This window comes from Streptomyces sp. CA-243310, assembly GCF_050936775.1.
In the GTDB taxonomy this organism is placed as follows: Bacteria; Actinomycetota; Actinomycetes; order Streptomycetales; family Streptomycetaceae; genus Streptomyces.
In genome coordinates this window covers 1,590,829-1,646,448 of record NZ_JBNJMF010000002.1, presented here as the reverse complement: position 1 = coordinate 1,646,448, position 55,620 = coordinate 1,590,829, and the positions used below count along the sequence as shown (strand labels likewise).

Below are 55,620 nucleotides of genomic sequence, written 5' to 3'. Positions count from 1 at the left end.
GCGCTCCCAGGACGGGACCGGCGATGACCGCGCCCAGCAGCCCGGCGACGATCGAGTACAGGAGCAGGACGCCCAGCCGGATGACGGCGCGGGCGGAGTTCGCGGGCCGGGCGCCGGCGCTGATCGCGAGGATCGCGGCGCACAGGTAGCCGCCCACGCACCAGCCGACGACCAGGTAGAAGGAGCTCAGGCCGCGGGCGTCGCCCCGGGCGGCCGGGGCCACGTCGCGGAACCGCACGTTGCGCCCGGCGGCCTTCTCGGCGCGGCCGACGACCTCCTCGACGGCCTGCGAGAGGGAGGCCCCGGCGCCGCTCGCGACCAGCAGTTCGTCGGTCTTGCCGCTCGGGTCGACGATCAGCGCGCCGTCCACCTCCCGGTCCCGGACCCGCGCGAGCGCCGTGTCCGCGTCCTTGACCGCGTGGGCGTCGAGCGGTGTGCCGGGCAGGGTGTCGAGCTGCTGTGCGTACCGGTCGGCGACCCCTTGCGCGGGAGCGGCCACGGCGAGGGGGATCTCGCTGGGCACGGGGTGGTGGAAGGCGCCGATGTACGAGGTGATGAAGGCGAGTTGGAGGGCCAGCACCCCCAGGACCAGCAGGGCGGCCCGGGCGGTCACGGCGTCCTTGATCTCGGCGAGGAAGCCGCCGGGCGGACCTGTGGAGGTGGTCTGGGTCATGCCTCACACGCTCGGCGTATCGGGGGAGGGGCGCAGCAGGGGCGGGCCGAACGGATGACGCGGAAACCGGTCCCGCGGGCCCGCCCGGCGCCGGGTGGGACGGGTCTCCCGGACGGGGTCCCCACCCAGCGATCGAACAACTGTTTCGCACGCGTATTCGAATTGCTCTATGGTGGAGAGGGGAGGTCGAAGGAGTGTCGGGGGTATCGAGCGAAGCAGGAGGCCGCGGGTGCCTGGTTTTACGCATCTGCACACCGTTTCGGGGTTCTCCGCACGCTACGGAGGCTCACACCCGGAACGGCTCGCGGAACGCGCCGCGGAGCGGGGCATGGACGCCCTCGCCCTCACCGACCGCGACACCCTCGCGGGCGCGGTGCGCTTCGCGAAGGCCGCCGCGGGGGCCGGGGTCCGGCCCCTGTTCGGAGTGAACCTCGCGGTCGCCCCCGCCGCCGACGCGTCGCCGTCCGGCGCCGGGTTCCCCGGGGGCGCGGGGTCCGGCGGGGGCGGTACGTCCCACGCCGAGGCCTCCTTCCGCCGCCGCACCCCCGTCCGGGGCGGCGCCTTCGTCGACGAGTCCGCCGCCCGGGCCGTCTTCCTCGCCCGGGACGGAGCCGCCGGCTGGGCCGAGCTCTGCCGGCTGGTCACCGCCGCCCACGCGGGCGCCCCCGAGGTCCCGCTGGTGACCTGGGACGCCCTGCGCGAGGCGCTCGGCTCCTTCGGGCTGAGCGGCGTGTTCGTCCTGCTCGGCCCCGACTCCGAGGTCGGCCGGGCGCTGGCCGCCGGCCGCCCCGACCGGGCCGCGCGGCTGCTCGCGCCCTGGCGGGAGCTGTACGGGGACGCGCTGCGCCTGGAGGCCGTCCACCACGGCCGCGCCGGCGCCGACGTCGACACGGGCCCCGGTTCGCTGCGCCTCGCCGCGCGCACGGTCGGCTTCGCCGTCGAGCAGGGCGTCCCGGCCGTGGTCACCAACGCCGTCCGCTACGCCGACCCAGGCCAGGGCCCGGTCGCCGACGTCCTCGACGCGGCCCGCCGACTGGTTCCCGTGGACCCCCGCAAACGCCTGGACAGCGGCGAACGCTGGCTCAAGGACCCCGCCGCCATGGCCGAGGTCGCCGACCGGATCGCCCGGGCGGCCGGCCTGCGCCCCACCGACGCGCGCCGGCTGCTCGGCGAGACCCGGCGCACCGCCGACGCCTGCGCCGTGGACCCCGAGGACGACCTGGGCATCGGCTCCGTGCACTTCCCCGAGGCCCGGCTCGTCGGCGCCGGCCACCGCACCGCCCAGCGGGTGCTCGCCTCCCGGGCCTCCGCCGGCATGGTGCTCCGCGGGTACGCGGACGACCACACGTACTGGGACCGGATGCACCGGGAACTCGACGTCATCGCCTACCACGGCTTCGCCTCGTACTTCCTGACGGTCGCCCAGGTGGTCGACGACGTAAGGGACATGGGCATCCGGGTGGCCGCCCGGGGCTCCGGCGCCGGGTCCCTCGTCAACCACCTCCTGGGGATCGCGCACGCCGACCCCGTCGCGAACGGCCTGCTGATGGAGCGCTTCCTGTCCAAGCGCCGCCACGTCCTGCCCGACATCGACATCGACGTGGAGTCCGCCCGCCGGCTGGACGTCTACCGGCGGATCATCGACCGGTTCGGCGCCGAACGCGTCGCCACCGTGTCCATGCCCGAGACCTACCGGGTCCGGCACGCCATCCGCGACGTCGGCGCCGCCCTGTCCATGGACCCGGCCGCCGTCGACCGACTCGCCAAGGCCTTCCCGCACATCCGGGCCCGCGACGCCCGCACGGCCCTCGCCGAACTCCCCGAACTGCGCGACGTGCGGGGGGAGTCGTACGGCCGGCTCTGGGAGCTGGTCGAGGCGCTGGACGCACTGCCGCGCGGGGTGGCCATGCACCCGTGCGGGGTGCTGCTGTCCGACGCCTCGCTGCTCGCCCGCACCCCGGTCGTCCCGAGCGGCGGCGAGGGCTTCCCGATGTCCCAGTTCGACAAGGACGACGTGGAGGAACTGGGACTCCTCAAGCTGGACGTGCTCGGCGTGCGGATGCAGTCGGCGATGGCCCACGCCGTCGCCGAACTCCGGCGCGCCACCGGCGAGGAACTCGACCTGGACGACCCCGCGCAGGTCCCGCCGGGCGACCCGGCCACGTACGAGCTGATCCGCTCGGCCGAGACGCTGGGCTGCTTCCAGATCGAGTCCCCGGGCCAGCGGGACCTGGTGGGGCGGCTCCAGCCGGCCACCTTCCAGGACCTGGTCGTCGACATCTCCCTCTTCCGCCCGGGGCCGGTGGCCGCCGACATGGTGCGGCCCTTCATCGAGGCCCGGCACGGCCGCGCCCCGGCGCGCTTCCCGCACCCGGACCTGGCGGACGCGCTCCGCGAGACGTACGGGGTGGTGGTCTTCCACGAGCAGATCATCGAGATCGTGCACGTCATGACCGACTGCGGTCGGGACGAGGCGGACCGGGTGCGGCGCGGACTGTCCGACCCGCAGTCGCAGGGCCGGATCAAGGTCTGGTTCGCGGCGACGGCGAGCGCGCGCGGCTACTCGGCCGAGGTGATCGCCCGGACCTGGGAGATCGTGGAGGCCTTCGGTTCGTACGGGTTCTGCAAGGCGCACGCGGTGGCCTTCGCCGTGCCCACCTACCAGTCGGCCTGGCTCAAGGCCCACCACCCGGCTGCCTTCTACGCCGGGCTGCTCACCCACGACCCGGGGATGTACCCGAAGCGGTTGCTGCTGGCCGACGCCCGGCGGCGGGGCGTGCCCGTGCTGCCGTTGGACGTGAACCGGTCGGCGGTCGCCCACCGTATCGAACTGGTGTCCGATCAGCGGTGGGGGCTCCGGCTTGCCCTCGCCGACGTCCACGGCATCGGCGGGGCCGAGGCGGCCCGGATCGAGGCCGGACAGCCCTACGCCTCGCTGCGCGACTTCTGGGACCGGGCCCACCCGGGCCGCCCCGTGGCCGAACGACTCGCCCAGGTCGGGGCGTTGGACGCCTTCGGCGCGAACCGCCGTGACCTCCTGCTGCACTTGACCGAACTGCACGGGGCGCAGCGAGCCACCGGCGCCCGGGCGAACACCCAACTCCCCTTGGAAGGAGGCCGGTCCACCGCATCCGTCGGTCTGCCCGACCTGACCGACGGCGAACGCCTCAGCGCCGAACTCGGCATCCTCGGCATGGACGCCTCGCGTCACCTCATGGGCGACCACCAGGCCTTCCTGACCGAACTCGGCGTGGTCCCGGCCGCCCGGCTCCGCGACGTCGAACACGGGCGGACGGTACTGGTCGCCGGCGCCAAGGCGGCCACCCAGACCCCGCCGATCCGATCCGGGAAGCGGGTCATCTTCACCACCCTCGACGACGGCACCGGACTGGTCGACCTGGCCTTCTTCGACGACAGCCACGAGACCTGCGCCCACACCGTCTTCCACTCCTTCCTGCTGCTGGTCCGAGGCGTCGTGCAGCGACGCGGCCCACAGAGCCTGAGCATCGTCGGAGCGGCCGCCTGGAACCTGTCCGAACTGGTCGAACTGCGCGGGGAGGAAGGCCTGGAGGCGGTCACCGCCCGACTGTCCGAACCGGCCCGTGAGCGCGCCCCCCGGCCGGACGGCGAACCGGACGGCCGCCGCATCCACCTGGCGAACGGCTACGAGATGAACCCGTGGGCCGACCTCCGGCCGCCCGGCGAGGGCGCCGCGACCGGCCGCAAGCTGTGGCACTCCAGCCCGGGGAGCGCGGGATGAGCGCGATCCTGCACGTACGGTGCGCCCCGACGCTCACCGGCGAGGGCTACCGGGAGGTCCTGGAACTGCTGCGGGAGTTCTCCCCGCTCGTCCAGGCCCTGCCGCCCCGCGCCGCCCTGGTCCAGGCGCGGGGAGCCCAGCGGTACTTCGGCATCGAGGCCGCCCGGATCGCCGAGGTGGTCCGCCTGCGCGCGGTGGCCCGGCTGGGCACGGACGTACGGATCGGGGTCGCCGCGACCTGGGCCCTCGCGGCCATGGCCTCCGCCCGGATCCCGGGCCCCGGCGGGGTCCTGGCCGTCCCCGACGACCCGGACGCGGTGGCCGGCTTCCTCGGGCCGCTGCCGGTGGAGGCGCTGTACGGGCTCGGCCCCCGACAGGCCGAGGCGCTGCGCGGGTACGGACTGCACACCGTGGGGGCCCTCACCCGGGTACCGCCCGGTGTCGTCGAACGGATCCTGGGCAAGCGGACCGGCCGGCTGGTCGCCGAGCGCGCCCGGGGCGTCGACCCGCGCCCGGTGACACCCCGGGACCTGCCCTCCTCGGCCGCCGTCAGGAGCGGGTTCACCCGGGAGGAACTGGACGGCCCGCACGCCAGGGCCACCCTGCTCGCCCTGGTCGTCCGGCTCGGCGCGCTCCTTCGAGGGCGCCGGCAGGCGGCCCGCTCCCTGTCCCTGACCCTGCGCTTCGCGGGCGGCACCCGCTGGGAGAAGACCCGGCGGCTCGCGGAACCCTCCGCGCACGACGAGGACCTGCGCACCGCGGCGTACCGGCTGATGGACGCGGCGGGCCTGCAACGGGCCCGGCTGACCGGGATGGTGCTGAGGGCCGAGGACCTGACCGGCGCCGAGCGGGTGGCCCGGCAGATCTCCCTGGACCCGGTACGGGAATCCCGGCTGACGGTGGAGGCGGCCGTCGACCGGGCCAACGCCCGCTTCGGCGCGGGCACGGTCCGCCCGGCGGCCACCTTCGGGGCGGGCGCGATCCGGCATCCCGCCGCGGACGCGATCCGGCATCCCGCCGGCCTCGGCAGGGCCTCGTGACCCGGCGGGCCCCGACGGTGCCCGGCCGGTGGATCAGGGGCCGTCCACCATCAGCCGGGCCACCTCGCGCTTGAGCCCGCCGGTCTGGGCCTGGATCAGGTGGAACTGGGCCTCCCGCGAGAGCCGACCCGCCGTGTTGCCGTACTGGACCGCGCGCCCGCCGGCCACCGCGACGCAGGCCGCGGCGGCCCGTACGGCCAGGTCCAGGCTCTCGGCCCGCAGCCGCAGCCGGTCCGCGGGCCGTTCCCCGGGCGGGAGCTCGTCCCGCAGCGCGTACGCCTCGGCGCGCAGCCCGGCCGCCCGGTCCGCGATCCGCAGCCCGAGGTCCTCGTACCCCTCGAAGCCGAGCAGGAAATCCGCGGTGGCGCGCAACTGCCCGAAGACGGCGGGCTGGGCATCGGCGTTCTCCAGGTCGTACGCCCGCACCCAGTCGGCCCGCGGTTCCCGGACCACCACCTCGGCGTCCGGCACGAACACGTCCCGGACCTCGACGGCCGCCGTGCGCGTGCCCCGCATCGCCCACAGCGGAGCCGACGGCGCCGACGCCAGCCCGGCCCCCGGGGCGCAGTCCACCGGCGCGAACAGCACCTCGTCCCGTGACGTGAGGGCTCCCAGGTACACCACGTCGGCCAGCCCCCAGCCCGTCATCCACGGCACCCGCCCCGACAGCCGCCACCCACCCGACTCCCGCTCCGCGGTGACGGGCGGTCGCGGATGGCGCAGGAAGGCGAACCCGGCCGTGGCCCGCCGGTCGCCGCGCGCCAGGGCGGGCAACCAGGTCTCCCCGAGCGCGGCGTCACCACCGTGCAACAGCCCCTTGGCCAGGGCGTGGTGCTGCGTCCACACGAACCACGTCGACGGGTCGGCGGCGGCCAGCAGCTCGTGCACCTCCCGCGTCACCCGCCGCGCGGTGACCCCGCTCGCGGGATCCGGTTCGTATGCGATCAGCCCGTAGGCGCCACACGCCGCGAGCGCGTCGAGGTGCGAACGCGGCACCCCCGCCTCGGCGGTCTCCTCCACGCACGGGCTCAACACGCGCACCGCGATCTCGGTGACGGCGGCGACCAACGGATCGACCGCCAGGTCGGGCGGGGTGGCCAGTGCGGTTCCGGCGCCGGGGACCGTTTCCATGCGGGTCATTCTTCTGGTGCGGGGCCGGCGGGAGCCTCGACACGCGAGTTTTTACCGACGCGTAACTTCCAAGTCTTGCTACTCGCCCGTAATTTAACGGCAGCAGCCCCCCTTGTGATCCGGATCACGGGACGAACCCCCACGCCCTTTCCCCTTGACCCGCAAGGAGATCACACGATGCTGCCCTGGAGACGACTGCTCCGCCCGCTGGCCGTCCTCGCCCTCACCACCGCCGCGCTCGTCGCCCCCACCACCCCCGCCGCGCAGGCCGCGTCGGCGCCCGGCAGCGGCTGGAACAACTGGTCCTGCCGGCCGACGGCCGCGCACCCCCGCCCCGTCGTCCTCGTCCACGGCACCCTGGGCAACTCCGTCGACAACTGGCTGGGCTTCGCCCCGTACCTCGTCAACCGCGGCTACTGCGTCTACTCCCTCGACTACGGGCAACTCCCCGGCGTGCCCTTCTTCCACGGACTCGGTCCCATCGAGAAGTCCGCCGCCCAACTCGACGCGTTCGTCACCAAGGTGCTCGCCGCCACCGGAGCCGCCAAGACCGACATCGTCGGCCACTCCCAGGGCGGCATGATGCCGCGCCACTACCTGAAGTTCCTGGGCGGCGCCGCCAAGGTCAACGCCCTCGTCGGATTCGCCCCCGACAACCACGGCACCACCCTGAGCGGGCTGACCCGACTGCTCCCGTACTTCCCCGGCGCCGAAGACCTGATCAGCTCCGCGACCCCCGGCCTGGCCGACCAGATCACCGGATCGGCCTTCATCACCCGCCTCAACGAGGGCGGGGACACCGTTCCCGGGGTGAAGTACACCGTCATCGCGACCCGGTACGACGAGGTGGTCACCCCGTACCGCAGCGGATTCCTCGACGGACCGAACGTGCGCAACGTCGTCCTCCAGGACCTCTGCGCCCTGGACATCTCCGAGCACGTGACCATCGCCCTGACCGACCGCATCGCCTGGCACGAGGCGCTCAACGCCCTCGACCCGACACACGCCGAACGGACCACCTGCGCCTCGGTCTTCGAGTGACGAGGCGCGGGCGGTCCGTCCGGACGGCCTGACGAGGCTTTGACGACAGGGCCTAGCGGCCGTGGCGGCCCGCGGCGCTCCGGCGGCGGGCCGCCCCGAACAGCACGGCCGCGCCGACGGCCAGGGCGCCGGCCCCGACGATCGCGATCGTCGGGGTGGCGCTGTTGCCGCCCGTCTCCGCGAGGTTGCCACCCTTCGGGGCCACGGGGGCCACGGGGGCCACGGGGGCTTCCGAGGCGAGGAGGGGAGCGGCGGCGTTCCTGGCGTTGGTCTTCGGGTCGTCGTCACCGTGGCCGTGGTGCTCCACCGAGGACTTGACCGCGCCTGCCGCGATCTGCTGGTCCGTGGGCGCCTTGGCCAGGGGGCAGTCCTCGTCGGTGCCGGGCACGCCCGTACCGGGCCTGGTGCCGGGCTTGTCGCCGGGCGCCTTCGACGGCTTGGCGCTCCCACCGGTGCCCGGCTTCGCGCTCGGGCCGGTACCGGTACCGGTACCTGTTCCCGTACCGGTGCTCGGCTTGCCACCGGGCTGCGCGCCGCCGGTGCCGGTGCCCGTGCCGGTGCCCGCGCCGTTGTCCTTGCCGAAGACCACGTCGGAGCAACTGTAGAAGGCCTCCGGGCTGTCCGAGCGCTGCCACACGCTGTAGACGAGGTGGCGGCCGCTCTTCTTCGGGACGGTGCCGGAGAAGACGTAGTCGCCGTTGCTCATGCCCGGGTCGGTGACCTTCACGAACGGCTTCGACTCCAGGTCGGACCACTTCAGCGGCTTCGTCGGGTCGTAGCCGTCCTTGGTCACGTACAGCTCGAAGGACCCCTTGTGCGGGGCGGTGCCCTTGTAGCGGAAGGTGTGCGGGCCGGCGGTCATCGAACCGGCCGGCCAGTCGGCGCGGGGCAGGTCCAGGCCCTTGTACTTGGCGTTGCCCGCCGAGCACAACTGCCCGTCGGGGATCAGGGACTTGCTCTGCCCGGCCGCGTTGGCGATGTTCACCGCGTTCCAGTCGTAGAACGCCTGCGCCCCGCTCGCCGCCACCGCCGCCTTGCAGGCGGCCGACTTCGGGGACTCCGGGCCCTCCGCGTAGCACGCCGCCACCCGGCTCACCGGGTCCGTCATCGAACCGTGGGCGGACGCGGGCACGGTGGCGTACGCGGCCACCGCGAGCGGGGCCAGGCCGACGGCGGCGATTCGGGCGGCGGTACGGCGTGCGTGGCGCATGGATGGAACTCCTCTGGGCAAGGCGGCGGAACGGGCTGAACGCGTCAGGGGCGGGCCGGTGCGAGTCGGCCGGGCCGACGCCGCCCCTCACGGGTCGCGGCGCGGCCCCGGGCTCTCCCCGGCTCGGCCAAGCTAGCCTCCCGAAAGCCCCGTTCGGCCCGGATCCGGCGCCGATCGGAGATCCTTAGGGCGCACTTAAGGCAGGGACAAGCGCCACCTCAGGAACACGCCCGCACAGCCTCGGGAACACGCCCGCACAGCCTCGGGGCACGTCCGTGTGACCTCGCGAACGGGCCCCGGGGCGAGTCGCGAGACCGCGTCCGCTCAGCCGAGGAGCGCGGCCAGACCGGCCGGTGTGCGGGACCGGCGTTCCAGGGCGTCGAGCGCGCGGACCGCCTCGCCGGCGGCCTCCGGGTCGGTCACGGAGAGTCCGCTCGCCTCGAACTCGTCCTCGTCCAGGCGCAGCACCAGGGCCCCGTCCGCCGAGACCCACAGGTCCAGGTCCAGGTCCTCGACCAGGATCTCGCCGTCCCGGACCACGGCCGGGCGGGTGATGTCGCAGTACCAGCCCTTCAGGACGCCCTCGCCCGTGCGGACCTCCTTGACCGCGTACCAGCGCTCGCGCCAGAAGTGCTCGGTGAACACGTCGCCGGGCTCGAAGCGCACGAACCCGAAGTCGCGCACGGTGGCGGCCGCCCAGGGAGCGCGTACGGAGATCCGGTCGCCGGTGTCGGCGAGGAGCTCGGCCGGATAGCGGATCTTGGTGCGGCCCGCCTTGGTGAGGGTGACGTCGACGTGCTCGCTCATCGTGCCGTGGGCTCCAGACGCTTGGTGAAACGGGTCTCGGTGGCGCGGTTCTCGTATCCGAACCAGGAGTTGATCGCGAGCATCGGGCCGTTCCCGGCGTCGTTGCCCGTGAAGGCCTCCGTACAGCCGGCCGCGACCGCCCGGCGCAGGGAATCGATCTTGGCGAGTTTGGCCAGGCCGCGGCCCCGGTGGGCCACCAGGGTCCCGGTCATCCCCGAGGCGTAACGCCCCGTGCCGTCGGTCCGGGCGGCGGTGAACGCGGCCGGCTCGCCGTCGACGAGGACGACCGTGGTCAGCTCCTTGTCGAGCGAGGGGTCGTGCCAGACGCCGCTCAGCCAGTCCTCGTAGTCGTCCAGCTCCACCGGCAGGTCGCCCGGCTCGTCCCGGCTCACCGCCGCGTCGGCCTCGTACAGCGGGCGCGGATCGTCGACGAAGGCGGAACCGGTGCGCAGCTCCACCCCCGGCGGCAGCTCGGCCGGATACGGGGGAAGGGAGGCGGTGGCGAGGTCCAGCCGCAGGAAGTGGGCCGAGCGGCCGGGACGGTAGCCGTGCCGCTCGGCGAAGGCCCGGTGGCCGGGCTCGTCGACGACCCAGGCGTACGTCTCCACCGCGCCCCGCGCGACCAGGTGTTCCTCGGCCGCGCGCAGCAGGGCGGTCCCGGCTCCGAGTCCCCGGTGGTCGGGATGGACGTACGCGTTGACGAAGGACGCGCCCGGCTCGGCACTGTCGTACGCGATTCCGACCTGGGCGGTGGCGACGACCCGACCGTCCGCGGTCTCCGCGAGAAGCAGCCGGTAGCGCTTGGCGGGGTGGGCGGAGGCGAGTTCGTGAGCCACGCCGGCCCCACTGGCGATCATGAACGGGAGCGTGGCACGTCGTACCGCGGCGACGGCCTCGGCGTCCCGGGAGTCGCCCGGGCGCAGGTCACGGATGGTGAGGGTCATGACGAGGACGCTAGGGCGATCGGACCCGGGACGCCTGCGGATTACGAGGGCGATGGGAGAGAATCGGCCGCGTGACCCCGACTTCCTCGCACCTGAAGATCAAGATCGACGCCTCGGCCGGCGCTGCCGCCCCCTACGAGCAACTGCGCGCGCAGATCTCGGAGGGAGCCCGGGCGGGACGGCTGCCCGTGGGGTTCCGACTGCCCACGGTCCGGGCCCTCGCGGAGGAGCTGGGGCTGGCGGCGAACACGGTCGCGAAGGCCTACCGGGCGCTGGAGGCCGACGGTGTCGTCGAGACCCGGGGCCGGGGCGGAACCCTCGTCGCGGCCGCGGACGACTCGGCCTCCCGGGAATCGGCCACCGCCGCGCAGGCGTACGCGGAGCGGGCCCACCGGCTGGGGCTGACCTTCGACGAGGCCACGGCCGCCGCCCTGGACGCCCTGCGGGCCCGGTACGGCAAGTAGGTCCGCCCGGACCATCCTCGGTTCCGGGCCCGCCTCACACCTCGCGGCGTCCCAGTTCGGCCCGGAGGTGGTGTCGCATGGGCTGCCCCATCGCCGCCATCTCCTGCGTGATCGTCAACTCCCCGTCGGCGAGGGAGTACCGGCGCTTCATCCCGGTCACCTCCTTCGCCCGCGGGGTCCGTGCCACGTGATCCGTCTCGATCTCGATCTCCGTACCGGACACACGACCCACGTACGTCTCCACGATCCCGGTCGGGTGGGCCAGCGTGACCTCCAGCGAGGCGTCCGGCATGACCCGCCACCAACCGCTCTCCCGCCCCGAGGGGCGCAGGGGCGCACCGGACTCGTCGATCAGCCAGGCCCGCGACTCGTACCGCAGGAAGGGCCTGCCGTCGTGGCTGAAAGTGATCTCCTGCTCGTACCGGAACCCCTGCTCCAGGGTCGGGTACTCGCCCCGCCCCCGACCGTGCCAACGCCCCAGCAGGGCCAGCACCGGCGCGAGCTGCGGGTGCGGCTCGGGGCCCCCGCCCGGCGTGAGGCTGTCGGGGTACGGATTCTCCTGCGCCGGCTCGGGCACGGGGCACTCTCCTGTTCGGCGGTTCTTCCCGGCGGCGGGCTCGCGCCGACCGACGGGACTGCGGCTACGGGCCATTGTCCCCGGCCCACCACCACGGCAGCGCCGCCGCCCCCACGCGGGTCGGGCTACAGGTACAGCCCCGCCTCGGTCCCGTGCCCCTGCGGGGGCAGCAGCGCGGCCGGGCCGGTGCCCCGCCGGAGGGCGAACAGTTCGGCCAGGGTGGCGCCCTCGCGGGAGACCCCCTCGTCGGTGCCGAGCCAGTCCACGGCCTCGCGGTGCGTCAGCCGGCCGACCTCGATGCGGGCCAGGCAGCGGCCCGGCCGGACCACCGCCGGGTGGAGCCGCTCCAGGTCCTCGTTGGTCGTGACGCCGACCAGGACGTTGCGGCCCTGACCCAGCAGGCCGTCCGTCAGGTTCAGCAGCCGGGACAACGCCTGCCCGGCCTGGTGCCGGGCCTCGCCGCGGATCAGCTCGTCGCAGTCCTCCAGCAACAGCAGCCGCCAGCGACCCTTCGCCGTGCCCTCGTCCTCGCCGATCGCGATGTCCATCAGGTAGCCCACGTCGTTGAACAGCCGCTCCGGGTCCAGGACGCAGTCGACCTGGCACCAGTCCCGCCACGAGCGCGCCAGCGTCCGCAGAGCCGAGGTCTTCCCGGTACCGGGCGGCCCGTGCAGCAACAGCAGTCGGCCCGCGATGTCGTCGGGGGTGACCTTCATCAACCGGTCCATCGCCCCGGCCACCGGCGCGGTGTAGTTCGAGCGCACCTCGGGCCAGGTGCCGGCGGCGATCTGCCGGGTCGTGCGGTACGGCCCGCGGCGCGGGGAGACGTACCAGAACCCCATCGTGACGTTCTCCGGCTGGGGTTCGGGCTCGTCCTGGGCCCCGTCCGTGGCCTCCCCGAGCACGCGGGTGGCGAGTTCGTCACTGACGGCCGTCACCGTCACGTCCGCGCCGCGACTCCAACGCGACACGAGCATGGTCCACCCCTCGCCCTCCGCGAGGGTGGCGCTGCGGTCGGTGTCGCGAGCCGAGCGCAGCACCTTCGCCCCGGCCGGCAGGAGGGTCGCTTCGACCTTCACTCGTTCGATGGAAACGCTCTGGGAGTAAGGCTGCTCGCCGGAGGCGAACCGGCCGAGGAACAGGGCGTCGACGACATCGGACGGTGAGTCGCTGTCGTCTACGTTGAGCCTGATCGGCAGGGCCTCGTGCGGGTTGGCTGGCATGGCGCCCATGATCCGGCACGAACTGACCCCGTGCACCCGTGTTTCGCCGGAACGGGTGCTCAAGTTCCCTCTTCAAACGCATGGGGAGTGAAGATTCCGGCGCAAGCCTGCCCCGAACATTCTTGGCATGGCCACTTCCAGAAGTGGGCGGCTGCTTGTACCACGGACTCAGGAGTAACCCCCACAAGGAGCCGCACACATGAGCAAGAGAATGTCGCGCTTCGCCGTCCTCACCTCCTCCCTGTTACTCGCCGCGGGCGCCGCCCTGTTCGGCGCGGGCCAGGCGGCCGCCTCCGCCCGGGCCGACTTCGGCTACGTCGCGCTCGGCGACTCGTACTCGTCCGGCGTCGGCGCCGGCAACTACGACGGTTCGAGCGGCAACTGCAAGCGCACCAACCGCGCCTATCCGGCTCTCTGGGCCGCCGCCCACTCCCCGCAGACCTTCTCCTTCGTCGCCTGCTCCGGTGCCCGGACGGGCGACGTCCTCGCCAACCAACTGGGCCCGCTGAACTCCGGCACCGACCTCGTCAGCATCACCATCGGCGGCAACGACGCCGGTTTCTCCGATGTCATGACGACCTGTGTGCTCCAGTCGGAGTCCACCTGCGTCAACCGCGTCAACCAGGCCAAGGCCTACGTCGACTCCACCCTGCCGGGCAAGCTCGACCAGGTCTACGACGCCGTCTCCGGCCGATCCCCGGGCGCCCACGTGGTCGTCCTCGGCTATCCCCGCTTCTACAAGCTGAACGGATCCTGCGTCAGCGGCCTCACCGAGGGCGAACGCGCCGCCATCAACGGCGCGGCCGACTACCTCAACGCCGCCGTCGCCAAGCGCGCCGCCGACCACGGCTTCACCTACGCCTCGGTCGCCGGTGCCTTCACGGGCCACGAGATCTGCTCCGGCAGCCCGTGGCTGCACAGCGTCAACTGGACCAACATCGGGGAGTCCTACCACCCGACCGCGTCCGGCCAGTCGGGCGGCTACCTGCCGTCCTTCGCCTCCAAGGCCTGACCCGGGCCCCGTTCAGAGCGTGACCCCCGGGCTCGGCGCCGGCGGCGTCGGGCCCGGGGAACCCGGTGAAGCAGAAGGGCCGGGGGAGGAGGCCCCGCCCGTCGGGGTCTCCTTCTCGCAGGTCACGGAGAACTCCAGCCACGGCGAGGTCACCCGCGCGGGGCCCCGCACCTCCAGCCGGACCGCGTCGTCGAGGGTCGCGCCGGCGCGATGACCCGCCTCGGCGTGGTCGACCTGTCGGGTGGCCGCACCGTCCGCCTCGTACGAGAGGTCCTGCCAGCGGGCCTCCGGCCCGTCGCCCGATCCGCCCCGGGTCACCCAGCGGTACTCCAACTCGGTGGGAACGCGCGCCACCTCCACGGTGCCCGTGAAGGCGGGCGCGTCGACGGGGGCCGGCGGGCAACTCCCCGCGTAGCGCCCGCGGAGCGTGTGGACGTACACCGTGACCTTCTGCGCGGGCGCGCCGGCGCTCGCCGACGCCGAGGTGGATGCGGAACCAGAGGGGGAAGGGGAAACCGGGGCGGATGGCGACGGCGTGGACCGCGTGGCCGCGGGACCCGAACCGCCGGCCCCGGCCGCGGGAGCCCCGGTCGTGTCCCCGTCGTCCTTCCACAGCAGCCAACCCAGCACGACCAAGGCCAGGACCAACACCACGATCCCCACCGTCAGCACCGTCCCGGCCCGCCCCTGGGGCGGCGTCGGTCCCGATGGGGAGAGGACCGTCGGCGTCGCGCCCCGGGGCCCCGCGTCCCGATCGTCCCCGTCCCCGTGCCCGGCCGCCGCAACCGGCCCCGACGACGACCCCGACATCGGCCCCGACACCGGTCCGCCGGCGGCCCGTGCCGTGCCGCCCGCGCCGATGATCCGCAGCATCCGGGACGCCTCCGCCGCCGACAGCCGCTCGGCGGGGTCCTTCCGCAACAGCCCCTCCAGCACGGGCTCCAACGCACCGGCCCGGCGCGCCGGGGGCAACTCCCCGTCCACCACCGCCTGCAGCGTGGACAACGGGGTGTCGCGCCGGAACGGCGAGGTCCCCTCGACGGCCGTGTACAGCAGCACACCGAGCGACCACAGGTCCGACGCGGGACCCGGCTCGCGGCCCAGCGCCCGCTCCGGGGCCAGGAACTCGGGGGAGCCCACCACCTCGCCGGTCATGGTGATGGCCGAGGAACCCTCCAGGCTCGCGATGCCGAAGTCGCCCAGCACCACCCGCCCGTCGTTGGCGATCAGCACGTTGGCGGGCTTGACGTCCCGGTGCAGGACCCCCGACTCGTGCGCGGAGCGCAGCGCGGCCAGTACCTGCTCGCCGATGTGCGCGGCCCGCTGCGGGGGCATGGGTCCCTCGCCCTCCAGCACCTCGGCCAGGGACAGTCCGCGGATCAGCTCCATGACGATCCAGGGCCGGCCGCCCTCGCTCGCCACGTCGTACACGGTGACGACCCCGCGATGGGAGACCCGGGCCGCCGCCCAGGCCTCGCGCTCCATCCGCCGGTACAAACGCTGCACCTCGGCGGTGTCCAGTCCGGCGGGTGCCCGCACCTCCTTGACGGCGACCTCGCGTCCCAGCACCTCGTCGCGCGCCCGCCAGACGATCCCCATGCCGCCGCGACCCAGGGGGCCCAGCAACCGGTACCGGTCGGCGATGACACGCCCGTCCTCACCCGCATTCCCACTCATCCGAGCCCCCCGAACGTGTTACCGGACGATCACTCCAAGTTAGCGCAGTGTGCGCCGTGTGGCCCCTGTCACGACAGGACTCCCCGTATGAACCGCCATGGCTTCCGAGGGGGCGCCAATTCCGCCCATTCGGTGCGGAGAGTGACGATTGACTCCGGTGAGTAATCGTCAACTCCCCGTAGGTATAGGGGTAATTCACACCACCGGGATACCCGGGCGCGACGCGGGGGCGATAGGGTTAACCTGCCCGGGCCGGGTGCCCTCGTACGGGTGGGGAGAGACATGGAACAGATAGCAATGCGCAGCAGGCCGCCTCGCGTGCCTGCCATCACTTGCGGGAGCAGCGCGACCAGCTCGCGCCTCGACCGCCATCTCGCCGTGCTGGGCGGTCCCGCCGTCCCGCACCACGAGACCGCCGAGGCGACGATGCTGATGCGCGAGCTCACCGCCCGCGATCACACGCACGTCCAGCGGAGCCGGAGCGCGCGCGTCGCGCTGTTCGCGCCGCTGCGTCGCCTGCGTCGCACGCTCTTCGGCAGCCGCCGCTCGTAACTGCCCTCAGAACGCGGCCGGTTGCCCCGGCTGCGCCCACCCGGCCCCGTACGTGTTCGCGGTGTCACCGGTGTCGTCGGTCTTGTCGACGTCATCGGTGTTCTTCCGGTGTGGCCCGCCTCAGGCGACCACGCCGTCCTGGCGCAGAGTCGTGATCTGCGCGCCCGTCATCCCCAGGGCGCGCAGCAGGGCGTCGGTGTGTTCGCCGAGCGCGGGCACCGCTCCCATGCGCGCGGGCGCGCCGCCCGGCAGTCCGATGGGCGGCAGCAGCGCGCGCAGCGGACCCGCGGGCGACCCGATCTCCCGCCAGCGGTCGCGGGCCGCCAACTGCGGATGCGCCGCCACCTGCGCCACCGAGTTCAGTCGCGCGCAGGCGATGCCCGCCGCATCCAGCCTCCGGATCGCCTCGTCCGCGTCCAGTGCGGCGAGCGCCCCGGCCACCACCGCGTCCGTCCGCTCCCGCCCCAGGGTGCGGGCGGCGTTCGTCGCGAACGCCGGATCGTCCGCCAACTCCGGCTTCTCCAGGACCTGTTCCGCCAGTCGCCGCCACTCCCGGTCGTTCTGCACCGACAGCAGCACCCGGTCCCCCTCCGCCGTCGGGTAGGCGTCGTAGGGCGCGATCACGGCATGCGCGAGACCGGTCCGCACGGGCTGCTCCCCGCCGTGCATCGTGTGGTGCAGCGGGTGCCCCATCCATTCGGCGAGCGCGTCCAGCATCGACACCTCCACCCGGCCCCCGCGCCCGGTGATCCCGCGGCGCAGGAGGGCGGCGAGCACCCCCGAGAACGCGTACATGGCCGCCGCGATGTCCGCGGCCGGGACACCCGCCTTGACCGGCCGCTCCGGGGTACCGGTCACCGACACCAGCCCCGCCTCGCACTGCACGAGCATGTCGTAGGCGCGCTTGTGCGCGTACGGCCCCTCGGCCCCGTAGCCGGAGATGTCCACGGCGACCAGCCGCGGGTACCGGGCGCACAGCGCTGCCGAGTCCAGCCCGAGGCGGGCGGCGGCCCCCTGGGCGAGGTTCTGGACGAAGACGTCCGCGCCGGCCAGCAGCTCGTGCAGCACCTCCCGGCCCCGCGCGTCCTTCAGGTCGAGCGCCAGGGACTCCTTGCCCCGGTTGGCCCACACGAAGTGCGAGGCCAGACCTTTCGCGGCGGTGTCGTAGGCGCGCGCGAAGTCGCCGCCGTCGGGACGCTCGACCTTGATCACCCGGGCGCCGAGGTCGGCGAGCTGGCGGGTGGCGAAGGGGGCCGAGACGGCCTGTTCGACGGCGACGACGGTGACACCGTCGAGGGGGAGCGGGTCGTGGGGGCGTGAGTCGGGTGTCATGGCAGCCTGCCTACCCGGTCCGACCCGGATCTGTCACCCCCCGCCCGGCCGCTCCGACCCTGCTCCCGGTCCTGACCGCCTCTCAGCCATGGCCGCCTCTCAGTCCTGGCCGCGCGCGAACCGCCGGGTGGCCAACGGCACGAAGAGGGCCAGGATGACGAGCGACCAGAGCAGCGCCCCGGCCACCGGGTGCGCGGCCGGCCAGGCGGCCCCGGCCGCCGGCACGCCGCCCGGGTTGCCGCAGAGGGCGCGCACCGCGCCGGCCACGGCACTGATCGGGTTCCACTCGGCGACCGTCCGCAGCCATCCGGGCAGCCCGGCGGTCGGCAGGTAGGCGCTGGACAGCATCGGCAGGACGAAGGTGGCGCCGCCGAGTTGACCGGCGGCCTCCTCGCTCTTGCTGAGCAGGCCGAGGTACGTGCCCACCCAGGCCGAGGCGAAGCGGAACAACAGCAGCACCCCGAGGGCGCCCAGCGCGCCCGGCAGCCCGTTCTCGATCCGCCAGCCCATGGCGATCCCCACCAGCATCAGCGGCACCATGGACACCCCCGTCGTCAGCAGGTCGGCGGTGATCTGCCCGAGGGGCACGGCGGCCCGGCTCATCGGCAGGGTCCGGAACCGGTCCGTCACCCCGCGGTGGGCGTCCTGTGCCGCCGTGAAAAGGCCCGTCATCAGGCCGTTCGCGGCGGTCGCGGCGAGCAGGCCCGGAAGCAGGAACTCGCGGTACTCGGAGCCCGGCATCGCGAGCGCGCTGCCGAACACGTACCCGAAGAACAGCAGCATCATGATCGGCATGGTCTGCGTGAGCACCAACAGCGCGGGCGCGTGCCGGGCCTTCTGCAACTGGCGGGTGACGACGGCTCCGCCGTCGGACAGCAGGGTGTTCATGCCGCGTGCTCCTTCTCGGGTGCGGTCTCGCGGACCCGGGTGAGGCGCAGGAACACCTCGTCGAGCGTGGGTGGCCGCAGGGTGGCGTCGGTGACCGGGATGCCGGCCGTGTCGAGGGCGCGGATGATCCGCGGCAGGGTCAGCCCGGTGTCGGACACGGTCACGCCCACGGTGAGGCGTTCCCCGTTCAGGGTGGGCCGGCCCCCGGTGAGTCGGTCCAGTACGGCCGCCGCGCCCGTGAGGGCGTCGGGGTGGGTGACGGTGACCTCGGCGTGGGAGCCGATCCGGGACTTGAGTTCGGTCGGGGTGCCGGTGGCGACGGCCCGGCCGCCGTCCACCACCACGATGTCGTCGGCGAGCCGGTCCGCCTCCTCCAGGTACTGGGTGGTGAGGAGCACGGTCGTGCCCCCGCCGTCGCCGCCGACCCGGCCCTTCGCGCCGGCGAGTTCTCGAACCGCGGTCCAGATCCGGTCGCGGGCCGCCGGATCGAGGCCCGTCGTGGGCTCGTCCAGGAACAGCACGCGGGGCCGTGCGATCAACCCGGCGGCCAGGTCCAGGCGCCGCCGCATGCCGCCCGACCAGGTGGAGGCGGTGCGGTCGGCGGCCCCGGTGAGCTCGAAGCGCTCCAGCAGCTCGTCGGCGCGGGCCCGACCGGCGGCCCCGCGCAGCCCGGCGAGGCGGGCGAAGAGCCGCAGGTTCTCCCGGCCGGTGAGGTCGCCGTCCACCGAGGCGTACTGGCCGGTGACCCCGATGGCGCGGCGAACGGCTCCCGGAGCGCGGGTGACGTCGTGTCCGGCGACCAGGGCCCGCCCGGCGGTGGGTGCGGTGAGCGTGGTGAGGATCCGAAGGGCGGTGGTCTTGCCGGCGCCGTTGGGGCCCAGGAGCCCGCAGATCGTGCCCTCGGGCACCGCCAGATCGAGCCCGCGCAGGGCGCGCACCTCGCCGTAGGACTTCTCCAGACCCTCACTAAGTACAGCGTACGTAGTCGTCATGCGTGGCACCCTACCTCACTGCGTACGGTGTACGTAACTAGGATGGAGGCGACGAACGAGGTGATGAGCGATGACCCCCAGCGGCCGCCCCGCTGAACCCGAAGTGATCTGGGCCCGCCCGCAACGCGCGGGACGGGGCCCCCGCCCCGCCCACAGCCGCGAGTCGATCGCGGCCGAGGCCGTGCGGATCGCCGACGCCGAGGGGATCGAGGCCGTCTCCATGCGCCGCGTGGCCGCCGGGATCGGGGCCGGGACGATGTCCCTGTACAACTACGTGCCGCGCAAGGAGGACCTGTACGAGTTGATGGTCGACGCCGTCAGCGGGGAGTACGAACTGACCCCGCCCACCGGCGACTGGCGGGCCGACATGCTCGCGCTGGCCCGCCAGACGCGCGACCTGATGCGCCGCCACCCGTGGCTGCCCCGGCTGCTCACCCCGGTCTACGGCTTCAGCCCGCACGCCCTGCGGTACCTGGAGTACAGCCTGGCCTGCCTGGAGCCGCTGGCCGCGCCGGACGGGCGGAAGCTCGAACTCGTCGCCGCCGTCAACGGCACCGTGGCCACCTACGTGGGCGGCGAGTTGGCCCTCGCCGAGCGGGCCCGCGCACTGCCCTGGAGCGAGGCCGACGAGCAGCGCGTACGGGCGGCCTGGCTCGGATCCCGGCTGGCGAGCGGGGACTACCCGCGGCTGGCGGGCGCCCTCACGGCGCTGCCCTCCGTCCCCGCCGACCTGGACGCGCCGGACGAGCTGTTCGACCGCTGGATCACGCAGCTGCTCGGCACCTGGGGGGCATGAGCGCGGGGTCGGCCACCGGGCCCGCACGGGCGCGGGGCCGGCACGGGCGGGTACCCGGTACTCGGGCGGGCGGGCGGGCGGCGTCGGCCGCGTGGCCGAGTGCACCGCCGCGCCGGGGTGCACGGCGCGCCGGGGTTCACCGCCGCGCCGGGGGCCCGGGTTCACAGCAGGGCGAACTGGCCGCCGGGGCCCTCCTCCCGGTGGTCCAACACCGAGGCCGGCCGTCGGGACCCGCGCGGCGGCGGCAGCACTCCGAGGGCTTCCAGCTCGGTGGACGTGATCGACGGACCGGGTTCGAACGCCGCCCGCTCCGGCGCCAGGTCGGCCAGCAGCGCCAGGCTCGTGACCAACGCCAACAGCTCCGAGGTCCATGACTGCGGCCATTCCCCGGGCCCCAGCGCCTCCAGGCCGTCGACGCCGTCCGAGCGGTGCGCGGTCCGTGCGGCGAACCAGGACTGCAACACCCGCTCGCCCTGCGACTCCTGGTCCCACGCTCCCGGCGGCACGGGGGAGATGCTCCCGTCCCCGAGCCCCAGGGTCTCGGTGTCCGGGTCGTACGACAGCTCCCGCGGCCACGCCGTGACCGCCGAGCGGACGTACGGCCGCCGCCCGCCGGGCAGACGGGGCGGCTCACCGCCCCGCGCCCCGCGCAACTGGACGGTCAGCAGGCGCTGCCCCAGCTCCAGCCCGGCCCGCCAGCGTTCCGGGTCGGCCGCCATCGGGACCTCGTACGCACCCCGGGCCCCGGGGCGGCCCGCCGCGAGCACCCAGCACAGCACGTCCTCGGGAGTGACCCAACCGCCGAGCCGCTCGCCCAGCAGGTGCAGCAGGCCCGGCGCCAGATTGGGCTCCGCCCCGCCGGGACGTCGGTGCAGCGGCCGGATCCGGCCCAGCCGGCCGGCCGGTAGATGGGCGGTGACCAGCGGTTCCGGCGTCTCCACGACGAACAGCTGGTGAGCGTCGCGAACCCGCCACAGCTCGGGGCGGGCCCGGTCGATGAGCCGCTGGTCGGGCAGCAGCCACTGCTCGTCGAAGGGCGCGGTCAGCACCCGTACGGGATCCGGGAACGGGCCCGGGGCCTCGGTGAAGCGGGCCGTGGACGCGGACCGCTGCCCGGGCAGCGCGGCGGCCCCGGAGGAGGGCGTACGGGCCCGGGTCGGTCGGAACAACCTCTCGCGCTCGGCGCCTTCGGCGCCGGCCAGGGTCGCCCAGCGGGCCCGCAGGGTCGCCGGGTCGGGAGCCGTCACCCAGTCCCGCCCCAGCCGCAGCGAACCCACGGCCCAGGGCATCAGATCGTCCAGCAGCGGTACGTCTTCGCTCACCCGGCAGATGGTAGCGAGGGGAGGTCACGCCCGGGCCGCGTCCAGGCCGAAGCGTTACGCTCCTTATGAACGCATCTGTACCGGTGTGGTGGGCCGAGCCCCGTGTGGGCCCCTGCGCGGACCGAGCGCTGTGCGCACCGAGTTCTGCGCAGGCGGAGTTCTGCGCCGACCGACCCCTGTGTGGACCGAGGAGACGGCTGATGAGTCAGTACGACGAATACTCGACTCCTTCCCAGGCCGAGGGCGAACGCCTCGACGAGGACATGGACGAGCGGCAGAAGCGCCAACGGCACCCGCAGACCACGCGCACCACCCCCTCACAGGCCGAGGGTGAGCGGGGCGCGGAGGACGAAGCGAAGCGACCCCCGAGCGCGTAGGCGGGGCGCGGAGGCGGGGCGTGGACGGGGCGTGTGGGCGTGGCGCGTGGACGTGGAGTGTGGGCGGGCTTCCCGCGCCTCGTCCGGCTCGGTGCGCGCAGGCCGTTCTCAGTGCGCGTCGACCGTCACCGTGAAGGAGAACCGGTCGCCGCGGTAGCGGATGCGGGCCACGTCCACCACCCGGCCCCCGTCGTCGTACGTCACGCCCGTGTAGTGCAGGATCGGGCTCAGCAGCGGGACCTGGAGCAGCCCCGCCGTCTCAGGGTCCGCCAGCCGCGCCTCCACGGTGTCCGTGATCCGGCTGATCTTCACCCCGACCAGGTCGCGGAGGACCTTGGTCATCGGGAACCGCTCCAGGTCGCTCAGGTCGATGGATTCGGCCAGCTCCGTGCGGACCGCGTTCTCCGCCCAGTTCGTCGGCTCGCCGCTCACGCTGTCGTGGCGCAGCCGCCGGTACGTGACCAGCTCCGAGGCGTCCGGGAAGTGCTCCAGCAGCTCCCCGGACACCGCCGTCCGCTCGTGTCCGAGAATCGTCGTACGCTCACCCGACTGCTGGGCCACGATCGCGTCGACCGAACCCAACAACCGCACCGGGGCCCCGCGCCGCGCCCCCGGCTCGATGAACGTTCCGCGCCGCCGATGCCGACTGATCAGGCCCTCGCCCTCCAACTCCTTGAGGGCCTGCCGCATCGTCAGCACGCTCACCCCGTAGTGCCCGGCCAACTGCTCCTCGGTGGGCAGGCGCAGCGAGGCGTCCGGGGTGCGCCCCAGTATCGAGGCGCGCAGCGACTGGGACACCTGGTACCAGAGCGGCAACTTCCGGTTCAGTACCAGCGAGTCGGGGGCGAAGGCGGTCACGGGTGGTTCTCCGTACGGCTGGACGTCTGGGGCGGGCGTGCAGCGAATGCTAGGCGCGGAAGTGGCGCTCCAGACCCTGCCAGACGTCGTCGTATCCACGCTGGAGGTGTTCGGCGCCGGCCGCCTGGTCGGTGGCGATGATGGGCCAGCGGGTCTCGAACATGAAGGCCAGCCCGTCGTCGATCTTCTGCGGCTTCAGCTCGGCGGCGCTCGCCCGGTCGAAGGTCTCCCGGTCCGGGCCGTGCGCGGACATCATGTTGTGCAGCGAGCCGCCACCGGGCACGAAGCCCTCGGCCTTCGCGTCGTACGCGCCCTCGATCAGGCCCATGTACTCGCTCATCACGTTGCGGTGGAAGTACGGCGGACGGAAGGTGTCCTCTCCCACCAGCCAGCGCGGGGCGAACACCACGAAGTCCACCCCGGCCAGCCCCGGGGTGTCCGAGGGCGAGGTCAGCACGGTGAAGATCGACGGGTCGGGGTGGTCGTGGCTGATCGAGCCGATCACGTTGAAACGGCGCAGATCGTACACGTACGGGACGTGGGAGCCGTGCCAGGCGACCACATCGAGCGGCGAGTGGTCGTACGTGGCCGTCCAGAGGTTGCCGCAGTACTTGTTGACCACCTCGGTCGGGCGGTCGACGTCCTCGTACGCGGCCACGGGCGCCCGGAAGTCCCGGACGGCGGCGAGGCCGTTGGCGCCGATCGGACCGAGGTTCGGCAGCTCGAAGGGCTGCCCGTAGTTCTCGCAGACGTAGCCGCGGGCGTTCGCGTCGAGCAGCTCGACGCGGAAGCGGACCCCGCGAGGGATCAGGGCCATCTCGCCCGGGCGGGCGCTGAGCAGGCCGAACTCGGTGCGCAGCAGCAGACCGCCGCGTTCGGGAACGATCAGCAGCTCGCCGTCCGAGCTGCTGAACACCCGATCCGTCATCGCGGCGTTGGCGGAGTACAGGTGGATCGCCATGCCGGAGCGCTGGGCGGCGTCGCCGTTCCCGCCGAGGGTCCACAGGCCGGCCAGGAAATCGGTGCCGGGCGCCGGGTCGGGCAGCGGGTTCCAGCGGAGCCGGTTCGGATCCGGCACGGTCCCGGTGAAGGGTGCGCTGCGCAGACCGCCGTTGTCGACGCGGGTGAACGGCGGGTGCGCCGCCGAGGGGCGGATCCGGTAGAGCCACGAGCGGCGGTTGTGGGTGCGGGGCTCGGTGAACGCGCTGCCGCTGAGCTGCTCGGCGTAGAGGCCGAGAGGGGCGCGCTGGGGCGAGTTCCGGCCGTGGGGGAGCGCGCCCGGAACGGCCTCGGAGCTGTGCTCGTTGCCGAATCCGGCGAGGTACTCCAGCGCCTCCGCGGTCTTCCTGGCCTGCTCGCTGGTGTCGCCGTCACTCATGGAACGCTCCCGGTCTGCCGTAGGAATCCTATGGGTGACAGTAGGATTCCCGGGTCCCCGCGTCAACGGTGACCTTCCGGCCGGCCCGCCCTCCCGGCCCGAAGAGCCTCCGTTCGGGCGCGTGGTGCCCCGTTCGGCGGCACTCGGCTTCCGCCTCCGCACTGTCGGCCCCGGTTCCGGTCCAGGCCCCGGCCCTGGTTCCGGCCCGGTCCCTGCTCGCGCCCGCGCCCCTGCCCGCGTCTGCGCCTGCGGTCGGACCGGCGGGTTCAGACGCGCTCCGGTGGGCGGGTTCAGGCGGGTTCGGGCGGGCGGTTCAGGCGGGTTCGGGCGGGCGCCGAACCGATTCGCGCAGAGGGGGGTCCCAAAAGGTGAACATTGCTCTACTCTCTCGCGCATGTCGTGGACCCGCAGGTTTCCTGCCGTGCCGGCGGTGCTCCTCGCCGCCCTCCTCGCGTTCCTGTCCCTCCTCGCCGCCGCGCCCGCCGCCCGCGCGCACGAGGAGCGCCCCGTCACCCTCCCCGACGGCAGCGGCTCCGTACCCGAGTACCGCAAGGCCGAGCCCGACCTCCTGGTGTGCAAGACCGACCGGCCCGCCTTCGAGCGCCGGATATCCGCCTTCCCGCAGGAACTCAGACAGCGCAACCTCGCCCTCTACGCCCAGTGCGAGAAGACCGGCTTCCGTCACCTCCAGGAGGCCGTGGACGCCGTGGACCGGCCGGGGATGAACATCGCGATCCTGCCCGGCCTGTACGAGGAGGAGCCCTCGCTCCCCAAGCCCACGGGGGAGTGCGCCACGCTGAAGGCGCCCAACTCCTCGCTCGGCTACCAGATCCTGTCCTACGAGCAGCAGGAGCGGTGCCGGCACAACCAGAACCTCGTCGCGATCCTCGGCAAGACGAACCTCCAGATCGAAGGCACCGGCGCGTCCCGCCAGGACGTGGTCATCGACGCCAAGTACCAGAAGCTGAACGCCATCCGGGCCGACAAGTCCAACGGCATCTACTTCCGCAACTTCACCGCCCAGCGCACCACCTTCAACTCGCTGTACGTGCTCGCCGGCGACGGCTTCGTCATCGACGACGTACTGACCCGCTGGAACGACGAGTACGGCTTCCTGACCTTCGCGAGCGACCACGGGCTCTACAAGAACTGCGAGTCCTACGGCAACGGGGACTCCGGCATCTACCCAGGCAGCGCCTCCGACATCAACGACGGCCGCGGCTACGACGTCCCCCGCTACTCCATCGAGATCACCGGCTGCCGCAGCCACCACAACATGGTCGGCTACTCGGGCACGGCCGGGGACTCCGTCTGGGTCCACGACAACGAGTTCGACCAGAACATGGGCGGCGCTTCGATGGACAGCGCCTTCCCCGGCCACCCCGGACTTCCGCAGAACCACGCCAGGTTCGAGCGGAACGTGATCCACGACAACAACCAGGACTACTACCGTCACGTCGCCGACGGCACCTGCGCCAAACCGCCCATCGAGCGGGGCTACGAGCAGGGCGTGGTCTGCCCGCAGATCTCCATGCCGCCGGGCACCGGCGTCATCACCGCCGGTGGGAACTGGAACCTGTACGAGGGCAACTGGGTGTACGGGCACCAGCGCGCCGGATTCTTCCTGAGCGCCGTCCCGGCCTTCATCCGCGGCGAGGAGGCGTGGGCCAAGCAGGCCGACACCTCCCACCACAACCGCTACGCCGCCAACATCCTCGGCAAGGACAAGGCCGGGGCGTCCCGCCCCAACGGCATGGACGTCTGGTGGGACGGCCAGGGCAGGGGCAACTGCTGGCAGGACGGCCCCGACGGTTCCACCCCCGCCACCCTGCCCGAGTGCGGCGAGCGGCGCGGCGCCGTGTCCGGCGGCTCCGCGCGTCTCGCCGGCGAACCGGTCAAACTCGTCCAACTGCTGGTCTGCGCCGACTACAACGTCCAGGCCCGCAAGCTGCCGGCGGGCTGTGACTGGTACGGCGCCCGAGGCCTGGAGCGGGTCGAGACCCAGATCGCGCTGGCCGTCGCGGCCGTACTGCTGCTGGTCGGCGGAGTCCTGTGGTGGCGCCGGCTGCGCGGCTCCCGAGGGGGGACGATCGCCTCGCTGCTGGGCCTGGCCGGGCTGTGCCTGGACGTCGCCGGGTCCACCACGGACCTCACCCCCACCTTCGTGCCGGCGCTGGCCCTGCTCCTCCTGGGGCTGTGGTGGACGGGCGTCTGGCTGGTCCTGCGCGCCGACCGGCCGTGGCTCGCCCGGCTCACCCTGCTGCTGGCCGCCCTGACCCTCCTCGACGCCTTCGACAGGGCAGTCCTGATGATTCCCTGGATCCCGCTCGGCCCCGCCTGGGTACGGGCGATCGTCGCGGTGGTGTGGGTGCTCTGGGCGGTCGTCGCCTCCGCCCGTCCGCAACCCCGTCCGGGCAGGCCGGCGCGCCCGACCGGCCCCGGCGGCGACCCCGACGCGGATCGTGCCCCGGCCCCGGACGGCCCACCCCCGGCCCTGAGCGCGGCAGCCGCCACCCACTCCCCGGCCGCCACCGAACCCCCGGCCGGGAACGGAGGCTCGCGGTGAGCCGAGACCACGCCGACCGCATCGGCTGCGACGCGCCACCCCACACGGCCCGACCGACCCCCACGGCCCGACCAACCCGCACGGCCCGACCGCCCCGTCCTCCGCGGCGCGCGGTCGGTCCTCGCCGCCGAACCGTCCGCACCGCGGTTCTGGTCGCCCTGCTCGTGCTGCTCGCCGCCGGCACCGCGACGGGCTGCGGGGGTCGGGCCACGACCCACCACAAACCCGGCACCAGTCACGAACAGGCCTCAGGTGACGTGGGCACCCTGCTCGATACCCAGGACGGCGCCGGTCACCGCCTCCGGCAGGTCCCGGTCCAGGGCGCGCCGGAGGTGCGGCTCGCCACCCGGCCGGACTCGGAGGACGGATGGAACCTCCAACTGGTCGTGAAGAACTTCCGCTTCACCCCCGACAGCGTCGGTGGCGCGGCCCTCCCCGGCGAGGGTCACGCCCACCTGGAACTGGACGGGCGCAAGCTGGCCCGGGTGTACGGCCCCTGGTACCACCTGCCCGCGGCGCAGGTGCCCGAGGGTGCACACACCCTGACCGTCCGCCTGTACGCCGACGACCACACCGCCTGGGCCGTCGGCGGCAAGGCGGTCGAGGGCACCGTCGAGCTGACCGGTGGCCCCCCGGGCCAGGGGTCCCACAGCCACGCCGCCCCCACCCCGACGGCGCCGCCCCAGGCAACCCGGCCGCCCCAGCCGGCCCGGACACCCCGGAGCTCCGAGAACCCGGATGTCGACCGCACGGTCACCGTCGTCGTCCGGGACGGCAAGGTGGTTCCCGCCCCCGGCCGCGTCGAGGTGGGGCGCGGCGAGCGGGTGGCCCTGCGCGTCACCAGCGACCGCGCGGACACCCTGCACGTCCACGGCTACGACAAGGAGCTCGCCCTGCCCGCAGGCCAGGAGGCCACCCTGGTCCTGACGGCCGACCGCACCGGGCTCTTCGAGGTCGAGACCCACGAGAGCGACCTCGTCCTCACCCAGCTCCTCGTCCGATGACCCCCCTCCGACTCGCCCCGGGCCTGCCCCCAGGCCCGGGCCTCCCTCTCGCCCCGGGCCTCCCTCTCGGCCCGGGCGTCGGCGGCTGTCCGGTTCCGTGCGCGGGGGGCGGTCCCTCCGGCCAGGACGTGGTCCCGTACCTGGCCGATCCGTCGACCACCCTGCTCGCACACGGGATCGGGTCCCAGCACGATCTGCCGATCTCTCCCTTCTACGCCTTCGCCGGTGCCTTCGCCGCGCTGTTCGTCTCCTTCCTCGCCCTCGGTCTGCTCTGGTCCACGTCCCGCTTCCGTGGTGACCGCTCGGGCCTCGCCCTGCCCGGCCGGTTCCAACGGGTGGCCGACGCGCCGGCCACCCGCACCACCCTGCGCGGGCTCGGTCTCGCCGCCGCCCTCGCCGTGTTGCTCCACCTCCTCCTCGGTCCCGACGACCCCGCCCACAACCCCGCTCCCGGCGCCGTCTACGTCCTGCTCTGGGTCGGACTCGTCCCGGCCTCCCTCCTCCTCGGCCCCGTGTGGCGCCTCGTCAACCCGCTCCGCACCCTGCACCGACTCCTCGCCGTTGCCCTTCGCCGACGTGCCCCCGACCGCCCACTGCCCGCCCGGCTCGGCCAATGGCCCGCCGCGGTCGGGCTGTTCGGCTTCACCTGGCTGGAGCTCGTCTCCCCGGATCCCGCATCCACCACCACCCTCCTGATCGCCCTCGGTTGCTTCGTCGTCGGTCAACTGACCCTCGCCGCCCGCTTCGGCGAGAAATGGTTCGCCGACGGAGACCCCTTCGAGGCCTACTCCGATCTCCTGGCCAGGCTCTCCCCCCTCGGCCGTCGTGCCGACGGCCTGCTCGTCCTTCGCAACCCGTTCCACGGACTCGACGCGACGCCCGAGCGGCCCGGACTCGTCGCCGTCGTCTGTGTCCTGCTCGGCTCCACCGCCTACGACGGCTACTCCGACAGCCCCGCCTGGATCAACGCCATTCAGACCTCCCCTCTCGGCCGCACCCCCACGGCCACCCTCGGACTTCTCGGTTCCATCGCCCTCGTCGCCGCCCTGTACTGCCTGTGCGCGGCGGCCACCCGTCTCGTCAGCGGCCCGCATCCCCGCCCGCTCACGGCCTTCGCGCACTCACTCGTTCCGATCGCGCTCGGCTATCTCGTCGCCCACTACTTCTCCCTCCTCGTCACCGAAGGACCACGCACGGTAATCATGGCAGCGGGCACTGACAACGCCCCAGAACCCTTGCCGCCACTGGGTCCAGGCGGCCTCGCGGCCCTCCAGGTGATCGCCGTCGTCACCGGGCATGTACTCGGAGTGATCGCCGCGCACGACCGGTCCGTGCGTCTCTTCCCGCCCGCCAAGGCCGTGGCCGGCCAACTGCCCCTGCTCGCGCTGATGATCACGTACACCATCGGTGGCCTCAGCCTCCTGCTGAACTGAGGTCACCGGCCCGAGCGGAAGCCAGGAGCGGCATGATGGACCCCGTGCCCCCCGCCCACCCCATGCGCCGGACCCCGATCCAGCAGCGCAGCGCCGACCGGCTCGCCCGGATCCTCGACGCCTGCGCGGAACTCCTGGACGAGACCGGGTACGAGAACCTCAGCACCCGTGCCGTCGCCCTGCGCGCCGGAGTGCCCATCGGCTCCGTCTACCGGTTCTTCGGGAACAAGCGAGCCATGGCCATCGCCCTGGCCCACCGCAATCTCGACCGCTACGCCGATGGCATCGAGGAAAGGCTGGCTGCCCTTCCGGCCGCCCGATGGCGGCCCGCCGTCGACGCCGTCCTGGACGAATACCTGGCGATGAAGCGCGGCGTGCCCGGATTCGCGCTCGTCGACTTCGGCGTGCCGGCGCCGCCGCCCGAAGGCCCGGCCGCCGACCCCAACCACCTGGTCGCCGCACGGCTCACCGAACTGCTCTCCCGCCACCTCGGCCGCACCCGCGACGCTGACCTCGAACGGTCCGTGCTGGTGGCGGTCGAGGCCACCGACGCGCTCATCCAGTTGGCCTTCCGCGTCGACCCCGCCGGGGACCCCGGGATCGTCGCCGAAACCCGGGCGATGATGCAGGCCTACCTGGCCCGCGTACTGGACTGAGCCCCCAGGGCCGACAACCACAATGAGCGCACCCCTCCCCAACCTCCCTACCGGTCGGTATGCTCGACCCGCCCGTGTGCCCGCACCGCAGCCTGCCGCCCCCAGGAGCGACCATGCCCCGCACCGCCCTGCGCATCTGCCCCCTCTGTGAAGCCACCTGCGGCCTCACGCTGACCATCGAGGGCACCACGGTCACCGGCGCCCGCGGCGACCGGGACGATGTGTTCAGCCGTGGCTTCATCTGCCCCAAGGGGGCGGCCTTCGGAGCCCTCGACGGCGATCCGGACCGGCTGCGCACCCCCCTCGTACGCCGCGACGGCCGGCTGCGCGAAGCGAGTTGGGAGGAGGCCTACGAGGTGATCGCCGCGGCCGTGCCCGCCCTCGTGCGGGAACACGGAGCCCAGTCCGTCGGCGTCGTCCTCGGCAACCCGAACGTCCACACCATGGCCGGAGCCCTCTACCCGCCGCTCCTCCTCAAGGCCCTCGGCACCCGGAACCTCTTCACCGCCAGCACCCTGGACCAAATGCCCAAGCACGTGTCCAGCGGCCTGCTCTTCGGCGACCCCTTCGCCATCCCGGTCCCCGACCTCGACCGCACCGACTTCCTCCTGCTCCTCGGCGCGAACCCGGTCGAGTCCAACGGCTCCCTGTGTACCGCCCCGGACTTCCCCGGCCGGCTCAAGGCCCTGCGCGCCCGCGGCGGCACCCTGGTCGTCGTCGATCCGCGGCGCACGCGCACCGCCGCGCTGGCCGACCGGCACCTCGCACCGCGCCCCGGCAGCGACGCCCTGCTGCTGGCCGCGCTCGCACACACCCTGCTCGACGAGGGGCTCGCGGCCCCCGGGGCAGCGGGGGAGCAGGCCGACGGTCTCGGGGAACTCGCCGACGCCCTCGCCCGTTTCACTCCCGAGGCCGTCGCCCGGCCCTGCGACCTGACCGCCGATGAGATCCGTTCCCTCGCCCGGGAACTGGCGGCCGCACCCACCGCCGCCGTCTACGGACGCATCGGCAGTTGCACAGCCGAGTACGGCACCCTGGCCAGCTGGCTGGTCGACGTACTGAACATCCTCACGGGCAATCTCGACCGCCCGGGCGGGGCACTCTTCCCCCTCTCGGCGACCGACCGCGCCCCCCGACCCGCCCGCCCGGGCAAGGGGTTCGACCTCGGCCGCTGGCACAGCCGGGTCAGCGGACACCCGGAAGCCAAGGGCGAACTGCCCACCGCCGCCCTGGCAGAGGAGATCGAGACGCCGGGCGTGGGGCGCATCCGAGCCCTGATCGCCATCGCCACCAACCCCGTGCTGTCCGCCCCCGACGGCCGGCGCCTCGACACGGCCCTCGCCGGCCTCGACTTCATGGTCAGCGTCGATCCGTACCTCAACGAGACCTCGCGCCACGCCCACGTCGTCCTGCCCCCGCCGCCGCCCTCACAGTCCGCCCACTTCGACTTCGCCTTCAACGCGTTCGCCGTCCGCAACCAGGCCCGCTACTCACCACCCGCCGTACCCCTCGAAGAAGGCCGCATGGACGAGTGCGAGGTCCACGCGCGCCTGATCCTCGCGGTGTCCGGGCTGCACGGGGCATCGCCGGACGTCCTCGACGACCGCGTCATCGCCGACACCCTCGCCCGGGAGGTCGCCGACCCCCACTCACCGCTCTTCGGCGGAGACCCACAACGAGAGGCGCGAGAACTCACCGGCAGCACCGGCCCCGAGCGACGGCTCGACATGATGCTGCGACTCGGACCGTACGACCTCACCCTCGACGAGCTGCGCAAGCGACCGCACGGCATCGACCTGGGCCCCCTGAAACCCAGGCTGCCGGGCGTGCTGAAGACCCGCACCGGCCGGATCGAACTGCTCCCGGACCCGATCGCGGCCGAACTCCCCAGGCTGCACGCGGCGCTCGCCGAACGCCCCGCCGCCCTGGTGCTCGTGGGCCGCCGCCATCTGCGGTCGAACAACAGCTGGTTGCACAACGTCCCGGCCCTGGTCGGAGGTTCCAACCGGTGCACCCTCCAAGTCCATCCGCAGGACGCGGACCGGCTCGGCCTCACCGATGGCGGCCGGGCCAGGATCACCGCCGACGGCGGCAGTCTGGAAGTCCCGGTCGAGATCACCGACGCCGTTCGTACCGGGGTCGTCAGCCTCCCGCACGGCTGGGGCCATGACCGGGCCGGTTCCCGGCTCTCGGTGGCCGGGGCCGTACCCGGAGCCAATGTGAATCAGTTGCTCGACGGCAGCCGACTCGACCCGCTGTCCGGCACCGCCGTGCTCAACGGATTCCCGGTCGAACTGGCACCTCTGCCCTGAGCTGGGGTTTTGCTCGTATTGCTCACGCGTCGACGTCTTGTTGGCACATCGGGGAGCCCCTACGTTCCCAGCATGCTGACCTTCCTCGGCTTCGCCATGATCGCGACCTTCCTGGTTCTGATCATGCTGAAGAAAATGTCGCCCATCGCGGCGCTCGTGCTCATCCCCGCGCTCTTCTGCGTCTTCGCCGGACAAGGTGCGCAGTTGGGCGACTACGTCATCGACGGAGTCGGCAAACTCGCGCCGACGGCCGCGATGCTGATGTTCGCCATCGTCTACTTCGGCGTGATGATCGACGTCGGCCTCTTCGATCCGATCGTGCGTGGCATCCTGCGCTTCTGCAAGGCGGACCCGATGCGGGTCGTGGTCGGTACGGCGGTGCTCGCCGCGATCGTGTCGCTCGACGGAGACGGCTCGACCACCTTCATGATCACGGTCTCGGCCATGTACCCGCTCTACAAGCGCCTCGGCATGAGTCTGGTGGTCATGACCGGTGTCGCGGCCACCGCCAACGGCGTCATGAACACCCTCCCCTGGGGCGGCCCCACGGCCCGTGCCGCCACCGCCCTCAAGCTCGACGCCGCAGACGTCTTCGTCCCGATGATCCCCGCGTTGGCGGCCGGGCTGCTCTTCGTGTTCCTCCTCGCGTACGTCCTCGGCGTGAAGGAGCGACGCCGGGTCGGGCTGCTCGTCATGCCCGGCGCGCAGGATGAGTGCGGCCAGGAGAAGAACGCGGAGAAGCGGGACGCGAAGTCGGAGGTGGAGCCGATCGAAGGGGAGCCCGCCACGGTCGCGGCGGGGATGGGCACCTCGGCCGCCGCCTCGGGCCCGGGCAGCTCCGGCAGGACACCCGCACCCGTACTCACCTCCACCGCTCCGGACGCACCCACGAACGCACCGACGGGCGCACCCACGGCCACGGCCATAACCCCCGACGGTGACGGTGATGGTGACGGTTTCCAGGGGCTCGATCCGAACCGCGCGACGCTCCGCCCCCGCCTCTACTGGTTCAACGCCGGACTGACCGTCGCCCTCCTCACCGCGATGATCATGGAGTTGCTGCCCATCCCCGTGCTCTTCCTCCTCGGCGCGGCCCTCGCCCTCACGGTCAACTTCCCCCACATGCCCGACCAGAGGGCCCGGATCGCCGCCCACGCCGACAACGTCCTCAATGTCGCGGGGATGGTCTTCGCCGCCGCCGTCTTCACCGGTGTCCTCAGCGGCACCGGCATGGTCAAGCACATGGCCGACTGGCTCGTCGGCGCGATCCCCGAGGGGATGGGTCCGCACATGGCGCTGGTCACGGGCCTGCTCAGCCTGCCCCTGACCTATTTCATGTCGAACGACGGCTTCTACTTCGGGGTCCTGCCGGTACTGGCCGAGGCCGGCGCCGCGCACGGGGTCTCGCCGCTGGAGATCGCCCGCGCGTCCCTGGTCGGCCAGGCCCTGCACATGTCCAGCCCACTGGTTCCGGCCGTCTACGTCCTCGTCGGCATGGCCAAGGTCGAGTTCGGCGATCACACCCGATTCACCGTGAAATGGGCGGCCCTGACTTCCCTGGTGGTCCTGGCGGCGGGGATGCTTTTCGGCATCATCTGATCCCGGACGCCTCTGGCGCCCGCAAAACTACCGACGCTAGTTTGTAGGGTGTTGGAGAGGTCGGGTTCTACGCGCTCGTGCGTGTTTCGGGAGGAAAGCCATGAAGGCCCACGACGGGATGTACATCGGCGGCGCCTGGCGACCGGCCGTCGGACGCGAGCGGATCGAGGTCGTCAACCCCGCGGACGAACAGGTCCTCGCCTCGGTCCCGGCCGGCACCGCCGAGGACGTGGACGAGGCCGTACGTGCCGCCCGCGCGGCCTTCCCGGGCTGGGCGGCCACGCCGCCGGCCGAGCGGGCGGCCCTCGTCGGGGCCCTGCGCGACGTACTGGTCCGCCGCAAGAAGGAGATCGCGGAGACGATCTCCGCGGAACTCGGCGCCCCGCTCGGCTTCGCGGAGGCCGTACACGTGGGGTCGCCGATCGCCGTCGCGGGCTCGTTCGCCGAACTCGGCGCCTCGTACGCCTTCGAGGAGCGGCTCGGGAACTCCACGGTGCTGATGGAGCCGGTCGGCGTGGTCGGGGCCATCACGCCCTGGAACTATCCGCTGCATCAGGTCGTTGCCAAGGTGGCACCCGCTCTCGCCGCCGGCTGCACCCTCGTCCTCAAGCCGGCGGAAGACACCCCGCTGACCGCACAGCTCTTCGCCGAAGCCGTGCACGAGGCGGGCATCCCGGCCGGGGTCTTCAACCTGGTGACCGGCACCGGCGCGGTCGCCGGCCAGGCACTGGCCGCACACGAGGGAGTCGACCTCGTCTCCTTCACCGGCTCGACCGCCGTCGGCCGGCAGATCGGCGCCACCGCCGGCGCCGCGATCAAGCGCGTCGCCCTCGAACTGGGCGGCAAGTCGGCCAACGTCATCCTGCCCGGCGCCGATCTGGCCAAGGCCGTCGCCGTGGGCGTCGGCCACGTCATGAACAACTCCGGCCAGAGCTGCAACGCGCTCACCCGCATGCTCGTCCACCGGGACCAGTACGAGGAGGCCGTCGCGCTCGCGGCCGACGCCATCGCCAAGTACCCCACCGGCGACCCCCGCGAGCAGGGCACCCGCCTCGGCCCGGTGATCAACGCCAAGCAGCGCGACCGTGTCCGCGCGTACATCGTCAAGGGGGTCGAGGAGGGGGCGCGTCTCGTCGCGGGCGGGCCCGACGCACCCCACGACCAGGGGTACTTCATCACCCCGACCCTCTTCGCCGACGTCACCCCCGACATGACCATCGCCCAGGAGGAGATCTTCGGCCCCGTGCTGTCGATCCTCCCGTACGAGGACGAGGACGACGCCCTGCGCATCGCCAACGGCACCGTGTACGGCCTCGGCGGAGCCGTCTGGGCGGCGGACGCGGAGACCGCGACGGCCTTCGCCCGCCGCATGGACACCGGCCAGGTGGACATCAACGGCGGTCGCTTCAACGTGCTCGCGCCCTTCGGCGGCTACAAGCAGTCCGGCGTGGGGCGCGAGTTGGGCCCGCACGGCCTGGGCGAGTACCTCCAGACCAAGTCCCTGCAGTTCTGAATCCCGGAAGTACGGAGACGACGACCATGGTCCGCGCCGCCATCCTGCCCGCCGTCGGAGCCCCGCTGGAGATCCGGGAGATCGTGCTGCCCGATCCCGGCCCCGGTCAGGTCCGGGTGCGGCTCGCCGCAGCCGGGGTCTGCCACTCCGACCTCTCCCTCACCAACGGCACCATGCGGGTTCCCGTTCCCGCCGTCCTCGGTCACGAGGGCGCGGGTACGGTCCTCGCCGTCGGGGAGGGCGTCACCCATGTCGCCCCCGGCGACGGGGTGGTGCTCAACTGGGCTCCCTCCTGCGGGGCGTGTCACCACTGCCTGATCGGCGAGGTCTGGCTCTGCACCCAGGCACTGGCCGGGGTCGGCGCGATCCACGCCCATGACGCCGACGGCACCGAGCTGCACCCCGGGCTGAACGTGGCCGCCTTCGCGGAGGAGACCGTGGTCGCGGCGAACTGCGTGTTGCCCGCACCCGCGGGGATCCCGCTCGCCGAAGCCGCCCTGCTCGGCTGCGCCGTCCTCACCGGCTACGGAGCCGTCCACCACAGCTCCCAGGTCCGCCCGGGGGAGTCGGTGGCCGTCTTCGGCGTCGGCGGGGTCGGTCTGGCCGCCCTCCAGGCGGCCCGCGTCGCGCAGGCGGGCCCGATCGTGGCCGTCGACGTCTCACCGGCGAAGGAGGAGTTGGCGCGCGCCGCCGGTGCCACGGAGTTCGTCCTCGCCTCGGAGACCACCGCCAAGCAGATCCGCGCGCTGACCGGGGGCCGGGGCGCGGACGTGGCGATCGAGTGCGTAGGCCGGGCGGACACCATCCGCGGTGCGTGGGACGCGACCCGTCGCGGCGGTCGCACCACGGTCGTCGGCATCGGGGGCAAGGAACAGCAGGTCACCTTTCACGCACTGGAGATCTTCCACTTCGCCCGGACTCTCACCGGCTGCGTCTACGGCAACAGCGACCCGGCCCGCGACCTCCCGGTGATCGCCGATCACGTCCGGGCCGGCCGGCTGGACCTCGGCGCGCTCGTCACCGACCGGATCACCCTCGACGGCATCCCGGCCGCCTTCGACGCGATGCTGGCGGGCAAGGGCGGCCGCTCGCTGGTCATCTTCTGACCGGAGCCGGAGCCGGAGCCGGAGCGGGAGCCGGAGCGGGATCCGGGGTCGGAGCGGGAGCCGGGGGAGCCTGCCAAGGCTCCGCCCCGTCCCGGCTTCCGCCCGCGTCCAGCCGTCCCGGCTCCAGCCGTCCCGGCTCCAGCCGTCCCGGCTCCAGCCGTCCCGGCTCCAGCCGTCCCGGCTCCAGCCGTCCCGGCTCCCGCCGGTCCCCGCGTCCCGCCGTCCGTCAGGTCGTCCTCTTCAGCGCCTCGTACTGGAGGGCCAGGCCGTCCAGCAGCGCCGCCAGCCCCGTCTCGAACGCGCCCTCGTCCACCTCGTGCTGCCGCTCGGCCAGCAGGTGGGCCTGGCCCAGGTGCGGGTAGTCCGACGGGTCGTACGCGGCGCGGTCGTCCACGAAACCCCCGGCGAAGGAACCCACGGCCGAGCCCAGGATGAAGTACCGCATGAGCGCGCCGATCCGCGTCGCGTGGGCGGGCGGCCAACCGGCCTCGGTCATCGCGCCGAAGACGGCGTCCGCCACCCGAAGCCCTGCGGGGCGACGGCCCGGTCCCCGCGCCAGCACCGGAACGATGTTCGGGTGGTCGGACAAGGCGTCCCGGTACGAGTGGGCCCAGTCGTGCAGCGCGAGCCGCCAACTCCGGCCGTCCTCGGAGTCGAACATCGACAAGTCGACCCGGGCGCTCACCGCGTCCGCGACGGCGTCGAGGATCTCGTCCTTGGTGCGGAAGTGGTTGTACAGCGAAGGCCCGCTGACCCCGAGCGCGGCGGCCAGTCGGCGCGTCGACACCGCCTCCAGGCCCTCCGAGTCCACCAGCGCGCCCGCCGCCTCGACGATGCGGTCTCTGCTGAGGAGGGGCTTGCGCGGTCTGGCCATGCGCCACATAGTAGGGCCTGCCCGCAATAAACTACCGGTGCTAGTTAATCTGCGCCGGACCGCCCGGAGGTGCCCGGTGAACCTGGAGCTGAGCGAGGAACAGGAGGCTGTACGCCGGCTCGCCCGGGAGTTCACCGAGCGGGAGATCGCCCCGTACGCCGCTGCATGGGACCGCGCCGAGAGCGTCGACCGGTCCCTGGTCAAGAAGCTCGGCGACCTGGGCTTCCTCGGCCTGACCGTGCCCGAGGAGTACGGCGGTTCCGGCGGCGACCACCTCGCCTACGTGCTCGTCACCGAGGAGCTGGGCCGGGGTGACTCCGCCGTGCGCGGCATCGTCTCCGTCTCCCTCGGGCTGGTGGCCAAGACCGTCGCCACCTGGGGCACCGAGGAACAGAAGCAGGCCTGGCTCCCACGCCTGTGCTCGGGCGAATCGCTCGGCTGCTTCGGTCTCACCGAACCCGGCACCGGCTCCGACGCCGGCAACCTGGACACCCGCGCCCGGCGCGAGGGGGACGCGTACATCGTCAGCGGCAGCAAGATGTTCATCACCAACGGCACCTGGGCCGACGTGGTGCTGCTCTTCGCCCGCACCAACGACGAGCCCGGCCACCGCGGGATCTCCGCCTTCCTCGTGCCCACCGACAGTCCCGGCCTGACCCGTCGCGAGATCCACGGCAAGCTCGGCCTGCGCGGCCAGGCCACCGCCGAACTCGCCCTCGACGGTGTCCGCGTGCCGGCCTCCGCGATGCTCGGACCCGAAGGCAAGGGCTTCTCCGTGGCCATGTCCGCCCTCGCCAAGGGGCGGATGTCGGTCGCCGCCGGCTGCGTGGGCATCGCCCAGGCGGCGCTGGACGCGGCCGTCTCGTACGCCGCTCAGCGCGAACAGTTCGGCAAGCCCATCGCCCACCACCAGTTGGTCCAGGAGCTGATCGCCGACATCTCGGTCGACGTGGACGCGGCCCGGCTGCTGACCTGGCGGGTGGCCGACCTGATCGACCGCGGCAAGCCCTTCGCCACGGAGTCCTCGACCGCCAAGCTCTTCGCCTCCGAGGCCGCCGTGCGGGCCGCGAGCAACGCCCTCCAAGTCCACGGCGGCTACGGCTACATCGACGAGTACCCGGCCGGGAAGCTGCTGCGCGACGCCCGGGTGATGACCCTGTACGAGGGCACCAGCCAGATCCAGAAGCTGCTCATCGGCCGTGCGCGTACGGGGGTTTCGGCGTTCTGAGCAGCCCCGTCGCCCCGCCGCCCCCGCCATTCGGGGCCCTGCCGGCTGAGTACGTACGTGAGTACACGCACGGATGTGGTGCGGGCCACAGGTCGCCGAAGCTGGACCCATGAACGAGACACCGGTCAAGCAGCAGAACACGGGGGCCTACTACGCCCAGGCCGTCGCCTCCTTCGGCGTCGCCATGGCGGCCGTGGCCCTGGGGATCTACAACCTGGACGCGAACGGCTGGGTGCGCGCCTTCCTCGGCATCGCCGTCCTCTACCTGACCACCTCGGCCTTCACCCTCGCCAAGGTGATCCGCGACCGGCAGGAGGTCACCCAGATCGTCACCCGGGTCGATCAGGCCCGGATGGAGAAGCTCATGACCGGCTACGACCCCTTCGCGCCGAAGTCCGCCCCCGGCCCGACCGCCCAGGATCGCTAAGCGCTTGCTCACCCCTCCGGTAGGGTGTCCATTCCCATACGACGGATCCCGCGACACGGGTTCCGCGAGGCGAAGAGGGTGAGCGAGCGATGGACAGCCCGGCGGACACCAGTGGCTACCAGCCGTGGTCGGAGGTCACCCCCGACGCCGCGCGGCGGCTGCTCGTCGCCGCCGTGGAGGCCTTCGCGGAGCGCGGTTACCACGCCACCACCACCCGGGACATCGCCGGACGGGCCGGCATGAGTCCGGCCGCGCTCTACATCCACTACAAGACCAAGGAAGAGCTGCTCCACCGGATCAGCAGGATCGGCCACGACAAGGCACTGGAGATCCTGGAGACGGCCGCGTCCGGCCCGGGTACCGCCGCAGACCGGCTCGACGAGGCCGTGCGGTCCTTCGTGGGCTGGCACGCCGCACACCACACCACCGCCCGCGTGGTCCAGTACGAGCTCGATGCTCTCGCCGTGGAGCACCGCTCCGACATCGTGGCACTGCGCCGGAAGAGCGACGCGGCCGTGCGCCGGATCATCTCCGACGGGGTCGCGGCGGGGGAGTTCGAGGTCCCCGACGTGCCCGGCACCACCCTCGCGGTTCTGTCCCTGTGCATCGACGTGGCCCGCTGGTTCAACGTGACCGGCTCGCGCACCCCCGACGAGGTCGGCGCGCTGTACTCCGACCTCGTGCTCCGCATGGTCGGCACACGCCCCGACCCCGACCGCGGGACGGCGCGCTGACGCCCGTCACTGGTCGCGCTGACGCCCGTCACGCGCCGACACCGGGCACGCGCTGACATCCGTCACCGGTCGCGCCGACACCGGGCACGCGCCGGCGCCCGTCCCCGGTGGCGTCGAACGGTGAAACCGTCCCGGGGCCCGGTCGCCGTCGCCGACCCGTCGCCCCGGCGCTCGGTTCGGAAGTGTCAGAAGTAGTAGCGGGACACCGACTCCGCGACGCACACCGGCTTGTCGCCGCCCTCGCGCTCGACCGTCACGGTCGCCGCGACCTGTACGCCACCACCCGCCTCGGTGACCTCCGTGATCACGGCCGTGGCGCGCAGCCGCGAGCCGACCGGCACCGTGGCCGGGAACCGCACCTTGTTCGTGCCGTAGTTGATGCCCATCCGCATGCCCTCGACCCGCATGATCTGCGGAACCAGGCTCGGCAGCAGGGACAGCGTGAGGTAGCCGTGCGCGATGGTCGTTCCGAAGGGGCCGGAGGCCGCCCGCTCGGGATCGACGTGGATCCACTGGTGATCGCCCGTCGCGTCGGCGAAGAGGTCGATCCGCTTCTGATCCACCTCCAGCCACTCGCTCGGGCCGAGCGGGGCGCCGACCCCGGCGCGCAGCTCCTCGGCGGACGTGAAGATCCTCGGTTCGGCCATGCCTTGCCCCTGCCTCTCACTGACCAGCGAATAAGCGCTTGCTCAGCATGCTGGGGTCGCATGTATCTGTCAACGGATTCCAGTCCGGCCGACTACGCTCGGCCGAGTGCCGCAGATTCCCGAGAAGGTCCATGAACTCACCGTCGGTCAGCTGTCCGCGCGCAGCGGCGCGGCCGTTTCGGCGCTGCACTTCTACGAGGCCAAGGGCCTGATCAGCAGCCGTCGCACCTCCGGCAACCAGCGCCGCTACACCCGAGACGCACTGCGCAGGGTCGCCTTCGTGCGGGCCGCGCAACGCGTGGGCATTCCGCTCGCCAGCATCCGCGAGGCGCTGTCCCAACTCCCGGAAGGCCGTACGCCGACCCGCGAGGACTGGGCCGGCCTGTCCGAGGCCTGGCGCGCCGAACTCGATCACCGGATCAAACAACTCGGCCGGTTGCGCGACCACTTGACCGACTGCATCGGCTGCGGCTGCCTGTCCCTGGAGAACTGCGCACTGTCCAACCCGGACGACGTGTTCGGCGAGCGCCTCACCGGCTCCCGACTGTCGCTCTAGGTCCAGGTGTGTCGTCCCGGGACGGCCGGGTAGCTCCCGTCACCCCGGCCGCTCGGGAGGCCTCGGCCTCGGCCAGGGCAGCCGTCACCAGCTCGGCATTGGACCGCGCCGCCCGCCCGTCCGGAAGGGCGAGCACGTCGCCCACGCCGATCCGCGCCCCCGCACCACACCGCGCGGCAAGCCGCAGGACCGGCCAGGCGGCGGCCTCCCGCCCGAACAGCACCATCTCCACGGGCGGCAACCAGCGCAACCCCGCCACCAGCGCCGGGTCGGCCTCCGACAGCTCCACCGCGAGGCGGACCCGCCCGTGATCGGGCGCGGCCCACGCCAGGAATCGGCCCAGCGGCTCGGGCCCGGCCGTGCCGCCCAGCGGAACCACCGCGTCCACCGCCACCCCGCGCTCCAGCAGGGCCAGGCCCAGCTCCTCGGCCCCGGGATCCGCGAAACGCACCACCGCGCGATCCGGCAGTACCTCCCAGGAACGGACCCGGGCCTCCCGGGCGGCGGGATCCGGCTCCGCCGCGATGCCCGCCGGCACAGACAGCGGTACGGAGACCCCCGCGCCCCGCAGCGCCTCCAGCAGCGGCCCGACCACCCGGGGCGAGAGGCTCTCCCGGCCGCACGGGCTCCGCGGGTGCACCAGTACCTCACGGGCCCCGGCGGCGACCGAGGCCACCGCCGCCCGCGCCAAGTCCTCCGGGGACATCGGTACAGCAGCTCCCTCGGCGGCCTCCCGACCGCCGTTCAACGCGACCTGGAGCGGAACCCGCGCCGCCGCGCCCCCGCACCCGGCCCCGCCCTTCGGGTCCCGGCCCGTCGTTGTCTTCCCGCTCATGCCGCTCCCGCCGAAGCCGGGTCCACCGACCCCGCGTCGGCGAGGGCCGGTCTGGGAACCACGATTCCGCAGCCCCCGCACACCGGCCCGTCCCAGGACCAGGCACCGGCCCACGCCTCGTGGCCCACCCCGATGGGCGGCCAGCTCAGCTCACGCTCACCACAGATCGGGCACCCCGTGCCCGGCTCCGACTCCAAGGCCCGCACCAACCGTCTCAACACCTCGCCGAGCGTGCCGTCCGGCCGGATCCCCGGGTCCGCACACCGCACCACCGCGTCCCCGCTCCCGCCCCACGCCCAGTCCGGCCGGCGCAGTCCGTGGTGCTTCTCACGCCGGCGTCGCTCCGCGAACTGGCGCTCGTACTCCAGCCAGACCGCGCGAGCCTCCTCCAGCTCCTCCAAAGCCGCGACCAGCCGCTGCGGATCGGCGCCCCGGTCCTCGGGCGCGATCCCGTGCCGATCGCACAGATGCCACCACGTCGCCCGATGCCCGTAGGGCGCGAATCTCTCCAGACAACGGCGCAGCGAATGACGCCGCAACGCCCGGTCATTGCGTGCATCGCGCACCTGGTAGGCCAAACTTCGAAATCCCGCCATCGCACCTTCACCTCCGCCGCGCCCCGCGCCCACGTCGAGGCGTCGTACTAGTCGAACGTCGTCGTACGTCCCGACGTGCCCAACATGCCCGGCGGAATGTGGGCGCATGCGGGGGCGGTCGAGGCGTGCGGGTGGCACATGGCCGGAACTCAGCGCCCCATGCGCCCCGCGGCAACCACGACCCGGGCCAGTTCCTCGTGGCAGATGTCACTGTGCGCCCCCGACGGTGCCCCGCCCCGCCGGACCACGGAGCCCGCGTCCACGCTGACGCAACCCGCCCCCGGCAGCCCACCGCGCAGCACCGTGTCGAGGCTGAGTCGGGGCGTGCCCGGCACGGCCCGTACCCCGTCGTGCCCGATCGCGCCCCAGCGCTCGTCGAAACCGAGCAGTCCGGCCGAATCCCCGGCCATCCGGGAGGCCAGCGGATAGAACACCTTGAGCGAGGTGTCGTACGGGGAATGGCAGGCGACCACCGGACCGTCCACCCGCCGCTGGAGCCCCCCGAGGGCGCCCCCGCGGTCCCCGTCGTGGGGGAGGCGGTCGGTGAAGGCGTAGTGGGAGAAAGCCCCTTGGAGCAGGGTCAGGGACTTCACGTACCGGGATCCGTCCGGCACCGCGCGCAGGGAGAAGGCCGCCACCCGTGCCCCGAAGCTGTGACCGATCAGGTGGATCCGCAGCGCCGGCCGGCGGTGCGCGAGTTCCGCGAGCACCGGCCCCAGCCCGTGTTCGCCGACCACCCCCGCCCGTTTCTTCATCTGATAGTAGGTAGCCTGACGCAGCACCTCTTTCGCGCCGCTCCACAGGGCGCGCAACCCGCTGCCGAGTGCCGAATTCACGCCCCCGGCACCGGCACCTGCATCGGCACCGGCATCGCCCCGGGCATCGCCCCCGGCATCGTCGGCGTGACGCCTCGGCGTCGTGTCCGCCTCCGCGAGCGCGTCGGTGAAAGCCCGGCACACCTCCAGGACGTCGCGGGCGAACATGGCCGGCACGTCCAGGGCGGCCGGCGTGGCCACCGCGTCCACCCCGACGAGCTCCCTCACCAGTGCGCCGAACTCGACGAACGCCGCCGCCGAATCGGGCCGTTCCTCCAACAGCTCGGCGATCCGGTCCAGCTCCGCCCCGCGGCCCGGCCAGAACTCCCCGAGCGCCCGCCGGGTGGCGGGACCCAGCGCGGTGCCGCGGCCCGGTTCCGCGAGGGCGCCGGGCGGATCGAAGTCCGGTATGGGCTCGTCGGAGAACCGGATCGAAGGCCATACCACCCCCACGTACCCCAGCCGCACCCCTGGCCCCACGAGCTGCGGGAACGGGGCGAAGAAGCGGTCGTACAGGCGGGTCGAGGTGGACCGGTCGCTGTTCCAGCCGTGGGCGAAGACCAGCAGGTCGGTCGCCTCGATCCGGGCCACGGCCTCCCGGGTGCTCCGGTCCACGTCGCCGTCGGCGTCGAAGGTGAGTTCCGCGTAAGGCCGGACCCCGACCCCGACCCCGACCCCGCTGCCGACCCCGGCCGCGACCCCGACCCCGACCTCGACCCCGACGCCCGCCGTGATCGCGCCCCCGCCCCCGCCCCCGTCGCCTTCACCGCTTCCGACCACCATGCCGACGTCCGCCATGACGCCCCCCTCCACGCCGCCCCGGCGGACCCGGCATCGCGCCGCCGCGTCCGCCCGCCGGCCCTGCGGCCGGCCGGGTCACCGGTAGAGGAGGTACCCCTCCCGCAGGGTCGCGAAGCGCGCCAGCCCGGCCGCCCAGTCGCCCACGATCTCCTCCACGCCGGCCCCCGCGTCCACCATCGCGCGCACCCGGTCCGATCCCGTCAGCCGGTCGATCCAGTGGTCGGCCCGCCAGCCGAAGCCGCTCCACGTCCGCCGCGCGGTGACCAGCAGCCCCATCCCGGCCCGTACCGGGTCGAATGCCTCGCGGTCGTGCACGATCAGCCGGACCCCGCCGCACACCTTCCCGGCGTGCTTGGAGAAGGACGGGGTGAAGTACGTCTCCCGGAACCAGACCCCGGGCAGCCCCAGCGCGTTCGCCGCCTCGGCCCACCGCCGGTCGACGCCCTCGGCGCCGACCACCTCGAAGGGGGTCGTCGTACCCCGCCCCTCGGACAGGTTCGTCCCCTCGAACAGGCAGGTGCCGGCGTACGCGAGAGCCGTGTCCGGAGTGGGCATGTTGGGGCTCGGCGGCACCCAGGGCAGGCCGGTCGCCGCGAAGAAGGACTCCCGGCGCCATCCCGTCATCCGTACCGTCCTGAGCGTGACCGGCCTGTCCTTCAGGAACTCGCCGTTGAACAGCAGGGCCAGCTCCGCCGCCGTCATCCCGTGCGCGAGCGCGATCGGCTCCCGCCCCACGAAACTCGCGTACGGCCGTTGGAGCACCGGGCCGGCCGCCCGCACCCCGCCCACCGGGTTGGGCCGGTCCAGCACCACCACCGCCTTGCCGGCCAGGGCGGCGGCGCGCATGCAGTCGTAGAGGGTCCAGATGTAGGTGTAGAAGCGCGCCCCTACGTCCTGGATGTCGAAGACCACCGTGTCCACGCCGGCCGCGGTGAACACGTCCGCGAGCTGCCGACCACTCTTGTCGTACGTGTCGTACACGGGCAGCCCCGTCGCCGGGTCCCGACCCGCGCCCTCCGAACCACCGGCCTGCGCGGTGCCCCGGAACCCGTGCTCCGGCCCGAACACGGCCACCAGGTCGACCCGGTCGTCCGCGTGCAGGACATCCACCAGATGGCGCGCGTCGGCGGTGATCCCGGTCGGGTTGGTGACCACCCCGACCCGTTGCCCGGCCAGCGCCTCGTACCCGTCGGCGGCGAGCTGCTCACACCCCGTCCGTACCCGCGTGCTCGCCCCGGCCGCCTTCGCGGAGTCCGGCGCCACCGCGCCCAGGCTCCCCGTGGCCCCCACGGCTCCGGCCAGTCCCAGTACCCCGCGTCGCGACAGCGTCATCCGGACACGCTAGGGCGCAGACCCCTTCCGCCCCGACATACCGACTGGTTAGTCTGCCCCCGATCCGTCCGGATCGAATCGGATGCCCGGGGTCCGCCCGCATCCGTCGTCAGCGTCGAAAGGTGATCCACGTGAGCGCGTACCAGGACCAGCGGGTCGTCGTCACCGGAGCGGGCGGCGGCATCGGCGCCGCCCTCGCGCAACGCTTCGCCGCCGAGGGGGCCACGGTCGTGGTCAACGACCTCGACCCCGTGAAGGCCGCGTCCGTCGCCGAGGGCATCGGCGCGCGAGCCATCGCGGTCCCCGGCGACGCCTCGACGATCGTGGACCGGGCCCGCGAGGCCCTCGGCGGGACCGTGGACGTCTACTGCGCCAACGCCGGCCTCGCCTCGGGCGGCGACGCCTTCGTGGACGAAGCCGTCTGGGAAGCGGCCTGGGACGTCAACGTCATGGCGCACGTCCGTGCCGCCCGTGCCCTGTTGCCGGACTGGCTGGAACGGGGGAGCGGCCGGTTCGTGTCCACCGTCTCCGCCGCCGGACTCCTCACCATGATCGGGGCCGCGCCGTACAGTGTCACCAAGCACGGGGCCCTCGCCTTCGCGGAATGGCTGTCGTTGACCTACCGCCACCGAGGCGTCCAGGTCCACGCCGTCTGCCCGCAGGGGGTGCGCACCGACATGCTGACCGCCGCGGGCTCGGCGGGCGAACTCGTCCTGGCGCCGACCGCGATCGAGCCGGAAGCGGTCGCGAACGCCCTGTTCGACGGCATGGAGAAGGGCCGGTTCTTGATCCTCCCGCACCCCGAGGTGGCCGACTACCACGCCGCCCGGGCCACCGACCCGGACCGCTGGCTGACGAACATGAACCACCTCCAGCAGAAGTGGGAGACGCGATGACCGGGCTCGCCCGCGAGACGACGCCCGTGCCGGTGCCCGCACCCGCGCCCGTTCCCGCGGCCGAAACCGCTGCCGACGCGACGCCCGCACCCCCACCCGCTGCCGACGCGACGCCCGCCCCCGTCGCCGAAGACACGGCGCCCGACCCGGCGCCCGACGCGACGCCCGCCCCCGTGCCCCCGCCCGTCCGCTACGCCGACCGGCCCTGGTTGGCTCGCCTCAGCGCCGCCCAACGGGCGCCGATCACGCCCCCGGTCAGCGTGCCGGCCGCCTTCCGGGCGGCCGTGGCCCGCGCCCCCGGACGTACCGCCCTCGCCTACTTCGACGGCCGGCTGGACTACGCCGAGGTCGACGCGCTCTCCGACTCGGTCGCCGGCCACCTCGCCTCGCGGGGCGTGGGGCGCGGCGACCGGGTCGCCGTGATGGTGCAGAACACCCCGCACTTCGTGCTCGCCGTGCTGGCCGCCTGGAAGGCCGGCGCGATCGTCGTCCCGCTCAACCCCATGTACAAGTCCGGCGAGGTGGGCCACATCCTGCGCGACTCGGGCGCGGTCGCCCTGGTCTGCGACGCCCGCGCCTGGACCGAGTACCTCCGCGAGAGCGTCCGGGACACCGGCGTCGGCGTCGCGCTCACCGCCCGCGACCGGGACTTCCAGACGCGGAACGACCCACGGGTCCTGGCGCCCGTCCCGGAAGGGGCACCGGAAGTGGTTCCGGAAGCGGCCCCGGCCCCCGACACGGACGCGCCGCCCGCCGGGGCCGCAGACGCCTCGCACCTCGACGCCGCCGACCTCACCACGGTGGCCCGCCAAGGCACGCCCGCCCCGCCCGACCCGTGCCTCACCGCTTCCGACACGGCGCTCATCAGCTACACCTCCGGAACCTCCGGCACCCCCAAGGGCGCCCTGAACCCACACGGCGCCCTCACCCACAACGCGACCCGCCAGGTCACCGGCCACCCCCTCCCCGAGGGCGCCGGCTACTTCGCCCTCGCCCCGCTCTTCCACATCACGGGCCTCGTCTGCGAGCTCGCCGCCTGCTTCGTGAACGCCGGCACCCTGGTGCTCGCCCACCGCTTCGAACCCGGCGCCGTCCTCGACGCCTTCCTCGAACACCGCCCCGCCTACACCGTCGGCCCCGCCACCGCCTTCATGGCCCTGGCGGCCCACCCCGCCGCGACCCCCGACCACTTCACCTCGTTCCGGGTGATCTCCTCCGGCGGCGCCCCGCTCCCGCCGGCCCTCGTCGAGCGGCTGCGCGCCCGCTTCGGCTTCTACCTGCGCAACGGCTACGGGCTCACCGAATGCACCGCGCCCTGCGCCTCCGTGCCCGTCCACCTCGAAGCCCCCGTGGACCCGCTCTCCGGCACCCTCTCCGTCGGCCTCCCCGGCGCGGACACCCTCGTACGCATCCTCGACGAGCAGGGCGCCGAGGTCCCGATCGGCGGGACGGGGGAGATCGCCGTCCGCGGCCCCCAGGTCGTCCCCGGCTACTGGGGGCTGCCCGAGGAGACCGCGAAGTCCTTCCCGGACGGTGAACTGCGCACCGGTGACGTCGGGTTCATGGACTCCGACGGTTGGCTGTACGTCGTCGACCGGAAGAAGGACATGATCAACGCGTCCGGCTTCAAGGTCTGGCCCCGTGAGGTCGAGGACGTGCTCTACACCCATCCCGACGTACGCGAGGCGGCCGTGGTCGGCGTCCCCGATCCGTACCGGGGCGAAAGCGTGAAGGCCTATGTGAGCCTGCGCCCCGGAGCCCGCGTCGAGCCCGCCGAACTGTCCGCGTACTGCGCCGAGCGCATCGCCGCGTACAAGTACCCGAGGCAGGTGGAGATCCTGCCTGTCCTTCCCAAGACGAGCAGTGGCAAGATCCTGCGACGGGAACTGCGCGAACGCGGCTGAAAACAGTCGGACGGACGCACGACGTCGCCCCGCAACGGGCGAGGGATCAGGAAGGAAGGCGAGAGCCATGGCCGCCAAGACCACCACGGACTCCGAGGGCACCGGCGACGCACCGGTGCCGCAGCGACTGCTGGCCGTCGCCACCCGGCTGTTCGCCGAACGCGGCTACGACCGCACCTCCGTACAGGAGATCGTCGAGGCGGCCGGGGTCACCAAGGGCGCGCTCTACCACTACTTCGGGTCCAAGGACGACCTGCTGCACGAGGTGTACGCGCGGATGCTGCGCCTCCAGCAGCAGCGGCTGGACGCGGTGGCCGGTTCCGACGCGCCCGTGGAGGAGCGGCTGCGCGCCGCCGCCGCCGACGTGGTGGTCACCACCATCGAGAACCTCGACGACGCGATGATCTTCTTCCGGTCGATGCACCAGCTCAGTCCCGAGAAGTTCAAGCAGGTCCGGGCCGAGCGCCGGCGCTATCACGAGCGCTTCCGGGCACTGGTCGAGGAGGGGCAGCGCACGGGGGTGTTCTCCACCGCGACACCCGCGGACCTGGTGGTGGACTACCACTTCGGTTCCGTGCACCACCTGTCCACCTGGTACCGGGAGGACGGCCCGCTCACGCCCCAGCAGGTCGCCGATCACCTCGCCGACCTGCTGCTGCGCGCGTTGCGCCCCTGAGGCCGGCGGGGATCCCACACCCGGCCCCGCCACCCCCGCCCCTCACACCCGCCCCTCACGCCCGCACACGACGAACCGGCCCGCCCCCCGATCCGCCCCTGGAGGGGGCGGTCGAGGGACGGACCGGTTCAGGTCTGGCGGTCACCCGTTACGGGGCCACCTTGAGCAGCTTGTTCGCGGTACCCGCCGACGGGTTGGTCACCGCGTCCGCGGTGGCCGCACCGGTCAGCGCGGCGGCCGTCTCGGCCGGCGTCGCCGACGGGTGGCCCGCCAGGTAGACGGCCGCGGCACCGACCACGTGCGGGGTGGCCATGGAGGTGCCGGAGATCGTCTTGGTGCCGCTGTCACTGTCGTTCCAGTCGGACGTGATGTCCGAGCCCGGCGCGTACAGGTCCACCACGGAACCGAAGTTCGAGAAGTCCGACTGCGCGTCGTCGATGGTGCTCGACGCCACGGTGATCGCCTCCGGAACACGGGCGGGGGAGCCCTGCCCGGCGTCCGCCGACTCGTTGCCCGCCGCGACGGCGAACGTGACGCCCGAGGCGATCGAGCGCTTCACCGCCTCGTCGAGCGCCTCGTCCGCACCGCCGCCGAGGCTCATGTTGGCCACGGACGGACCCTTGTGGTTCTTGGTGACCCAGTCGATGCCGGCGACGACCTGTTCCGTGGAACCGGAACCGTTGTCGTCGAGCACCCGCACCGCGACCAGCTTCGCCTTCTTGGCGACGCCGTGCTCCGTACCGGCGATGGTGCCGGCCACGTGCGTACCGTGACCGTTGCCGTCGTCGGCGCTGTCGTCGTTGTCCACCGCGTCGAAGCCGTGCGTGGCACGCCCACCGAAGTCCTTGTGGCTCACGCGTATGCCCGTGTCGATGACGTACGCGGTGACCCCCTCACCGGCGGTGTCCGGGTAGTCGTACTTCTTGTCTCCCGCCGTCTTGGCCTGGTCGATCCGGTCGAGCCCCCATGAAGGCGGGTTGTCCTGCGTGGCGTTGATGTGGAACTTCTTGTTCTGCACGACCTTGCCGACGGCGGGATCCGCCGCGAGTCGCTTGGCCTCGGTCTCGCTGAGCCCGGAGGCCGAGAAACCGTTGACTCCGGAGGTGTAGGTGCGTTGCAGTTCGCCGCCGTACTTGTCGGCGAGCTGCCCCTTGTCCGCGGCCGCGTCGAGAATGACCACGTAACTTCCGCTGATCGCGCCGGGCGCGCCCAGTCCGTAGACCGTGCCCTCGGCCGGTGTCGCCGCCCCCGCGAAGGGGGTCGCGAGCAGGGTCACGGCTGCCGCGGTGGCGGCTCCCGTGGCGACTGCCGCGTACCGGAAACCGCGCGAACGCTTGTGAGTTGCCATGTGGAGAGTTCTCCTCGTGTTGACGTGTGGGGCGTCAAACCTTCTGGAGAACCCTGTTCCGATTGACAGGCGCAAATCAAGATCGCACCCGCCTTCAGGGCTTATTCAACAAGGTTTCTCAAGGGACCCCCCGCATCGCCTTCACCGTGCACACATGTTCGCCAGAACTCCCGCACGAACACGTCACGTTCGCTCCCGCCCCGCGTGCTTCCTCAACTCCCGGTGTGCCAGGGAGCGCTGATGGACCTCGTCCGGACCGTCCGCCAACCGCAGCGTCCGTGCCGCCGCCCACAACTCGGCCAACGGGAAGTCCTGGCTGACCCCGCCCGCGCCGTGCAGTTGCACCGCCTGGTCGAGGATCCCCACGACCGCCCGCGGCGTCGCGATCTTGATCGCCTGGATCTCGGTGTGCGCGCCCCGGTTGCCGACCGTGTCCATCAGCCAGGCCGTCTTCAACACCAGCAGCCGCAACTGCTCGACGGTGACCCGGGCGTCCGCGATCCAGTTCTGCACGACACCCTGAGAGGCCAGCTCCCTGCCGAAGGCGGTGCGTCCGCTCGCGCGCTCGCACATCGACTCGATGGCCCGCTCCGCCATCCCGATGAGCCGCATGCAGTGGTGGATCCGCCCCGGACCGAGCCGGGCCTGGGCGATGGCGAAGCCCGAACCCTCCTCGCCGATCAGGTTCGCGGCCGGGACCCGCGCCCCGTGGAACACCACCTCGGCGTGACCGCCGTGGTCGTGGTCGGCGTATCCGTACACCGTCATCGCGCGGCGGACCTCCACGCCCGGGGTGTCGCGCGGGACCAGGATCATCGACTGCTGGCGGCGGGGGTCGGCGCCGTCGGGGTCGGTCTTGCCCATGACGATGAAGATCTTGCAGTCCGGGTTCATCGCGCCGGAGATGTACCACTTGCGGCCCGTGACCACGTACTCGTCGCCGCCGGCGGAACACTCGATGCGGGTCTCGATGTTCGTGGCGTCGGAGGAGGCCACGTCGGGCTCCGTCATGGCGAACGCCGAACGGATCTCGCCCTCCAACAGTGGCTCCAGCCACCGCTTGCGCTGCTCCTCGTCGGCGAACTGGGCGAGCAGTTCCATGTTCCCGGTGTCCGGGGCGGCGCAGTTCGTCGCCATCGGCGCCAGGTGCGGGCTGCGGCCGGTGATCTCGGCGAGCGGGGCGTACTGGAGGTTGGTCAGTCCGGCGCCGTACCGCTCGCCGGGGAAGAAGAGGTTCCACAGGCCTTGGCGACGCGCCTCGGCCTTCAGTTCACCGAAGACGGCCGGGGTGTCCCAGGGCGAGGCCAGCCGTGTGCGCTGCTCGGCGGCGACGGCCTCCGCCGGGTACACGTACTCCTCCATGAACGCGTGCAGCCGTTGGCGGAGTTCCTCGGTCCGGGAGTCGAATGCGAAGTCCATGCGGGGTTCCTCAGCCTTCCTGGAGGGTGTGCCGACCGTGTTCGATGAAGACCGGGACCAGCTCGCCGATCCGGTCGAAGCCCGCTCCGACGGTCTGGCCGAGCGTGAAGCGGTAGTGGATGCCTTCGAGGATCACCGCGAGCTTGAACCAGGCGAAAGCGGTGTACCAGGAGATCGCGGAGGTGTCCCGACCCGAGCGGGCGGCGTACCGCTCGATCAGTTCCGCGGGGGAGGGGTGGCCTGGTGCCCCGCTGGTCGTGCTGACGGGGGAGGCGGTCAGGCCCAGGTCCGAGCTGTACATCACCAGCAGCCCGAGGTCGGTCAGCGGATCGCCGAGCGTGGACATCTCCCAGTCCAGCACCGCCCGGATCGTGTCGTCCGGTCCGCCGATCAGGACGTTGTCGAGCCGGAAGTCTCCGTGCACCACGGTGGGGGCGGGGGAGTCGGGCAGGGACCGGCCGAGCGCGCCGTGCAGGTCGTCGATCCCGGCGAGTTCCCGGCCGCGGGAGGCCGCGAGTTGTTTGCCCCACCGGCGCAACTGCCGGTCCAGGAAGCCCTCGGGGCGGCCGAAGTCGCCCAGCCCCACGGCGTCCGGGTCCACGGCGTGCAGGTCGACCAGGGTGTCCACCAGGCCGAGCACGGCCCGTCGGGTGCGGTCGGGTCCGAGGGCGGACAACTGCTCGGCCGTCCGGTACGGGACCCCGTCCACGTGCTCCATCACGTAGAACGGCGCACCCAGCACCGACTCGTCCTCGCACAGCAGCACCGGCTCGGGCACCGGCACGGCCGTGCCGTGCAGGGCCGCGATCACGCGGTACTCGCGCCGCATGTCGTGGGCGGTCGCCAGCACGTGGCCGAGCGGCGGCCGGCGCACCACCCAGCGGGCGGACCCGTCGGTGACCGCGTACGTGAGGTTCGAGCGGCCTCCCTCGATGAGGCGGCCGGTGAGCGGCCCGGCCGCGAGGCCGGGGAGCGCGGCGTCGAGATGGCCGCGCAGCCGCTCCGTATCGAGGCCCGGCGGGCCGGTCGGGGTCGGTTCTGGCGCTGGGGTCATGGTGCGCACCTCCGTACGGGATGGACGGTGACGGAACGGACGAGAGTCATCATGCCGACCAGTCGGTATGCCGTCCAGAGGGTACGCCGAAACAAGCCCCGACACGCCGGGGCGCGTCGGGGCCGGGGTGAGTCGCGTCGGGGCGGCCGACCGCTCGGATCAGGCGTGGCAGAGGATCGGGGTGCCGCCGTTCATCACCGTCATGTCCCGGAGCACGGCCACGATGTCCAGCGGGGCGCCCTCCGGCTCCCCGGACAGTTCCGCGTACGCCCGGTGCAGGTTCGCCACCAGCCGCTCGCTCTCCCGCCAGGCCGCGAACTCGCCCAGGTCGGCCCCGAGCGCCGTCTCCAGCGGGGTCAGCCCCTTCGCCCTTCCCTCCAGCGCGAGTTCGGCGACGTGACGCAGGTACCGTTCGGTGGCCTCGTACGCGGAGGGATCGGTCAACGGCCCGTGACCCGGGACGACGGTCTCCGCGTCGAGGGAGCGCAGCAGTTCCATGGCCCGCAACGAGCCGGAGAGCGAGCCCATCGCGAGGAACGGCGTGCCGCCCGAGAAGACCAGGTCACCGGTGAACACCACCCGCTGTCCGGGCAGCCACACGAGCGAGTCCCCGGTGGTGTGGGCGACGCCCGGGTGGATGACCCGCACCTCGATGTCGCCCACGTGCAGGGTCGTCCGGTCGTTGTACGTGAGATCGGGAGGGATGATCTCCACTGCGCCGAAGTCCGTCGCGGGCCAGATCATCTCCAGCTGGTGTCCGGCGGCGAGCTGCTCGGCCCGCGCGTTGTCGTGCCCGAGGATCAGCGCCTCCGGGGCGAAGACCCCGTTGCCGTAGGTGTGGTCGCCGTGGTGGTGGGTGTTCACGACCGTGCGCGGCATCGCCACCCCGGTCGCGGCGACGGCCTCCCGCAGGGCCAGGGCCCGGCGTCGGGTGGCGGCGGTGTCGACGAGGAGGGTCCGTCCGCCGTCGCTCACGAAGCCGGCGTTGTTCAGGCACCAGCCTCCGTCCGGTTGGACGTAGGCGTGGACGCCGGCGGCGGGCTGGACGAGGTACGGCTCTTCGGCGGTCATCTGGGTGCTCCCCGGGTCGCGTTGACGGGCGCTGGGCATCCTGCCGGCCGCGGTGGCGCGCGGGGAGGGCGGGGCGGGGGAGACGGGCCGGCAACGGACCCCGCCCCCGACCGGTACTCGGGTCGGGGGCGGGCGGGCCGGCCGGCAGGGCGGGCCGAGGCGGGCGGGGGAGCGGAGCGCGTCGGGTCAGTGGTCGTCGTAGTGGCCGTCGTGCTCGGCGTGCCGGTGCCCGTCGTGCAGGTAGTCGACGTGGTTGCCGTGCCGGACGCTCTGGTGTCCGCAGTCCGCGCCGTGCGCGTGCGGGTGCGCCTCGTGGGTGTTGTGCTCGTCCGTCTCGCACTCGTCCCAGTGGCCGGAGTGCTCCCGGTGCAGGTGGCCGTCGTGCGCGTAGTCGACGTGATCGCCGTGCTCGACCTCGGCGTGACCGCAGCCGGGGCCGTGCGCGTGCTTGTGCGTGGGGTGCTCGTGGTGCAGGGTCGTCATGGAGCCGAGGCTAGTGCGGATCATCCGGGATCACCCCTTTTGTCCCGCTCGTGTCCCTGGCGTGTCCGAGCAGGAGCGCACCGAGCCGAGCAGGAGCGCACCGAGCCGATCGGAAGCGCGCCGAGCCGATCAGCCCGTCGTCGGATCAGAGGATCACCGCGACTGCGAAGGCCGCCAGGGCCAACGTGCACAGCGTCGCCCCCGCCGCCGCGCGCGGCGCCAACCGCGGCGGACGGTGCGCCGCCAGCGCGCGGATCCGCCGGTGCGCCACCCCCAGGAACGCCAGCCACAACAGCACGATCACCGCCGCCCCGGCCACCTCCACCGGGGATCCGGATCCGCGCAGTGCCTGGCGCAGCGCCAGGACCGCCGTCACCGAGCACGCCAGCGTCGTGCGCCGCCACGCGAGCCGGGTCCGCTCCGGCTGGAGTCCGGCGTCGCGGCCCTCGGCCGCGCTCGGACCCGGTCCGCTCACCGCGGGGCCGTCCAGCCCAGCAGGACGACCGCCATCATCACCACGGCCACCAGGCCGACCCCCAGGCTGAGCACGACCGGGAACCGCGACAGCGGCAGGTCCTCGCCCCGCCGCATCGCCCGCTCGCACCGCGTCCAGTGGTTCACCGCCCGCAGGGCGCAGGCCGCGCCCACCGCCAGGAGGGCGAGGGCCATCCCGACCCGTACGCCCCACCGCAGGTCCGGCAGGAACTGGTCCACCGCGAATCCGCCGCCGACCAGTGCCAGCGCGGTGCGGATCCATGCCAGGAAGGTCCGCTCGTTGGCGAGTGAGAACCGGTAGTCGGGGGTCTCGCCCTCGTCCCCCAGCCTTTCGGGTGCGAACCAGAGGCGCACGTCCTTGACGAAGTCGATCACCTGATCAATCTACTGGTGGGACTCCCGGTGCGCGCGCAGCCGCCGGTACGCCTCCAGTCCGTCGGGCACCCACGACCACCCGCCGTCCGCCACCCGCTCCGCCAGTTCCTCCTCGGACAGCCAGGTGTGCCAGGCCACCTCCGACTCCTGCGGTCGCACCGGCGCCTCGCACCGCACCTCGTGCACGTACGACCACCAGGCCCCGCCCGGACCCTCGTACAGGAACTTGAACAGCGGCGTCGGCTGTGCCAACGAGGTCACCCCCAACTCCTCCCCGGCCTCGCGCAGCGCCGCGCGCGGATAGCTCTCCCCGGTGCCCAGCACCCCGCCCACGAACATGTCGTGGTGTGCGGGGAACACCAGCTTCGAGTCGGTCCGACGGTGCACGAAGATCCGCCCCCGCGCATCTCTGACCTGCACGAACACACACCGGTGGAGGAGCCCTCGGGCGTACACCTCCCCGCGCGGGGCGCTGCCCGTCACCCGGTCGTCCCGGTCCACCACGTCCAGTACTTCATCGGAGGCACTCACGGTTTCGTCCCCTCTTCGCTGTTGACTGGTTACCGCTCCGTAGCAAAGGATCTGCCCCACCACCGACCGGAGGACGGGCAGCGCATGACGTACGACGCAGACGTGATCGTGATCGGAGCGGGGCTCGCGGGCCTCGTCGCCACCGCCGAGCTCGTCGACGCGGGCCGCAAGGTCATCCTGCTGGACCAGGAGCCGGAGCAGTCCATCGGGGGCCAGGCGCACTGGTCCTTCGGCGGCCTCTTCTTCGTCGACTCGCCCGAGCAGCGCCGCATGCGGATCA

The 55,620-nt window shown here is 72.9% G+C and carries 52 protein-coding genes (2 of these 52 cut by a window edge); 24 read left to right on the top strand and 28 right to left on the bottom strand.

The window, feature by feature from the left end; translation table 11 throughout:
• A protein-coding gene (locus ACQEVM_RS25040) for a DUF3533 domain-containing protein (RefSeq protein ID WP_433082596.1) crosses the window boundary here: on the bottom strand, positions 1-673 show its 5' portion. The gene continues 431 nt to the left of window position 1, outside the view; the window shows 673 of its 1,104 coding nt (coding positions 1-673); its start codon is at positions 671-673; its stop codon lies off the left edge, out of view.
• Between the two features lie 169 nt (positions 674-842).
• On the opposite strand from ACQEVM_RS25040, the gene ACQEVM_RS25035 reads away from it, so the two are divergent.
• Positions 843-4,433: a DNA polymerase III subunit alpha gene (locus tag ACQEVM_RS25035; protein WP_433082594.1), complete on the top strand. Its 3,591-nt coding sequence runs from the start codon at positions 843-845 to the stop codon at positions 4,431-4,433.
• Positions 4,430-5,473, top strand: a complete 1,044-nt coding sequence (locus tag ACQEVM_RS25030) for a DNA polymerase Y family protein (RefSeq protein WP_433079732.1) — start codon at positions 4,430-4,432, stop codon at positions 5,471-5,473. The genes ACQEVM_RS25035 and ACQEVM_RS25030 overlap by 4 nt, the downstream gene beginning before the upstream one ends.
• A gap of 33 nt (positions 5,474-5,506) precedes the next feature.
• Here the strand turns inward: ACQEVM_RS25030 and ACQEVM_RS25025 are convergent, their stop codons facing one another.
• Positions 5,507-6,604: an acyl-CoA dehydrogenase family protein gene (locus ACQEVM_RS25025; RefSeq protein WP_433079730.1), complete on the bottom strand. Its 1,098-nt coding sequence runs from the start codon at positions 6,602-6,604 to the stop codon at positions 5,507-5,509.
• Positions 6,605-6,781: 177 nt separating this feature from the next.
• Between ACQEVM_RS25025 and ACQEVM_RS25020 the strand changes: the two genes are divergently transcribed.
• Complete coding sequence (locus ACQEVM_RS25020; protein ID WP_433079728.1) at positions 6,782-7,645, top strand: esterase/lipase family protein; 864 nt, start codon at positions 6,782-6,784, stop codon at positions 7,643-7,645.
• A 52-nt stretch (positions 7,646-7,697) separates the two neighbouring features.
• Here ACQEVM_RS25020 and ACQEVM_RS25015 read toward each other — a convergent pair whose 3' ends face one another.
• The 3 genes from ACQEVM_RS25015 to ACQEVM_RS25005 form a co-directional block, all read right to left on the bottom strand.
• The gene (locus tag ACQEVM_RS25015) at positions 7,698-8,855 is read right to left on the bottom strand and encodes a lytic polysaccharide monooxygenase auxiliary activity family 9 protein (RefSeq protein WP_433082592.1); all 1,158 of its coding nucleotides are present in this window, start codon (positions 8,853-8,855) and stop codon (positions 7,698-7,700) included.
• A gap of 324 nt (positions 8,856-9,179) precedes the next feature.
• Positions 9,180-9,662, bottom strand: coding sequence for a DUF402 domain-containing protein (locus ACQEVM_RS25010; RefSeq protein ID WP_433079724.1), 483 nt, complete (start codon positions 9,660-9,662; stop codon positions 9,180-9,182).
• Positions 9,659-10,606 (bottom strand): N-acetyltransferase family protein, encoded by a 948-nt coding sequence (locus ACQEVM_RS25005; RefSeq protein ID WP_433082590.1) that lies wholly within the window; start codon positions 10,604-10,606, stop codon positions 9,659-9,661. Before ACQEVM_RS25005 ends, ACQEVM_RS25010 begins: the two co-directional genes overlap by 4 nt.
• Before the next feature lie 71 nt (positions 10,607-10,677).
• Here ACQEVM_RS25005 and ACQEVM_RS25000 point away from each other — a divergent pair, with 71 nt between their 5' ends.
• Positions 10,678-11,070 (top strand): GntR family transcriptional regulator, encoded by a 393-nt coding sequence (locus tag ACQEVM_RS25000; protein WP_433082588.1) that lies wholly within the window; start codon positions 10,678-10,680, stop codon positions 11,068-11,070.
• 34 nt (positions 11,071-11,104) lie between these two features.
• Here ACQEVM_RS25000 and ACQEVM_RS24995 read toward each other — a convergent pair whose 3' ends face one another.
• Both ACQEVM_RS24995 and ACQEVM_RS24990 read right to left on the bottom strand, forming a co-directional pair.
• Entirely contained in the window at positions 11,105-11,647 is a 543-nt protein-coding gene (locus tag ACQEVM_RS24995) for an FABP family protein (RefSeq protein WP_433082586.1), read from the bottom strand.
• Between the two features lie 125 nt (positions 11,648-11,772).
• On the bottom strand, positions 11,773-12,870 hold the full coding sequence (locus ACQEVM_RS24990) for a DUF5925 domain-containing protein (protein WP_384616353.1): 1,098 nt from the start codon (positions 12,868-12,870) through the stop codon (positions 11,773-11,775).
• Between the two features lie 199 nt (positions 12,871-13,069).
• Between ACQEVM_RS24990 and ACQEVM_RS24985 the strand changes: the two genes are divergently transcribed.
• A complete protein-coding gene (locus ACQEVM_RS24985) occupies positions 13,070-13,882 on the top strand; it encodes an SGNH/GDSL hydrolase family protein (protein WP_433082584.1) in 813 nt (270 codons plus the stop codon).
• Between the two features lie 12 nt (positions 13,883-13,894).
• On the opposite strand, the gene ACQEVM_RS24980 is transcribed toward ACQEVM_RS24985, so the two are convergent.
• Entirely contained in the window at positions 13,895-15,559 is a 1,665-nt protein-coding gene (locus ACQEVM_RS24980; RefSeq protein WP_433082582.1) for a serine/threonine-protein kinase, read from the bottom strand.
• A gap of 282 nt (positions 15,560-15,841) precedes the next feature.
• Between ACQEVM_RS24980 and ACQEVM_RS24975 the strand changes: the two genes are divergently transcribed.
• Positions 15,842-16,111, top strand: a complete 270-nt coding sequence (locus tag ACQEVM_RS24975) for a hypothetical protein (RefSeq protein ID WP_433082580.1) — start codon at positions 15,842-15,844, stop codon at positions 16,109-16,111.
• Between the two features lie 120 nt (positions 16,112-16,231).
• Here the strand turns inward: ACQEVM_RS24975 and ACQEVM_RS24970 are convergent, their stop codons facing one another.
• From ACQEVM_RS24970 to ACQEVM_RS24960, 3 genes are all read right to left on the bottom strand, one after another.
• A complete protein-coding gene (locus ACQEVM_RS24970) occupies positions 16,232-17,443 on the bottom strand; it encodes a CaiB/BaiF CoA transferase family protein (RefSeq protein WP_433082578.1) in 1,212 nt (403 codons plus the stop codon).
• Between the two features lie 99 nt (positions 17,444-17,542).
• Positions 17,543-18,331 (bottom strand): ABC transporter permease, encoded by a 789-nt coding sequence (locus tag ACQEVM_RS24965; RefSeq protein WP_433082576.1) that lies wholly within the window; start codon positions 18,329-18,331, stop codon positions 17,543-17,545.
• Positions 18,328-19,323: an ATP-binding cassette domain-containing protein gene (locus ACQEVM_RS24960; RefSeq protein WP_433082574.1), complete on the bottom strand. Its 996-nt coding sequence runs from the start codon at positions 19,321-19,323 to the stop codon at positions 18,328-18,330. Before ACQEVM_RS24960 ends, ACQEVM_RS24965 begins: the two co-directional genes overlap by 4 nt.
• A gap of 70 nt (positions 19,324-19,393) precedes the next feature.
• On the opposite strand from ACQEVM_RS24960, the gene ACQEVM_RS24955 reads away from it, so the two are divergent.
• Positions 19,394-20,119 carry a TetR/AcrR family transcriptional regulator gene (locus ACQEVM_RS24955; RefSeq protein ID WP_433082572.1) on the top strand — a complete coding sequence of 242 codons (726 nt, stop codon included), beginning with the start codon at positions 19,394-19,396 and terminating at the stop codon, positions 20,117-20,119.
• Positions 20,120-20,280: 161 nt separating this feature from the next.
• Here the strand turns inward: ACQEVM_RS24955 and ACQEVM_RS24950 are convergent, their stop codons facing one another.
• Positions 20,281-21,408 (bottom strand): type ISP restriction/modification enzyme, encoded by a 1,128-nt coding sequence (locus tag ACQEVM_RS24950; protein ID WP_433085355.1) that lies wholly within the window; start codon positions 21,406-21,408, stop codon positions 20,281-20,283.
• Between the two features lie 233 nt (positions 21,409-21,641).
• Here ACQEVM_RS24950 and ACQEVM_RS24945 point away from each other — a divergent pair, with 233 nt between their 5' ends.
• On the top strand, positions 21,642-21,818 hold the full coding sequence (locus tag ACQEVM_RS24945) for a hypothetical protein (protein ID WP_433082570.1): 177 nt from the start codon (positions 21,642-21,644) through the stop codon (positions 21,816-21,818).
• Between the two features lie 108 nt (positions 21,819-21,926).
• On the opposite strand, the gene ACQEVM_RS24940 is transcribed toward ACQEVM_RS24945, so the two are convergent.
• The gene (locus ACQEVM_RS24940) at positions 21,927-22,676 is read right to left on the bottom strand and encodes a GntR family transcriptional regulator (protein WP_433082568.1); all 750 of its coding nucleotides are present in this window, start codon (positions 22,674-22,676) and stop codon (positions 21,927-21,929) included.
• Positions 22,677-22,725: 49 nt separating this feature from the next.
• The gene (gene hmgA / locus ACQEVM_RS24935; RefSeq protein WP_433082566.1) at positions 22,726-24,054 is read right to left on the bottom strand and encodes a homogentisate 1,2-dioxygenase; all 1,329 of its coding nucleotides are present in this window, start codon (positions 24,052-24,054) and stop codon (positions 22,726-22,728) included.
• Positions 24,055-24,448: 394 nt separating this feature from the next.
• On the opposite strand from hmgA, the gene ACQEVM_RS24930 reads away from it, so the two are divergent.
• The 8 genes from ACQEVM_RS24930 to ACQEVM_RS24895 all read left to right on the top strand — a co-directional run bounded on the left by ACQEVM_RS24930 (position 24,449) and on the right by ACQEVM_RS24895 (position 36,243).
• Entirely contained in the window at positions 24,449-26,620 is a 2,172-nt protein-coding gene (locus ACQEVM_RS24930; protein ID WP_433082564.1) for a right-handed parallel beta-helix repeat-containing protein, read from the top strand.
• A 149-nt stretch (positions 26,621-26,769) separates the two neighbouring features.
• Positions 26,770-27,624: a hypothetical protein gene (locus ACQEVM_RS24925; RefSeq protein ID WP_433085353.1), complete on the top strand. Its 855-nt coding sequence runs from the start codon at positions 26,770-26,772 to the stop codon at positions 27,622-27,624.
• Positions 27,625-27,752: 128 nt separating this feature from the next.
• Positions 27,753-29,057 carry a hypothetical protein gene (locus ACQEVM_RS24920; RefSeq protein ID WP_433082562.1) on the top strand — a complete coding sequence of 435 codons (1,305 nt, stop codon included), beginning with the start codon at positions 27,753-27,755 and terminating at the stop codon, positions 29,055-29,057.
• 35 nt (positions 29,058-29,092) lie between these two features.
• The gene (locus tag ACQEVM_RS24915) at positions 29,093-29,713 is read left to right on the top strand and encodes a TetR family transcriptional regulator (protein ID WP_433085351.1); all 621 of its coding nucleotides are present in this window, start codon (positions 29,093-29,095) and stop codon (positions 29,711-29,713) included.
• A gap of 113 nt (positions 29,714-29,826) precedes the next feature.
• The gene (locus ACQEVM_RS24910; protein WP_433082560.1) at positions 29,827-32,025 is read left to right on the top strand and encodes a molybdopterin oxidoreductase family protein; all 2,199 of its coding nucleotides are present in this window, start codon (positions 29,827-29,829) and stop codon (positions 32,023-32,025) included.
• A gap of 72 nt (positions 32,026-32,097) precedes the next feature.
• Entirely contained in the window at positions 32,098-33,624 is a 1,527-nt protein-coding gene (locus tag ACQEVM_RS24905; protein WP_433082558.1) for a CitMHS family transporter, read from the top strand.
• Between the two features lie 100 nt (positions 33,625-33,724).
• Positions 33,725-35,137: an aldehyde dehydrogenase family protein gene (locus ACQEVM_RS24900; RefSeq protein WP_433082556.1), complete on the top strand. Its 1,413-nt coding sequence runs from the start codon at positions 33,725-33,727 to the stop codon at positions 35,135-35,137.
• 26 nt (positions 35,138-35,163) lie between these two features.
• Positions 35,164-36,243: a Zn-dependent alcohol dehydrogenase gene (locus ACQEVM_RS24895; RefSeq protein WP_433082554.1), complete on the top strand. Its 1,080-nt coding sequence runs from the start codon at positions 35,164-35,166 to the stop codon at positions 36,241-36,243.
• A gap of 226 nt (positions 36,244-36,469) precedes the next feature.
• Here ACQEVM_RS24895 and ACQEVM_RS24890 read toward each other — a convergent pair whose 3' ends face one another.
• Positions 36,470-37,117: a TetR/AcrR family transcriptional regulator gene (locus ACQEVM_RS24890; protein WP_433082552.1), complete on the bottom strand. Its 648-nt coding sequence runs from the start codon at positions 37,115-37,117 to the stop codon at positions 36,470-36,472.
• A 76-nt stretch (positions 37,118-37,193) separates the two neighbouring features.
• Between ACQEVM_RS24890 and ACQEVM_RS24885 the strand changes: the two genes are divergently transcribed.
• From ACQEVM_RS24885 to ACQEVM_RS24875, 3 genes are all read left to right on the top strand, one after another.
• The gene (locus ACQEVM_RS24885; RefSeq protein ID WP_433082550.1) at positions 37,194-38,345 is read left to right on the top strand and encodes an acyl-CoA dehydrogenase family protein; all 1,152 of its coding nucleotides are present in this window, start codon (positions 37,194-37,196) and stop codon (positions 38,343-38,345) included.
• A 109-nt stretch (positions 38,346-38,454) separates the two neighbouring features.
• On the top strand, positions 38,455-38,772 hold the full coding sequence (locus ACQEVM_RS24880) for a YiaA/YiaB family inner membrane protein (protein WP_433082548.1): 318 nt from the start codon (positions 38,455-38,457) through the stop codon (positions 38,770-38,772).
• 89 nt (positions 38,773-38,861) lie between these two features.
• The gene (locus ACQEVM_RS24875; protein ID WP_433082546.1) at positions 38,862-39,506 is read left to right on the top strand and encodes a TetR/AcrR family transcriptional regulator; all 645 of its coding nucleotides are present in this window, start codon (positions 38,862-38,864) and stop codon (positions 39,504-39,506) included.
• 185 nt (positions 39,507-39,691) lie between these two features.
• Here the strand turns inward: ACQEVM_RS24875 and ACQEVM_RS24870 are convergent, their stop codons facing one another.
• Positions 39,692-40,153 (bottom strand): MaoC family dehydratase, encoded by a 462-nt coding sequence (locus ACQEVM_RS24870; protein ID WP_053679308.1) that lies wholly within the window; start codon positions 40,151-40,153, stop codon positions 39,692-39,694.
• Between the two features lie 106 nt (positions 40,154-40,259).
• Between ACQEVM_RS24870 and soxR the strand changes: the two genes are divergently transcribed.
• Positions 40,260-40,709 carry a redox-sensitive transcriptional activator SoxR gene (gene soxR, locus ACQEVM_RS24865; RefSeq protein WP_053679310.1) on the top strand — a complete coding sequence of 150 codons (450 nt, stop codon included), beginning with the start codon at positions 40,260-40,262 and terminating at the stop codon, positions 40,707-40,709.
• Here soxR and ACQEVM_RS24860 read toward each other — a convergent pair.
• The 4 genes from ACQEVM_RS24860 to ACQEVM_RS24845 form a co-directional block, all read right to left on the bottom strand.
• Positions 40,684-41,544 carry a 3-keto-5-aminohexanoate cleavage protein gene (locus ACQEVM_RS24860; RefSeq protein ID WP_433082543.1) on the bottom strand — a complete coding sequence of 287 codons (861 nt, stop codon included), beginning with the start codon at positions 41,542-41,544 and terminating at the stop codon, positions 40,684-40,686. The genes soxR and ACQEVM_RS24860 overlap by 26 nt on opposite strands.
• Positions 41,541-42,140 carry a hypothetical protein gene (locus ACQEVM_RS24855; protein WP_351751945.1) on the bottom strand — a complete coding sequence of 200 codons (600 nt, stop codon included), beginning with the start codon at positions 42,138-42,140 and terminating at the stop codon, positions 41,541-41,543. Before ACQEVM_RS24855 ends, ACQEVM_RS24860 begins: the two co-directional genes overlap by 4 nt.
• Positions 42,141-42,289: 149 nt before the next feature.
• Positions 42,290-43,753 (bottom strand): serine-threonine protein kinase, encoded by a 1,464-nt coding sequence (locus tag ACQEVM_RS24850; protein WP_433082540.1) that lies wholly within the window; start codon positions 43,751-43,753, stop codon positions 42,290-42,292.
• A 78-nt stretch (positions 43,754-43,831) separates the two neighbouring features.
• Complete coding sequence (locus ACQEVM_RS24845; RefSeq protein ID WP_433082538.1) at positions 43,832-45,088, bottom strand: exo-beta-N-acetylmuramidase NamZ family protein; 1,257 nt, start codon at positions 45,086-45,088, stop codon at positions 43,832-43,834.
• Positions 45,089-45,210: 122 nt separating this feature from the next.
• Here ACQEVM_RS24845 and ACQEVM_RS24840 point away from each other — a divergent pair, with 122 nt between their 5' ends.
• The 3 genes from ACQEVM_RS24840 (at position 45,211) to ACQEVM_RS24830 (ending at position 48,564) form a co-directional block, all read left to right on the top strand.
• Complete coding sequence (locus ACQEVM_RS24840) at positions 45,211-45,984, top strand: SDR family oxidoreductase (protein ID WP_433082536.1); 774 nt, start codon at positions 45,211-45,213, stop codon at positions 45,982-45,984.
• The gene (locus ACQEVM_RS24835; protein ID WP_433082534.1) at positions 45,981-47,888 is read left to right on the top strand and encodes an AMP-binding protein; all 1,908 of its coding nucleotides are present in this window, start codon (positions 45,981-45,983) and stop codon (positions 47,886-47,888) included. Before ACQEVM_RS24840 ends, ACQEVM_RS24835 begins: the two co-directional genes overlap by 4 nt.
• A 67-nt stretch (positions 47,889-47,955) precedes the next feature.
• Positions 47,956-48,564: a TetR/AcrR family transcriptional regulator gene (locus ACQEVM_RS24830; protein ID WP_384616309.1), complete on the top strand. Its 609-nt coding sequence runs from the start codon at positions 47,956-47,958 to the stop codon at positions 48,562-48,564.
• A gap of 148 nt (positions 48,565-48,712) precedes the next feature.
• Here the strand turns inward: ACQEVM_RS24830 and ACQEVM_RS24825 are convergent, their stop codons facing one another.
• From ACQEVM_RS24825 to ACQEVM_RS24790, 8 genes are all read right to left on the bottom strand, one after another.
• On the bottom strand, positions 48,713-49,912 hold the full coding sequence (locus ACQEVM_RS24825) for a S8 family serine peptidase (RefSeq protein ID WP_433082532.1): 1,200 nt from the start codon (positions 49,910-49,912) through the stop codon (positions 48,713-48,715).
• A gap of 183 nt (positions 49,913-50,095) precedes the next feature.
• Positions 50,096-51,331 carry an acyl-CoA dehydrogenase family protein gene (locus ACQEVM_RS24820; protein WP_433082530.1) on the bottom strand — a complete coding sequence of 412 codons (1,236 nt, stop codon included), beginning with the start codon at positions 51,329-51,331 and terminating at the stop codon, positions 50,096-50,098.
• Positions 51,332-51,341: 10 nt separating this feature from the next.
• Complete coding sequence (locus ACQEVM_RS24815; RefSeq protein ID WP_433082528.1) at positions 51,342-52,385, bottom strand: phosphotransferase family protein; 1,044 nt, start codon at positions 52,383-52,385, stop codon at positions 51,342-51,344.
• 159 nt (positions 52,386-52,544) lie between these two features.
• Positions 52,545-53,456 (bottom strand): MBL fold metallo-hydrolase, encoded by a 912-nt coding sequence (locus tag ACQEVM_RS24810; RefSeq protein ID WP_433082526.1) that lies wholly within the window; start codon positions 53,454-53,456, stop codon positions 52,545-52,547.
• 186 nt (positions 53,457-53,642) lie between these two features.
• Positions 53,643-53,939: a hypothetical protein gene (locus ACQEVM_RS24805; protein WP_433082524.1), complete on the bottom strand. Its 297-nt coding sequence runs from the start codon at positions 53,937-53,939 to the stop codon at positions 53,643-53,645.
• Positions 53,940-54,084: 145 nt separating this feature from the next.
• Positions 54,085-54,414 (bottom strand): DUF202 domain-containing protein, encoded by a 330-nt coding sequence (locus tag ACQEVM_RS24800; RefSeq protein ID WP_433082522.1) that lies wholly within the window; start codon positions 54,412-54,414, stop codon positions 54,085-54,087.
• Complete coding sequence (locus tag ACQEVM_RS24795) at positions 54,411-54,809, bottom strand: YidH family protein (protein WP_433082520.1); 399 nt, start codon at positions 54,807-54,809, stop codon at positions 54,411-54,413. The genes ACQEVM_RS24800 and ACQEVM_RS24795 overlap by 4 nt, the downstream gene beginning before the upstream one ends.
• A 9-nt stretch (positions 54,810-54,818) precedes the next feature.
• Positions 54,819-55,340: an NUDIX hydrolase gene (locus ACQEVM_RS24790; protein ID WP_433082518.1), complete on the bottom strand. Its 522-nt coding sequence runs from the start codon at positions 55,338-55,340 to the stop codon at positions 54,819-54,821.
• 84 nt (positions 55,341-55,424) lie between these two features.
• Between ACQEVM_RS24790 and ACQEVM_RS24785 the strand changes: the two genes are divergently transcribed.
• On the top strand, positions 55,425-55,620 hold the start of the coding sequence (locus ACQEVM_RS24785; protein WP_433082516.1) for an FAD-binding dehydrogenase. Its footprint extends 1,460 nt past the window's final position; 196 of the gene's 1,656 nt are visible here — the first part of the coding sequence; the start codon lies at positions 55,425-55,427; its stop codon lies beyond the right edge, outside the window.

Bases quoted from the DNA above. Each gene is read 5' to 3' on its own strand.
- ACQEVM_RS24985 (WP_433082584.1), top strand. From the start codon at position 13,070: ATGAGCAAGAGAATGTCGCGCTTCGCCGTCCTCACCTCCTCCCTGTTA.
- ACQEVM_RS24990 (WP_384616353.1), bottom strand. From the start codon at position 12,870: ATGCCAGCCAACCCGCACGAGGCCCTGCCGATCAGGCTCAACGTAGAC.
- ACQEVM_RS24870 (WP_053679308.1), bottom strand. From the start codon at position 40,153: ATGGCCGAACCGAGGATCTTCACGTCCGCCGAGGAGCTGCGCGCCGGG.
- ACQEVM_RS25010 (WP_433079724.1), bottom strand. From the start codon at position 9,662: ATGAGCGAGCACGTCGACGTCACCCTCACCAAGGCGGGCCGCACCAAG.
- ACQEVM_RS25030 (WP_433079732.1), top strand. From the start codon at position 4,430: ATGAGCGCGATCCTGCACGTACGGTGCGCCCCGACGCTCACCGGCGAG.
- ACQEVM_RS24850 (WP_433082540.1), bottom strand. From the start codon at position 43,753: ATGGCGGACGTCGGCATGGTGGTCGGAAGCGGTGAAGGCGACGGGGGC.
- ACQEVM_RS24980 (WP_433082582.1), bottom strand. From the start codon at position 15,559: ATGAGTGGGAATGCGGGTGAGGACGGGCGTGTCATCGCCGACCGGTAC.
- ACQEVM_RS24890 (WP_433082552.1), bottom strand. From the start codon at position 37,117: ATGGCCAGACCGCGCAAGCCCCTCCTCAGCAGAGACCGCATCGTCGAG.
- ACQEVM_RS24910 (WP_433082560.1), top strand. From the start codon at position 29,827: ATGCCCCGCACCGCCCTGCGCATCTGCCCCCTCTGTGAAGCCACCTGC.
- ACQEVM_RS24835 (WP_433082534.1), top strand. From the start codon at position 45,981: ATGACCGGGCTCGCCCGCGAGACGACGCCCGTGCCGGTGCCCGCACCC.
- ACQEVM_RS24815 (WP_433082528.1), bottom strand. From the start codon at position 52,385: ATGACCCCAGCGCCAGAACCGACCCCGACCGGCCCGCCGGGCCTCGAT.
- ACQEVM_RS24820 (WP_433082530.1), bottom strand. From the start codon at position 51,331: ATGGACTTCGCATTCGACTCCCGGACCGAGGAACTCCGCCAACGGCTG.
- ACQEVM_RS25035 (WP_433082594.1), top strand. From the start codon at position 843: ATGGTGGAGAGGGGAGGTCGAAGGAGTGTCGGGGGTATCGAGCGAAGC.
- ACQEVM_RS24945 (WP_433082570.1), top strand. From the start codon at position 21,642: ATGAGTCAGTACGACGAATACTCGACTCCTTCCCAGGCCGAGGGCGAA.
- ACQEVM_RS25020 (WP_433079728.1), top strand. From the start codon at position 6,782: ATGCTGCCCTGGAGACGACTGCTCCGCCCGCTGGCCGTCCTCGCCCTC.
- ACQEVM_RS24960 (WP_433082574.1), bottom strand. From the start codon at position 19,323: ATGACGACTACGTACGCTGTACTTAGTGAGGGTCTGGAGAAGTCCTAC.
- ACQEVM_RS24955 (WP_433082572.1), top strand. From the start codon at position 19,394: ATGACCCCCAGCGGCCGCCCCGCTGAACCCGAAGTGATCTGGGCCCGC.
- ACQEVM_RS25025 (WP_433079730.1), bottom strand. From the start codon at position 6,604: ATGGAAACGGTCCCCGGCGCCGGAACCGCACTGGCCACCCCGCCCGAC.
- ACQEVM_RS24900 (WP_433082556.1), top strand. From the start codon at position 33,725: ATGAAGGCCCACGACGGGATGTACATCGGCGGCGCCTGGCGACCGGCC.
- hmgA (WP_433082566.1), bottom strand. From the start codon at position 24,054: ATGAGTGACGGCGACACCAGCGAGCAGGCCAGGAAGACCGCGGAGGCG.
- ACQEVM_RS24950 (WP_433085355.1), bottom strand. From the start codon at position 21,408: ATGCCCTGGGCCGTGGGTTCGCTGCGGCTGGGGCGGGACTGGGTGACG.
- ACQEVM_RS24895 (WP_433082554.1), top strand. From the start codon at position 35,164: ATGGTCCGCGCCGCCATCCTGCCCGCCGTCGGAGCCCCGCTGGAGATC.
- ACQEVM_RS24805 (WP_433082524.1), bottom strand. From the start codon at position 53,939: ATGACGACCCTGCACCACGAGCACCCCACGCACAAGCACGCGCACGGC.
- ACQEVM_RS24915 (WP_433085351.1), top strand. From the start codon at position 29,093: ATGGACCCCGTGCCCCCCGCCCACCCCATGCGCCGGACCCCGATCCAG.
- ACQEVM_RS24855 (WP_351751945.1), bottom strand. From the start codon at position 42,140: ATGGCGGGATTTCGAAGTTTGGCCTACCAGGTGCGCGATGCACGCAAT.
- ACQEVM_RS24860 (WP_433082543.1), bottom strand. From the start codon at position 41,544: ATGAGCGGGAAGACAACGACGGGCCGGGACCCGAAGGGCGGGGCCGGG.
- ACQEVM_RS24810 (WP_433082526.1), bottom strand. From the start codon at position 53,456: ATGACCGCCGAAGAGCCGTACCTCGTCCAGCCCGCCGCCGGCGTCCAC.
- ACQEVM_RS24930 (WP_433082564.1), top strand. From the start codon at position 24,449: ATGTCGTGGACCCGCAGGTTTCCTGCCGTGCCGGCGGTGCTCCTCGCC.
- ACQEVM_RS25005 (WP_433082590.1), bottom strand. From the start codon at position 10,606: ATGACCCTCACCATCCGTGACCTGCGCCCGGGCGACTCCCGGGACGCC.
- ACQEVM_RS24845 (WP_433082538.1), bottom strand. From the start codon at position 45,088: ATGACGCTGTCGCGACGCGGGGTACTGGGACTGGCCGGAGCCGTGGGG.
- ACQEVM_RS24965 (WP_433082576.1), bottom strand. From the start codon at position 18,331: ATGAACACCCTGCTGTCCGACGGCGGAGCCGTCGTCACCCGCCAGTTG.
- ACQEVM_RS24905 (WP_433082558.1), top strand. From the start codon at position 32,098: ATGCTGACCTTCCTCGGCTTCGCCATGATCGCGACCTTCCTGGTTCTG.
- ACQEVM_RS25015 (WP_433082592.1), bottom strand. From the start codon at position 8,855: ATGCGCCACGCACGCCGTACCGCCGCCCGAATCGCCGCCGTCGGCCTG.
- ACQEVM_RS24830 (WP_384616309.1), top strand. From the start codon at position 47,956: ATGGCCGCCAAGACCACCACGGACTCCGAGGGCACCGGCGACGCACCG.
- ACQEVM_RS24875 (WP_433082546.1), top strand. From the start codon at position 38,862: ATGGACAGCCCGGCGGACACCAGTGGCTACCAGCCGTGGTCGGAGGTC.
- ACQEVM_RS24825 (WP_433082532.1), bottom strand. From the start codon at position 49,912: ATGGCAACTCACAAGCGTTCGCGCGGTTTCCGGTACGCGGCAGTCGCC.
- ACQEVM_RS24975 (WP_433082580.1), top strand. From the start codon at position 15,842: ATGGAACAGATAGCAATGCGCAGCAGGCCGCCTCGCGTGCCTGCCATC.
- ACQEVM_RS24880 (WP_433082548.1), top strand. From the start codon at position 38,455: ATGAACGAGACACCGGTCAAGCAGCAGAACACGGGGGCCTACTACGCC.
- ACQEVM_RS24970 (WP_433082578.1), bottom strand. From the start codon at position 17,443: ATGACACCCGACTCACGCCCCCACGACCCGCTCCCCCTCGACGGTGTC.